Annotated in this window: 53 protein-coding genes (2 of these 53 only partly in view); 30 read left to right on the forward strand and 23 right to left on the reverse strand. The window is 53.5% G+C overall.

All coding sequences use genetic code 11. From position 1 onward, the window contains the following. On the reverse strand, positions 1-856 hold the 5' portion of the coding sequence (locus tag JQR90_RS07265; protein WP_026003971.1) for a 3-deoxy-7-phosphoheptulonate synthase. Its footprint begins 221 nt before the window's first position; 856 of the gene's 1,077 nt are visible here — the first part of the coding sequence; its start codon is at positions 854-856; its stop codon lies off the left edge, out of view. 184 nt (positions 857-1,040) lie between these two features. On the opposite strand from JQR90_RS07265, the gene JQR90_RS07270 reads away from it, so the two are divergent. The 4 genes from JQR90_RS07270 (at position 1,041) to JQR90_RS07285 (ending at position 4,359) form a co-directional block, all read left to right on the forward strand. Continuing rightward, positions 1,041-1,367: a hypothetical protein gene (locus JQR90_RS07270; RefSeq protein ID WP_010797775.1), complete on the forward strand. Its 327-nt coding sequence runs from the start codon at positions 1,041-1,043 to the stop codon at positions 1,365-1,367. A gap of 158 nt (positions 1,368-1,525) precedes the next feature. Further along, positions 1,526-2,017 (forward strand): universal stress protein, encoded by a 492-nt coding sequence (locus JQR90_RS07275; RefSeq protein WP_010797776.1) that lies wholly within the window; start codon positions 1,526-1,528, stop codon positions 2,015-2,017. Positions 2,018-2,101: 84 nt separating this feature from the next. Next, positions 2,102-3,076, forward strand: coding sequence for an HTH-type transcriptional regulator CysB (gene cysB, locus JQR90_RS07280; RefSeq protein ID WP_074827412.1), 975 nt, complete (start codon positions 2,102-2,104; stop codon positions 3,074-3,076). 125 nt (positions 3,077-3,201) lie between these two features. Next, a complete protein-coding gene (locus tag JQR90_RS07285) occupies positions 3,202-4,359 on the forward strand; it encodes an aldose epimerase family protein (RefSeq protein ID WP_125888924.1) in 1,158 nt (385 codons plus the stop codon). Here JQR90_RS07285 and JQR90_RS07290 read toward each other — a convergent pair. Then, entirely contained in the window at positions 4,349-5,311 is a 963-nt protein-coding gene (locus JQR90_RS07290; RefSeq protein WP_019365966.1) for a LysR family transcriptional regulator, read from the reverse strand. The genes JQR90_RS07285 and JQR90_RS07290 overlap by 11 nt on opposite strands. A gap of 110 nt (positions 5,312-5,421) precedes the next feature. On the opposite strand from JQR90_RS07290, the gene araD1 reads away from it, so the two are divergent. After that, positions 5,422-6,417 (forward strand): AraD1 family protein, encoded by a 996-nt coding sequence (araD1, locus tag JQR90_RS07295; protein ID WP_074827406.1) that lies wholly within the window; start codon positions 5,422-5,424, stop codon positions 6,415-6,417. A gap of 212 nt (positions 6,418-6,629) precedes the next feature. Next, complete coding sequence (locus JQR90_RS07300) at positions 6,630-8,216, forward strand: aldehyde dehydrogenase (NADP(+)) (protein ID WP_125888922.1); 1,587 nt, start codon at positions 6,630-6,632, stop codon at positions 8,214-8,216. A gap of 46 nt (positions 8,217-8,262) precedes the next feature. Here JQR90_RS07300 and JQR90_RS07305 read toward each other — a convergent pair whose 3' ends face one another. Both JQR90_RS07305 and JQR90_RS07310 read right to left on the reverse strand, forming a co-directional pair. Continuing rightward, a complete protein-coding gene (locus JQR90_RS07305; protein ID WP_434140670.1) occupies positions 8,263-8,976 on the reverse strand; it encodes a FadR/GntR family transcriptional regulator in 714 nt (237 codons plus the stop codon). Positions 8,977-9,062: 86 nt separating this feature from the next. Next, complete coding sequence (locus JQR90_RS07310) at positions 9,063-10,802, reverse strand: IlvD/Edd family dehydratase (protein ID WP_434140672.1); 1,740 nt, start codon at positions 10,800-10,802, stop codon at positions 9,063-9,065. A gap of 169 nt (positions 10,803-10,971) precedes the next feature. Here JQR90_RS07310 and JQR90_RS07315 point away from each other — a divergent pair, with 169 nt between their 5' ends. After that, entirely contained in the window at positions 10,972-12,267 is a 1,296-nt protein-coding gene (locus JQR90_RS07315; RefSeq protein ID WP_150347701.1) for an MFS transporter, read from the forward strand. A gap of 51 nt (positions 12,268-12,318) precedes the next feature. Here JQR90_RS07315 and JQR90_RS07320 read toward each other — a convergent pair whose 3' ends face one another. The 6 genes from JQR90_RS07320 to ppsR all read right to left on the reverse strand — a co-directional run bounded on the left by JQR90_RS07320 (position 12,319) and on the right by ppsR (position 18,376). After that, positions 12,319-12,939 carry a phosphoadenosine phosphosulfate reductase family protein gene (locus JQR90_RS07320; RefSeq protein WP_010797785.1) on the reverse strand — a complete coding sequence of 207 codons (621 nt, stop codon included), beginning with the start codon at positions 12,937-12,939 and terminating at the stop codon, positions 12,319-12,321. A 23-nt stretch (positions 12,940-12,962) separates the two neighbouring features. After that, entirely contained in the window at positions 12,963-14,366 is a 1,404-nt protein-coding gene (gene pabB / locus JQR90_RS07325; protein WP_434140674.1) for an aminodeoxychorismate synthase component I, read from the reverse strand. Between the two features lie 4 nt (positions 14,367-14,370). Beyond that, positions 14,371-15,363: an alpha-L-glutamate ligase-like protein gene (locus JQR90_RS07330; RefSeq protein WP_404627706.1), complete on the reverse strand. Its 993-nt coding sequence runs from the start codon at positions 15,361-15,363 to the stop codon at positions 14,371-14,373. A 1-nt stretch (position 15,364) separates the two neighbouring features. Further along, positions 15,365-16,900, reverse strand: coding sequence for an inactive transglutaminase family protein (locus tag JQR90_RS07335; protein WP_434140676.1), 1,536 nt, complete (start codon positions 16,898-16,900; stop codon positions 15,365-15,367). A 16-nt stretch (positions 16,901-16,916) separates the two neighbouring features. Next, the gene (locus tag JQR90_RS07340; RefSeq protein ID WP_051370192.1) at positions 16,917-17,438 is read right to left on the reverse strand and encodes an ATP-dependent zinc protease family protein; all 522 of its coding nucleotides are present in this window, start codon (positions 17,436-17,438) and stop codon (positions 16,917-16,919) included. Between the two features lie 119 nt (positions 17,439-17,557). Beyond that, positions 17,558-18,376, reverse strand: coding sequence for a posphoenolpyruvate synthetase regulatory kinase/phosphorylase PpsR (ppsR, locus tag JQR90_RS07345; RefSeq protein ID WP_010797790.1), 819 nt, complete (start codon positions 18,374-18,376; stop codon positions 17,558-17,560). Between the two features lie 206 nt (positions 18,377-18,582). Here ppsR and ppsA point away from each other — a divergent pair, with 206 nt between their 5' ends. The 9 genes from ppsA to JQR90_RS07390 all read left to right on the forward strand — a co-directional run bounded on the left by ppsA (position 18,583) and on the right by JQR90_RS07390 (position 26,823). Next, on the forward strand, positions 18,583-20,952 hold the full coding sequence (ppsA, locus tag JQR90_RS07350) for a phosphoenolpyruvate synthase (RefSeq protein ID WP_434140677.1): 2,370 nt from the start codon (positions 18,583-18,585) through the stop codon (positions 20,950-20,952). 55 nt (positions 20,953-21,007) lie between these two features. Continuing rightward, a complete protein-coding gene (locus JQR90_RS07355; RefSeq protein ID WP_434140679.1) occupies positions 21,008-21,976 on the forward strand; it encodes an alpha/beta fold hydrolase in 969 nt (322 codons plus the stop codon). Between the two features lie 58 nt (positions 21,977-22,034). Then, positions 22,035-22,334 (forward strand): Rieske (2Fe-2S) protein, encoded by a 300-nt coding sequence (locus JQR90_RS07360; protein WP_010797793.1) that lies wholly within the window; start codon positions 22,035-22,037, stop codon positions 22,332-22,334. 20 nt (positions 22,335-22,354) lie between these two features. Then, positions 22,355-22,846, forward strand: a complete 492-nt coding sequence (gene rraA / locus JQR90_RS07365; protein WP_074827384.1) for a ribonuclease E activity regulator RraA — start codon at positions 22,355-22,357, stop codon at positions 22,844-22,846. Positions 22,847-22,866: 20 nt separating this feature from the next. After that, a complete protein-coding gene (locus JQR90_RS07370; RefSeq protein WP_434140681.1) occupies positions 22,867-23,868 on the forward strand; it encodes a zinc transporter ZntB in 1,002 nt (333 codons plus the stop codon). A gap of 55 nt (positions 23,869-23,923) precedes the next feature. Then, entirely contained in the window at positions 23,924-24,172 is a 249-nt protein-coding gene (locus tag JQR90_RS07375; protein ID WP_434140682.1) for a CrfX protein, read from the forward strand. A gap of 2 nt (positions 24,173-24,174) precedes the next feature. Next, positions 24,175-24,999, forward strand: a complete 825-nt coding sequence (locus tag JQR90_RS07380) for a mechanosensitive ion channel family protein (RefSeq protein ID WP_434140684.1) — start codon at positions 24,175-24,177, stop codon at positions 24,997-24,999. A 79-nt stretch (positions 25,000-25,078) separates the two neighbouring features. After that, entirely contained in the window at positions 25,079-25,663 is a 585-nt protein-coding gene (sigX, locus tag JQR90_RS07385) for an RNA polymerase sigma factor SigX (RefSeq protein ID WP_019365377.1), read from the forward strand. Positions 25,664-25,767: 104 nt separating this feature from the next. Continuing rightward, positions 25,768-26,823, forward strand: coding sequence for an OmpA family protein (locus JQR90_RS07390; protein ID WP_074827376.1), 1,056 nt, complete (start codon positions 25,768-25,770; stop codon positions 26,821-26,823). Positions 26,824-26,919: 96 nt separating this feature from the next. Here the strand turns inward: JQR90_RS07390 and gltA are convergent, their stop codons facing one another. Then, positions 26,920-28,203 (reverse strand): citrate synthase, encoded by a 1,284-nt coding sequence (gene gltA, locus JQR90_RS07395; protein WP_434140685.1) that lies wholly within the window; start codon positions 28,201-28,203, stop codon positions 26,920-26,922. A 340-nt stretch (positions 28,204-28,543) separates the two neighbouring features. On the opposite strand from gltA, the gene sdhC reads away from it, so the two are divergent. The 10 genes from sdhC to brnQ all read left to right on the forward strand — a co-directional run bounded on the left by sdhC (position 28,544) and on the right by brnQ (position 41,413). Further along, entirely contained in the window at positions 28,544-28,930 is a 387-nt protein-coding gene (gene sdhC, locus JQR90_RS07400) for a succinate dehydrogenase, cytochrome b556 subunit (protein WP_010797801.1), read from the forward strand. Continuing rightward, the gene (gene sdhD, locus JQR90_RS07405) at positions 28,924-29,292 is read left to right on the forward strand and encodes a succinate dehydrogenase, hydrophobic membrane anchor protein (RefSeq protein ID WP_010797802.1); all 369 of its coding nucleotides are present in this window, start codon (positions 28,924-28,926) and stop codon (positions 29,290-29,292) included. The genes sdhC and sdhD overlap by 7 nt, the downstream gene beginning before the upstream one ends. Positions 29,293-29,295: 3 nt before the next feature. Further along, positions 29,296-31,068 (forward strand): succinate dehydrogenase flavoprotein subunit, encoded by a 1,773-nt coding sequence (sdhA, locus tag JQR90_RS07410; protein ID WP_074827374.1) that lies wholly within the window; start codon positions 29,296-29,298, stop codon positions 31,066-31,068. A gap of 11 nt (positions 31,069-31,079) precedes the next feature. Then, positions 31,080-31,784, forward strand: coding sequence for a succinate dehydrogenase iron-sulfur subunit (locus JQR90_RS07415; RefSeq protein ID WP_010797804.1), 705 nt, complete (start codon positions 31,080-31,082; stop codon positions 31,782-31,784). 196 nt (positions 31,785-31,980) lie between these two features. After that, positions 31,981-34,812 carry a 2-oxoglutarate dehydrogenase E1 component gene (locus tag JQR90_RS07420; protein ID WP_239380415.1) on the forward strand — a complete coding sequence of 944 codons (2,832 nt, stop codon included), beginning with the start codon at positions 31,981-31,983 and terminating at the stop codon, positions 34,810-34,812. A gap of 36 nt (positions 34,813-34,848) precedes the next feature. Next, a complete protein-coding gene (gene odhB / locus JQR90_RS07425; RefSeq protein WP_010797806.1) occupies positions 34,849-36,072 on the forward strand; it encodes a 2-oxoglutarate dehydrogenase complex dihydrolipoyllysine-residue succinyltransferase in 1,224 nt (407 codons plus the stop codon). 65 nt (positions 36,073-36,137) lie between these two features. After that, positions 36,138-37,574: a dihydrolipoyl dehydrogenase gene (lpdA, locus tag JQR90_RS07430; RefSeq protein ID WP_010797807.1), complete on the forward strand. Its 1,437-nt coding sequence runs from the start codon at positions 36,138-36,140 to the stop codon at positions 37,572-37,574. Between the two features lie 151 nt (positions 37,575-37,725). Continuing rightward, a complete protein-coding gene (sucC, locus tag JQR90_RS07435; protein ID WP_010797808.1) occupies positions 37,726-38,892 on the forward strand; it encodes an ADP-forming succinate--CoA ligase subunit beta in 1,167 nt (388 codons plus the stop codon). Then, positions 38,892-39,779: a succinate--CoA ligase subunit alpha gene (sucD, locus tag JQR90_RS07440; protein ID WP_003087428.1), complete on the forward strand. Its 888-nt coding sequence runs from the start codon at positions 38,892-38,894 to the stop codon at positions 39,777-39,779. The genes sucC and sucD overlap by 1 nt, the downstream gene beginning before the upstream one ends. Before the next feature lie 314 nt (positions 39,780-40,093). Beyond that, complete coding sequence (gene brnQ / locus JQR90_RS07445; protein ID WP_010797810.1) at positions 40,094-41,413, forward strand: branched-chain amino acid transport system II carrier protein; 1,320 nt, start codon at positions 40,094-40,096, stop codon at positions 41,411-41,413. Between the two features lie 54 nt (positions 41,414-41,467). Here the strand turns inward: brnQ and JQR90_RS07450 are convergent, their stop codons facing one another. Beyond that, the gene (locus tag JQR90_RS07450; RefSeq protein ID WP_010797811.1) at positions 41,468-41,752 is read right to left on the reverse strand and encodes a hypothetical protein; all 285 of its coding nucleotides are present in this window, start codon (positions 41,750-41,752) and stop codon (positions 41,468-41,470) included. A gap of 277 nt (positions 41,753-42,029) precedes the next feature. Between JQR90_RS07450 and htpG the strand changes: the two genes are divergently transcribed. Together htpG and JQR90_RS07460 are read left to right on the forward strand one after the other, a co-directional pair. Beyond that, positions 42,030-43,928, forward strand: a complete 1,899-nt coding sequence (gene htpG, locus JQR90_RS07455) for a molecular chaperone HtpG (protein ID WP_010797812.1) — start codon at positions 42,030-42,032, stop codon at positions 43,926-43,928. A gap of 63 nt (positions 43,929-43,991) precedes the next feature. Continuing rightward, complete coding sequence (locus JQR90_RS07460; protein ID WP_010797813.1) at positions 43,992-44,726, forward strand: dienelactone hydrolase family protein; 735 nt, start codon at positions 43,992-43,994, stop codon at positions 44,724-44,726. A gap of 73 nt (positions 44,727-44,799) precedes the next feature. Here the strand turns inward: JQR90_RS07460 and bfr are convergent, their stop codons facing one another. The 4 genes from bfr to pyrC all read right to left on the reverse strand — a co-directional run bounded on the left by bfr (position 44,800) and on the right by pyrC (position 47,523). Then, positions 44,800-45,276, reverse strand: a complete 477-nt coding sequence (gene bfr, locus JQR90_RS07465) for a bacterioferritin (protein ID WP_010797814.1) — start codon at positions 45,274-45,276, stop codon at positions 44,800-44,802. Positions 45,277-45,462: 186 nt separating this feature from the next. Next, positions 45,463-45,678, reverse strand: coding sequence for a bacterioferritin-associated ferredoxin (locus JQR90_RS07470; RefSeq protein ID WP_073450677.1), 216 nt, complete (start codon positions 45,676-45,678; stop codon positions 45,463-45,465). A 124-nt stretch (positions 45,679-45,802) separates the two neighbouring features. Further along, on the reverse strand, positions 45,803-46,450 hold the full coding sequence (rnt, locus tag JQR90_RS07475) for a ribonuclease T (RefSeq protein ID WP_371106384.1): 648 nt from the start codon (positions 46,448-46,450) through the stop codon (positions 45,803-45,805). Positions 46,451-46,479: 29 nt separating this feature from the next. Further along, complete coding sequence (gene pyrC, locus JQR90_RS07480) at positions 46,480-47,523, reverse strand: dihydroorotase (RefSeq protein ID WP_037030137.1); 1,044 nt, start codon at positions 47,521-47,523, stop codon at positions 46,480-46,482. A gap of 244 nt (positions 47,524-47,767) precedes the next feature. Here pyrC and JQR90_RS07485 point away from each other — a divergent pair, with 244 nt between their 5' ends. Next, positions 47,768-48,718 carry a flagellar protein MotY gene (locus tag JQR90_RS07485; protein ID WP_073450678.1) on the forward strand — a complete coding sequence of 317 codons (951 nt, stop codon included), beginning with the start codon at positions 47,768-47,770 and terminating at the stop codon, positions 48,716-48,718. 109 nt (positions 48,719-48,827) lie between these two features. Then, the gene (locus tag JQR90_RS07490) at positions 48,828-50,045 is read left to right on the forward strand and encodes an argininosuccinate synthase (RefSeq protein WP_010797818.1); all 1,218 of its coding nucleotides are present in this window, start codon (positions 48,828-48,830) and stop codon (positions 50,043-50,045) included. Positions 50,046-50,143: 98 nt separating this feature from the next. Here the strand turns inward: JQR90_RS07490 and JQR90_RS07495 are convergent, their stop codons facing one another. From JQR90_RS07495 to metG, 7 genes are all read right to left on the reverse strand, one after another. Then, complete coding sequence (locus JQR90_RS07495; RefSeq protein WP_010797819.1) at positions 50,144-50,323, reverse strand: PA3496 family putative envelope integrity protein; 180 nt, start codon at positions 50,321-50,323, stop codon at positions 50,144-50,146. Positions 50,324-50,467: 144 nt separating this feature from the next. Then, complete coding sequence (gene nth, locus JQR90_RS07500) at positions 50,468-51,106, reverse strand: endonuclease III (protein WP_010797820.1); 639 nt, start codon at positions 51,104-51,106, stop codon at positions 50,468-50,470. Between the two features lie 44 nt (positions 51,107-51,150). Next, complete coding sequence (locus JQR90_RS07505; RefSeq protein ID WP_010797821.1) at positions 51,151-52,530, reverse strand: RnfABCDGE type electron transport complex subunit B; 1,380 nt, start codon at positions 52,528-52,530, stop codon at positions 51,151-51,153. 140 nt (positions 52,531-52,670) lie between these two features. Then, on the reverse strand, positions 52,671-53,453 hold the full coding sequence (locus JQR90_RS07510; RefSeq protein ID WP_010797822.1) for an ABC transporter ATP-binding protein: 783 nt from the start codon (positions 53,451-53,453) through the stop codon (positions 52,671-52,673). Then, positions 53,453-54,526: a FecCD family ABC transporter permease gene (locus tag JQR90_RS07515; protein ID WP_010797823.1), complete on the reverse strand. Its 1,074-nt coding sequence runs from the start codon at positions 54,524-54,526 to the stop codon at positions 53,453-53,455. The genes JQR90_RS07510 and JQR90_RS07515 overlap by 1 nt, the downstream gene beginning before the upstream one ends. Then, positions 54,523-55,671: an ABC transporter substrate-binding protein gene (locus JQR90_RS07520; protein WP_010797824.1), complete on the reverse strand. Its 1,149-nt coding sequence runs from the start codon at positions 55,669-55,671 to the stop codon at positions 54,523-54,525. Before JQR90_RS07520 ends, JQR90_RS07515 begins: the two co-directional genes overlap by 4 nt. 133 nt (positions 55,672-55,804) lie before the next feature. Continuing rightward, a protein-coding gene (gene metG, locus JQR90_RS07525) for a methionine--tRNA ligase (protein WP_010797825.1) crosses the window boundary here: on the reverse strand, positions 55,805-57,671 show its 3' portion. Its footprint extends 179 nt past the window's final position; the window shows 1,867 of its 2,046 coding nt (coding positions 180-2,046); its start codon lies off the right edge, out of view — the gene reads right to left on this strand; the stop codon is at positions 55,805-55,807.

Consider the following 57,671-nt stretch of genomic DNA (forward strand, 5'->3'; position numbering starts at 1 on the left):
TATCCATTACCAGCGGCTGCAGTGAGGCATCCTTGTTAGAGTTTGCATGGCTGCAATCCACCATGATATTAGCCTTGACCTTGGCTTTGCTTAATTCACGTTCGCATACCGCAACGCTGACCGAGTCGTAGTTCGGTTTGCCGTTACCGCCGCGCAGAACCACATGACCGTAGGGGTTACCTTTGGTTTGCACGATCGAGACCTGTCCCTGCTGATTGATGCCGAGGAAACGATGTGGGTTTGAGACCGATTGCAAGGCGTTGATAGCAACGGTCAGGCTGCCATCGGTGCCGTTCTTGAAGCCAACGGCCGATGAAAGGCCGGAAGCCATTTCACGGTGCGTTTGGGACTCCGTGGTCCGGGCGCCAATTGCAGACCAGCTGATCAGGTCCTGAAGATACTGTGGTGAGATGGGATCTAGTGCTTCGGTGGCAGTAGGCAAGCCTTTCTCGGCCAGCTCCAGCAGCAATTGGCGACCAATGTGCAAACCATCCTGAATCTTGAAGGAGTCGTCCAGGTAGGGATCGTTGATAAGCCCTTTCCAGCCGACTGTCGTCCGCGGCTTCTCAAAATACACCCGCATGACAAGGAAGAGGGTATCGGAAACTTTTTCGGCCAGAACCTTCAGGCGGTCGGCGTACTCGTGGGCTGCCTTGATGTCATGAATGGAGCAGGGGCCAATCACGACAAAAATCCGATGATCCTTGCCATCAAGGATATCACGCACCACCTGGCGACCCTGAGCGACTGTCTTGGAGGCGCTTTCGGTCAAAGGAATCTCTAGTTTGAGTCGCTCAGGCGTTATCAGGGGGTCGTTTGATACGACGTTTAGGTCATTTATAGGTAAATCGGCCATAGTGTTCTCGGAGGCCACGGTGCCTGCTTGGGCATAACCGGCTGGCGTTACGCGGTAAAAGGTTGACAAGAGGCTAACCATAACGTGTCTTCATAGGAGGCGACAATGGCCTTTTCCGGTTCGAGAGACGAAGCGGCCTGTTGCGTCCTTGGATGTCTTGACCAGTACGAAATAGCGAGGCTTTGTGGAATTAAGCGATCTTGATGCGGATCAGGCGTTGTTGGCGCTTTCGGGAGTAACGTTGCTTATCTTCACTGGTGAAGGGTGCTCAAGTTGCCGGTGGGCGCGAGAGCGCTTGCCGGAGATGAACTTGCCATGCGATCGAATCGCCTGGGTCGATGCGGAGCGAAACGGAGGAATGGTGCAGCGCTATGAGGTATTTCACTTGCCTGCTCTGTTCGTAGTACGTCAGGGGCTATTTTATGGCGGGCTGAAAACGCGGATGACCGAGTCTGAATTGAATCAGGGAATTCTGGCTTGTCTGAGCCGTGATGCTGATGATTTACCTTGATGAGAGAAGTGTGATGTTAACTAACCAAGTTCGCAAATTAAGGCATTTACCAGCATTTTGCACGGCGAAGTGGCAATACGCTGCTACGCTTTCCTGTGATGAATAAGCATTCGGCATGTCGTATGACGGCCATCCACGTCAGTAGTTGAGGGGGCCAATTGATCCAATCGATTCTTTATGCAACTGATCTGGGCATCTACTCATCCTCTGTCTTGCAGCATGCGCTTTCCTTGGCGCGAGCGCATGATGCTAAGTTGTATGTCGTACATGCGGTTGAACCCTTGGGGTTGTTCGCTGACTCGATTTTGCAAACCTATATGGATGCCTCCACGTTGGCACAATTGAACAAGCAGGGTTTCAATACCGTTTTAGCCAATATTGAGCAGCGCGTGATTGAGTGTCTGCGCGATGAAATGGGGGAGGCTGCGCAGGAGTTTGACCGTATCCGCTTGGTGCGGGTCGTTCAGGGAGATCCCGCTCAGGTCATTCTTGATCAGTCCCATGATCTGGCTGTCGATTTGATCGTGTTGGGCAGTCATAGTCATGGCAGCGCTTGGGATACACCGCTGGGACGTACTGCAGGCAAAGTTCTGCAAATGGCGGATGTGCCTGTCTATCTTGTACCCATGTTGCAGCATCGCAGCCATTGATAATTACCAATGGCTATAAATATTTTTGTAGTGCGTTAGTATAGGTTATAACAACGGTGCTGTTAGCTATAGCAAGGAGCCATCATGAAGCTTCAGCAATTGAGGTACATATGGGAAGTGGCGCATCACGATCTCAATGTTTCTGCAACAGCGCAAAGCCTGTATACCTCCCAGCCAGGCATCAGTAAGCAGATCCGGTTGCTTGAGGATGAGTTGGGGGTAGAGGTGTTTGCTCGAAGCGGCAAGCACCTGACACGCATTACGCCAGCGGGTGAGCGGATTATCCAGACCGCTGGTGAGATCCTGCGTAAGTGCGAAAGCATCAAGCAGATCGCTCAAGAGTTCTCCAACGAGAAGAAAGGCACGCTTTCAATCTCCACGACGCACACCCAGGCCCGCTATGCCTTGCCGGATGTGATCAGTGATTTCATGAAGCAGTATCCGGATGTCGCCCTGCACATGCAGCAGGGTACACCTATGCAGATTGCTGAAATGGCAGCAGATGGCACAGTTGATTTTGCCATTGCAACGGAAGGCCTTGAGCATTTTGGTGATCTGATCATGCTGCCCTGCTATCGATGGAATCGATGTGTCATCGTGCCCCATAGTCACCCCTTGGCCAAAGTGCCCAAGCTCACCCTGGAAGCCCTGGCCGAGCATCCCATCGTCACCTACGTATTCGGTTTTACAGGACGTTCCAAGCTGGATGAGGCCTTTAGCCGGCGAGGATTGGAGCCAAAAGTCGTTTTCACCGCAGCCGATGCCGACGTTATCAAGACCTATGTAAGGCTCGGTCTGGGGGTGGGAATCGTGGCGGATATGGCGGTTGACCATAAGCTCGACAGTGACCTTGTTGCGCTGGACGCCAGTGAATTGTTCGAGGCCAGCATTACCAAGATCGGCTTGCGTCGGGGGACCTTCCTGCGGGGATATATGTGTGACTTCATTAGTCGTTTCGCCCCGCATCTGACGCGTGAAGTCCTGGTGCAGGCGATGCAGTGCCATAGCCGCCAGGAAGTTGAAGACCTATTTGCTGAAGTCACATTGCCGACCTACTAGATTCGCTTAATCATCGTATGAAAGAAAGGGAGTCACTTCGTCTCATTTTGTGTCAGAGTGACGGGGTGAGCTTTCCAGCGGCTCACAAGTGTCCCTTACAAGAAAAACAATACGAGGTTCATACGATGAAAGTGTCCCGAAAGTCTGCTGTTCTGCTAGGTATAGGTTTCGCTCTTATGTCCGGACTCTCCCAAGCCAGCTCGTTGCATGTTGATCGTGCCCCGTTCGGGTCACTTCCTGATGGCCGTGCCATTGAGCGCTATACGTTACAAAACAGCAACGGAATGCGAGTTGGCATCATTACTTATGGTGGTATCGTCCAATCCATTGAGGTGCCCGATGCAAAAGGGCATATGGAAGATGTCGTTCTAGGTTTTGATGATGTGAAAGGCTATCTGGATAACGGCACCGTTTACTTTGGTGCGCTGATCGGCCGATTCGGCAATCGCCTGGCCAAGGGTAAGTTCGAGCTTGATGGCAAGACGTATCAGGTGCCGATCAATAACGATCCAAACGCCCTGCATGGCGGGCCGGAAGGTTTCAATACCAAGGTATGGCAGGCCAAGCCTATCGAGGGCAAGGATTGGAAAGGCGTATCGCTTAGCTATGTTTCGTCTGATGGTGAGATGGGCTTTCCAGGCACGCTCACAACTACTGTGCGTTACACTCTCAACGAGCATAACGAGTTGCAGATCGAATATACCGCAACGACGGATAAGCCTACGGTAGTCAACCTGACCAATCACAGTTATTTCAATCTGGCGGGCGCTGGCAACGGGACCATTCTTGACCAAAAGGTGACTATCCATGCGTCCAAGTTCACCCCGATTGATTCAACGCTGATTCCAACCGGGGAATTGGCTGATGTGAAGGGTACGCCTATGGACTTTGTCCATCCGACTGCTATCGGTGCGCACATTCGTGACAACGACCAACAGCTGAAATATGCCGAGCCCAAACAGGGTGGTTTTGATTTCAACTGGGCATTCGATAAGCCGGGGCAGCTCGATGCCGTAGCGGTTACGGCTTTTGATCCATCATCCGGGCGGCGTCTAGAGATGTATACAACCGAGCCGGGTGTGCAGTTTTATACCAGCAACTTTCTGGATGGCACTATCAAAGGCAAGCAAGGCAAAGTTTATCCGCACTGGGGAGCGTTTACGCTGGAGGCTCAGCACTTCCCCGATGCACCAAACCAGCCCAACTTTGCCAGCACTCGCTTGAATCCCGGCGAGACATACAAGCAGACTACCATCTACAAATTCTCGACCCTCAAGCAGTAATCTCCTGCCTATGGGGCTGCACCGTCAGCCCCATATCCTGCCTTAGTTCTTCAATCAGCATTTTGGCCGGTGCGGTGACGTCCATGCCCTGGCGAATGACAACGCTATAGGGCTCGCTGTTGATTTGCAGGTCAATGGAAAACCGCTTGAGCAAGCCAAAGCGTTCACTGAAGAGCGCTACATCGCTAGGCATCACAGCCAGAAGATGCGGATCCTCCTGCAACAGGCTAAGCATCGTGAACGTAGAGGCCGTTTCGATGGGATAGCGCGGAAAGTCGAGCCCTGCAAGGCGAAACTGCTGTTCGAGCGCGAGGCGCATGGGCATGTTGGAGGGATAGACAACCCAGCGATAGCCTGTCAGCTCGTCCAGACTGGAAAGTGATGCGTTGGCCAGCGGATGGTTGGGATGAGCCACCAGCGCCAGGCTTTCTGGATGTTCGATCAGCTTTTCATACGCATCAGGCCGGGTGCTTACGCTGGTTCGGCAAATCACTACGTCTACCCGCCCTTGGTCGAGAAGGGCAAGCAGTCGCGCGCTGGTGTCCTCCGCGATATGAATCGACAGTTCCGGCTGTTTCTGGCGAAGCCGATTGAGCGACTGCATGAGCAGCGGCACCGCACCCATGATAACGCCAATGGACAACCGGCCACCCTGACCATGCAGGATGCCAATCATTTCTTCCCTGAGGTGGGCAATGTCGGACTGAATAAGGCGCGCATACCGAATCACGCAGCGTCCCAGATCGTTAGGCACCAGTCCCTGACTGGTACGTGTAAAAAGGGTGGCGCCTAGTGTCGCTTCAATTTCATGGAGGGCTTTTGTTGCACCCGGTTGAGTAATAGCAACCTGCTCGGCAGCCTTGTGCAGTGAGCCATGCTCCTCAAGGGCAATGAGAAGCTTGAGCTGACGTACGCGTAGGCGCGATGAAATGGAATTCAAAGATGGAATCATGGGAATAACCAAAGGTTATCACTTAATCAGTACCTCTCATTAGGCAGCGTTCTGCGCGCGCCGTAAAGTATGCGCTATCCATTCAGCCCATAACGATAAGAGCAAACCCCATGAGACTGATTCAATTTGAGACTTCAGAAGGCCAGCGCCATGTAGGAGTGGTTGAAGGCGAGAATCTCCAGATTGTACGTAATGTTCGCACGACACGTGAGCTGGCACTGAATGCAATCCGAAACGGACGTGATCTGGTTGCTGAGGTCCAGGCGCAGGGTACCGAGCCAGGGCCGAGTTATGACAGTGTGCTTGAAGCCCGTCGCGTATTACCTCCGCTGGATCATGACGATACGGCCCACTGCCTGGTTACCGGAACCGGGCTTACGCATCTGGGCAGTGCTTCTACGCGAGACAAGATGCATCAGCACAACAATCAGGACGAAGCCAAGTTGACCGACAGCATGCGTATGTTCAACTGGGGACTTGAAGGCGGACGACCTTCGGCCGGTGAAGTGGGGGCGCAGCCAGAATGGTTCTACAAGGGTGACGGCAGCATTGTTGTCCGTCCGGGCGAGGATTTTTCCCTTCCCGAGTTTGCCGAAGATGCCGGTGAAGAGCCTGAATTAACCGGCCTGTATGTCATCGGTGATGACGGGGAACCTTATCGGGTAGGTTTTGCGCTGGGAAATGAGTTTTCCGATCATGTCATGGAACGGAAAAACTACCTTTATCTAGCGCACTCTAAACTGCGCTGTTGCGCATTTGGGCCTGAATTACGAGTAGGTGAGCTGCCTCGCCACCTTTCAGGTATGAGCCGGATTCGCCGTAACGGTGAGGTCCTTTGGGAAAAGGAATTTCTTTCAGGCGAAGAGAATATGTGTCACAGCCTGGCGAATCTTGAATATCACCATTTCAAGTACAACCAGTTTTTGCGTCCGGGCGACGTACATGTACATTTTTTCGGAACGGCTACACTGTCCTTCGCTGACGGTATCAAGGCGCAGCCGGGAGATCGGTTCGAAATCAGCATGCCTGAATTCGGTAAACCTCTGATCAATGGCATCGCTTCCCATAAGCCGGATTTCGTAATAGGCAACATCAAAGCGCTATAACTTTCTGAACATCAAGTGCTTTAAACGTGGGTTGTCAGCTAAATCTGCCTTCATAAGAGGCCGGTTAAATCACTAAATTGCTATGTTGTATGATGACTTAAAGTCCGACAGGATGTACCTTTAGTGCCTGACACCGATGTTCTTCTCATTTTATCTGCGTGAGCATTGGCTCGCGCAGTGTCCTGAAACCCTTTATGGTCAAGGAGTTAAGCATGCAGATCACAGGACATAACTATGTTGGCGGAGCGCGTAGTGCTAAAGGCGAAACTATCGTCTATAGCGTGGATGCGACCTCTGGAGAACAGTTATCGTATAAGTTCTATCAGGCTACGCCTGAAGAAGTTGATGCTGCTGCACGTGCTGCGCAAGAGGCTTATCCCATCTATCGCAGCCTGAGCGCTGAAAAGCGTGCCAGCTTTTTGGAAGCCATTGCAGACGAACTGGACGCGCTGGGTGACGATTTCGTGCAGCTGGTTTGCCGCGAAACCGCATTGCCTGCTGGCCGTATCCAAGGCGAGCGTGGACGCACCAGTGGACAGATGCGCCTATTCGCTCAGGTCCTGCGTCGTGGTGATTTCTACGGGGCGCGCATCGACCGTGCCTTGCCTGACCGCAAGCCGCTGCCTCGTCCAGACCTGCGCCAATACCGTATCGGTCTTGGTCCAGTAGCCGTATTCGGTGCAAGCAACTTCCCGCTGGCATTCTCTACCGCAGGCGGCGACACCGCTTCGGCGCTGGCTGCCGGTTGCCCGGTTGTGTTCAAGGCCCATAGTGGTCACATGGGAACAGCTGAATATGTGGCTGAAGCCATTGTTCGTGCGGCTGAGCGTACTGGCATGCCGGCTGGTGTTTTCAATATGATCTACGGCGCTGGCGTCGGCGAGCAGCTCGTCAAGCACCCAGCCATCCAGGCGGTCGGTTTCACGGGCTCGCTGCGAGGTGGTCGCGCACTATGTGATATGGCTGCTGCACGTCCTCAGCCGATCCCGGTCTTTGCTGAAATGTCCAGTATCAACCCGGTTCTGCTGATGCCTGAAGCACTCAAGCAGCGCGGCGATAATGTGGCTAACGAGCTGGCCGCTTCGGTCGTGTTGGGATGTGGTCAGTTCTGTACCAACCCGGGCCTGATCATTGGCATTCGCTCGCCGGAGTTCTCTGCATTCCTGGAGCGTTTCGCCGCGACCATGAATGACCAGCCGGCGCAGACCATGCTCAATGCAGGCACCCTGAAGAGCTATGTCAAAGGTCTCGAGCATTTGAATGCTCACTCCGGTATTACTCATCTTGCCGGTGCAACCCAGCAAAATAACAATCAGGCTCAGCCACAGTTGTTCAAGGCTGATGTCAGCTTGCTGCTGGAAGGTGATGAGTTGTTACAGGAAGAGGTTTTTGGTCCAACTAGCATTGTGGTAGAAGTTGCCGATAAGGCCGAGCTGATTCGCGCATTGCATGGCCTGCATGGCCAGCTGACTGCGACGCTGATTGCCGAGCCGGGTGACTTGGAAACCTACGGTGCTGAGCTGACAGCTGTGCTTGAGCAAAAAGCAGGGCGCCTGTTGATCAATGGTTATCCAACCGGCGTAGAGGTCTGTGACTCCATGGTTCATGGTGGCCCTTACCCGGCAACGTCCGATGCTCGCGGAACCTCCGTAGGTACGTTGGCCATCGATCGCTTCCTGCGCCCGGTCTGCTACCAGAATTACCCGGATGCATTGCTGCCTGAGCCACTCAAGAACGCTAACCCGCTGGGTATTGCCCGTCTGGTTAACGGCGTTACGACACGCGATGCGCTGAGCTGATCGCTCCGTTAATGAAAAGCCCCGGCGTGCCGGGGCTTTTTTATGGCTATTCGCCCTCTAATACCAGAGTAAGAGCCTTACGTGCGTCTTCTAGTTGTACCAGGGTGGCATGTTTGGCGCCCAGGGCATCGCCATGTTGAATAGCCGTCAGGATCGCTTTATGGCGGGGAAGGGCGAACTCATGAAGGTTGGGACGCCTGTTTGATTGCTTGAGCGATTCGCGCAATGCCAGCGATAGCATGTTGCAGAGGTTAGCCAAGAGGTCATTGTGAGTGGCTTCGGCAATCTGACTGTGGAAATCCAAGTCCGGTTGTAACCACTCTTCCGGCGTCTTGGCTGCTTCCATGCGCTGATAAGCGTTCTCAATGGCCGCTACGTCATCAGGTGTGGCATGCGTAGCAGCAAGCGCGGCGGCTGCGGGCTCTATAATGCAGCGCACGCTTGAAAGCATGTTGAAGAAATCGTTTTGTGGCGTCGTTTCCATCAGCCAGTGCAGTACGTCGGGATCAAGCATATGCCATTCGCGACGAGGCCTGACAACCGTGCCCACCTTGGGTTTGGAGTAGACAAGCCCTTTGGCTACCAAGACCCGGGTTGCCTCGCGCAGCACCGGGCGGCTGACAGCATACTCCTCGCACAGCAACGCTTCAGGCGGAAGCTTGGTGTCTGCAGGAAAGTGGCCAGAAACGATATGCCGGCCCAACTCCTGAACGATTCGGGCATGCATGCTTTTGCGAAGTGAAGGTTTGCGATATTCCATGAGGCGCGACGTGGCGATCCTGTTTCGAGGCCGCGCATCATAACATTCGCCCCTCGCCAATGCGGAAAGGGGCGTTGAGAACTCACTCAATGTGAATGTCTCGGCACCTCGGAGCCACGGCAGCCGACGAGGAAGTCAAAATCGCAGCCCTCATCGGCCTGCAGTACGTGGTCCACGTACAGCTTGCGGTAACCGCCACCGAGCAGGTTGGCGTTCGGGTCCTGCCAGTCCGCCAGGCGGGCCTGCAGCTCTTCATCGCTGATATCCAGGTGCAGACGGCCGTTCTCGCAGTCCAGCTCGATCATGTCACCGTCACGCACAACCGCCAGCGGACCACCTGCCGAAGCCTCCGGCGCTACGTGCAGTACCACCGTCCCATAGGCCGTCCCGCTCATGCGCGCATCGGAAATACGCACCATGTCGGTAATGCCCTTGGCCAGCAGCTTGGGCGGCAGACCCATGTTGCCCACCTCAGCCATGCCCGGATACCCTTTTGGTCCGCAGTTCTTGAGCACCATGACGCAGGTCTCGTCGATATCCAGGTCCGGGTCGAGCACACGCTCCTTGTAATGCTCCAGGTTCTCGAACACCACAGCACGGCCCCGGTGCTGCATCAGCTCCGGTGTGGCAGCAGAGGGTTTGAGCACTGCGCCCTTGGGTGCCAGGTTGCCCCGTAACACGCAGATTCCGCCGTCCTGGCGAATCGGGTTATCCAGCGTACGAATAACCTCATCCTTGCCATAGATAGGTGCCTCAGCGCAGTTCTGCCAGATCGATTGGCCATTGGCAGTCAGGGCATCAGGGTGCGGCAGCAGGTTTGCCTCGCCCATCCGGCGAATCACGGCAGGCAGGCCACCGGAGTAGTAGAACTCTTCCATCAGGAAGCGACCGGACGGCTGCAGGTCGACGATGGTAGGCATACCGCGACCGACCCGCGTCCAGTCGTCCAGCTCAAGGTCTACGCCCATACGGCCAGCGATGGCCTTGAGGTGAATCACGGCATTGGTCGAACCGCCGATGGCAGCATTGACGCGGATGGCATTCTCGAAGGCTTCCTTGGTCAGGATCTTCGACAGGCGAAGGTCCTCATGCACCATGTCCACGATACGCATGCCAGAGAGGTGCGCCAGTACATAGCGACGCGAATCCACGGCTGGGATCGCAGCGTTATGCGGGAGCGAGGTGCCCAGGGCTTCAGCCATGCAGGCCATGGTGGAGGCAGTACCCATGGTGTTACAGGTACCGGCCGAACGGGACATGCCGGCTTCAGCAGAGAGGAACTCGTTCAGGTCGATCAGCCCACCCTTATAGGCCTCGTGCATCTGCCAGACGATGGTACCGGCACCGATGTTGCGACCGTGGTGCTTGCCGTTGAGCATCGGGCCACCGGTCACCACGATGGCAGGTACGTCGCAGCTGGCAGCGCCCATCAGTAGCGCAGGAGTGGTCTTGTCGCAGCCGGTCAGCAGCACCACGGCATCGACCGGGTTGCCGCGGATGGCTTCCTCCACGTCCATGCTGGCCAGGTTACGGGTCAGCATGGCGGTGGGGCGCAGGTTGGACTCGCCATTGGAGAAGACGGGAAACTCGACAGGAAAGCCGCCGGCTTCGTAGACGCCGCGCTTGACGTGCTCGGCAATCTTGCGGAAGTGGGCGTTGCAGGGGGTAAGTTCGGACCAGGTGTTGCAGATCCCGATGATGGGTTTGCCCTGGAACTCGTGGTCCGGGATGCCCTGGTTCTTCATCCAGCTGCGATACATGAAGCCGTTCTTGTCGGCATTGCCAAACCACTGGGCCGAGCGCAACTGGGTTTTTTTCTCAGACATGTTGTTAACTCTTATTTGTCATACTAAACGGAAGTATTGATCCGAATTTAGACTTAATAAGCTTTCATGTGAAGTGTTGTTGAGTAAAAAGTATTACTTTATAGTCCATATCACCAGTGCGGCTGCTATGCTCAAGCCGTACATAACAAAAACAATCGGAGACTTGGCTATGAGCCCAGAAATGCGGCTGATCCGCCTCATCACACTCAAACTTATTCCCTTCCTTATCCTGCTGTACCTTGTAGCCTACGTGGACCGTTCCGCTGTCGGGTTTGCCAAGTTGCATATGGGGGCAGATATCGGCATCAGCGATGCGGCTTATGGGATGGGGGCAGGACTGTTCTTTATCGGATATTTCCTGTTCGAAGTGCCAAGCAATCTGTTCCTGACTCGCTTTGGAGCGCGCCGCTGGTTTGCACGGATCCTCATTACCTGGGGTGCCATTACGATTGGCATGGCCTTCATCCAGGGGCCAACCAGCTTCTATGTAATGCGGTTTCTACTTGGTATTGCGGAGGCGGGATTCTTTCCTGGGGTGCTGTACTACATCACGCAGTGGTATCCCATACGTCACCGCGGCAAGATCCTGGGATTTTTCATCCTGTCGCAACCCATTGCCATGATGGTGACTGGTCCGCTCTCGGGCGCCTTGCTAGGCATGGAAGGCATAATGGGTCTGCATGGCTGGCAGTGGCTGTTCATTCTTATCGGTACGCCTGCAGTATTGCTCGCATGGCCAACCTTGCGTTTTCTGCCAGATGGTCCGGCAAAGGTGAAATGGCTATCGGCTGATGAGAAACGCTGGTTGGCAAACGAACTTGAAAAGGATTTGCAGGAATATGGCCAGACACGTCATGGCAATCCACTGCATGCACTCAAGGACAAGCGCGTCCTGCTACTGGCACTCTTCTATCTGCCGGTGACCTTGAGTATTTACGGCCTGGGCTTGTGGCTGCCGACGCTGATTCATCAGTTTGGCGGAAGTGACATCATGACCGGCTTTGTCTCGTCCGTTCCTTATCTCTTTGGCATTATTGGTCTTTTGGTTATTCCTCGCAGTTCAGATCGCCTGAATGATCGTTATGGTCATCTGGCGGTCCTGTATGCGCTAGGTGCCATAGGCTTCTTCTTCAGTGCTTACCTAAGTGCACCAGCACTGCAATTGGGGGCTTTGTGTCTGGCGGCCTTCAGCCTGTTTTCCTGCACTGCAATCTTCTGGGCGCTACCAGGCCGCTTTTTCTCGGGTGCCAGTGCCGCCGCTGCCATTGCGCTGATCAATTCGGTGGGGAACCTGGGAGGTTATATCGGACCATTTGGTATTGGCGCACTTAAAACCTATACCGGGACATTATCGTCCGGTTTGTACTTCCTGGCAGGAGTACTTTGCATAGGTCTTTTGATGACATGGGTCGTGTATAACCAGCTGGAACGGCGCCTTGCGCTCAAGACTGCCCCATCTTCCTGAGCGGCAGGCTGCATAAAAAAAGCCACTCTTGATGAGTGGCTCTTTGCTTTATCAGTGCTGGATATGCAAGCCGCACTCACGGTTTTCTTCGCCCTTGGTGGGGTCGAAGTAATCGAAGTTGTTTGGCAGATTGTGCTCCACCAGATATTGATACAGGTCTTTAGAGGTCCAGTTCAGCAGGGGGGCAACCTTGATCAGGCCATCCTGGTTGATGCTGACCGGCTGCATTTGGGCACGTACTGCAGTATCGCTTGCACGCAATGCGGTAAACCATACGCTGGGTGCCATTTCCCGCAGTGCGCGGGTAAACGGCTCAAGTTTGACTTCTTCGGTAAAGGCCTCATGGCGTGGATCGTCTAAACCAGGCACAGGACCTTCAATAGCTTCGCGATGGGCCCGCGAGCGCTTGGGTAGATAAGTGATCAAGTTGAGATTAAGTGCGCGGGCGACCTCATCGGCGAAGCGATAAGTCGCCTCGGTATTATAGCCATTGTCCATCCATACCACAGGGATGTCGGGCTTTACGCGCGTTACCATGTGAAGAATGACCGCTTCAAACGGACGAAAATTGGTCGTGCAGATAGCCGGCTTGCCAAGACCCAATGCCCAGGCAACAAGCTGCTCAGGCTGATTGGCGAATTCGGCATTGATGCGGTCCAGATCAAGTGACATGGCAAGGCTCCAACGCTAATAAGTCAAGACGAACATGGTAACAAAGCCCCGTCTGGGCTGCACGACGTAGCGGCATCCGTCAGGCTATGCATCTCAAGGGTGTTCAATAACACTCGTACCTTGGCAATAGATTCCTCATACTCGTCTTGCCATTCTGAGTCCCTGACGATTGCACCGCCGCCCCAGCAGCTGGCCATCCCGTCCTTGATCAATACACTGCGAATAGCGATGGAGCTGTCCATCTCGCCCCGCACGTCGATATAGAGCAGGGAGCCACAGTAGATGGAGCGGCGAGTCGGCTCCAGCTCATCGATAATTTCCATTGCCCGAATCTTGGGGGCTCCGGTAATTGAGCCGCCTGGAAAGCTTCCGGCCAGCAGATCGAATACATCGCAACCGGATGCAAGCTCACCCGTCACACTGCTCACCAAGTGATGCACGTTTGGATAGCTCTCCAGTGTAAACAGCTCAGGGACTTTGACCGAGCCTATTTGGCAGCTGCGTCCCAGGTCATTACGCAAAAGATCAACGATCATTACATTTTCGGCACGATCTTTTGGACTGGCCAGCAGTTCATCCGCCAGGGCGGCGTCTCGTACGGGGTCCAGGCTGCGTGGTCGCGTCCCTTTGATGGGGCGTGTTTCCACCCGACCGTCATGCACCTGAATGAAGCGTTCAGGTGAGTGGCTGAGGATGGCACCGCCCTGGATGGGCAGATAACCGGAAAAAGGCGTAGGGCAGGCGGCTCGCAAGGTGCGGTAGGCTTGCCAGTCCGATCCAGAGCAGGGCGCCTGAAAGCGCTGTGTGAAGTTGATCTGATAACAGTCCCCGGCGTTTATATAAGCCTGGGTTCGCTCGATTTGTTCGCGATAGCGCTCTTTAGTCACATTCGCCTGGAATGGGGTTTTCAGGTAAAAAATTTGATCCTGGCTTGGAGTAACCGGGCTCGTGAAAAGATCAATCAGACGCGAGCGTTCAGCGGCATTCAGTACCGGATGAAATACTAGCTGGCTGGTCTGTCGCTCATGATCGCTAATCAATGCCCAGCCATACAGGCCCAGTCTGGCCTCAGGCAACCTCAGATCATCCTGGGCCTGAGCTGGTAGACGCTCCAGCTGGCGACCAAAATCATAGCTCAGATAGCCCATCACGCCACCTGCAAAGGGCAGATCTACTTCGGTGGGAAGCTGCGCCGCTCCGAGCTTGCCGAGTGCGTGACGAAGCCGAGCGAAAAACGAATGCCCTGATTCCTCCGCTAAAGGGGTGAGCTGCTCCAGCGGCCAGGCACTAAGCAGGTCATATCGTCCACGTGTGGCCGTTGGTCTGCCAGAGTCCAGCAGAATAGCACCCTCCGCATTACGGATGCGCTCGAAGAAATCACCGGGATCTGCTTGGTAGTCAAGCGGATAAAGTGTGCAGGTGAGCATGTGTTCAGCGAGTTATGGTAGATGAGGAGACATGACCGAATAATCGTTGAGAAAAGGCTACACGCTCTTCCGCTGTTTCAACGATACCCTGGGCCTGCATTTCGGCGAGACGAGCCTCTACTGCCTGAGCTCGCAAGGTAAGTCCGCTGTCATTGGCAATCTGAATATTCAGGCCAGGCCGTGCATTGAGCTCAAGAATCAGAGGTCCTTTATCTTTGTCGAGCACCATGTCAACACCAATGTAACCCAGCCCGGACAATTCATAACAGGAAGCCGCCAAGCGCATGAATCCGTCCCAGTCCGGCAGCTGTACGCCGTCTACAGGATGGGCGGTATCCGGGTGCTTTTCGATCTTGGCGTTAAGCCAGGTGCCACGTAGCGTAAGTCCGGTTGCCAGGTCCACTCCGACACCAATCGCACCCTGGTGCAGGTTAGCCTTGCCTCCGGATTGACGTGTAGGTAGACGTAACATGGCCATTACGGGGTAGCCCATCAAGACGATAATTCGAATGTCCGGAACACCTTCATAGCTGATATTGCGAAACAGCTCATCAGGGATGACCCGGTACTCGATGAGTACTCGATCTCTATGGCCACCGAGTGAATAGAGACCCGAGAGGATGCTGGAGATGTGATATTCCATGTCCGAACGGCTAACCATCTTGCCGGAGACTGTTTTCAATCGCCCCTCAAAGCGGTCGGCAATGACCAGAATGCCATCGCCACCAGCCCCCTGTGCGGGTTTAACAACGAAATCCTGATGGTTCTCAATAATCGTATCGATCTTCCCGATGTCGTGCTCTGTCGAGATGATCCCGTATAAATCCGGCACATGGATGCCTGCCTCGATTGCTCGCTGCTTGGTCAGGATTTTGTCATCCACGACCGGGTACAGGCTGCGCTTGTTGTACTTGAGTACATAATCGGCATTACGCCGGTTGATACCCATGATCCCTCGAGCCGAAAGGGCCTTCCATGTTTTGATCAAACCGAACATGTCAGTCTTCCTTCAGCAGGGCCTTGAAGCGAACCAGTTCCGTCAGGCGATAACCGCGATAACGACCCATTGCCAGCATGAAGCCCACCAGAATCAACAGGACGGCCGGGAACGTAAATACGAAATACACCAGCGGTGGGATTTTCATCAGAAGATAAGCCAGCGAGCCGGCGAACAACGTGCCGATGGCGACCTTGAGAGCATGGTTGGCGCCACGCTCCTCCCAGGTTATCGAGAGTCGCTCAATGGTCATGGTCAGAATAACCATTGGGAAGAGCGCAACCGAAAGGCCGTTTTCAAATCCCAGTTTGTGACTGAACAGGCTGATGGCGGCAATCATGAGTACGACGAACGTCAGTACAACCGACAGTCGAGGCAGCATCTGCAAGCGGAGGTGTTCCAGGTAGGAACGCAGGGAAAGGCCCAGTGCAGTGATCACGGTGAACAGACCGATGCCCCACTGCAGGCCGGTTTCCCGGAAAGCCAGTGCAATCAGAACCGGTGTAAAGGTTCCCAATGTCTGCAGGCCTATAAGATTTCGCAGTATGAGAATCACGAGCACGCCAAGCGGGATCATGATCATCGTCTGGTAGGTCTGCTGGGTCTGGAGGGGCAGGCCGTACAGGGAATAATCCATGAAGGCCGTCTCCACACTCGAATTGGTGAGCTGAGCCAGGCGAATGGCATTCATCTGGCTGCTGTCCAGCGTGAACGTCACATTCGCTTTACGACCGCCATCGAGGTTCAGCAGTTGACCGTCACCGCTCCACCAGATCATGCGATCGGACGGTAGACCGCGCTCGCCTGTTTCAGGATTGAAATAGATCCAGTCCTTGCCGTTATAGCTACGCAGCCAGAGTTCCGGATTTTGCTGAATGTGGGCGACAAGGCGCAGGGTGTGAACCTTTTCCAGGGGTACACGTGCCAGCGACACCAGCAGATCGATGGTCTGTGCCCGCTTGGTGATGCTGGTATCGCCATTGAGTAACAACTTTACGTTGTCGTCATTGACGTTATTGACGCGCCTGATGGCTTCGCTGATGAATGTTTCCACATCGGCTGAATGTTGACGGATAGGCGCGATCAAGGCTTCAGCAGCCAGGCGCTCAGGACCTTCCGGCAGAACAATAGGGTCTCGAGTAACCGGGCCTTTTTCTTCACGTGGCTTGTCACTTCCAAAACGCTTGGTCATAACCAGACGGTAATACAGGGTCTGGTCGCCTTTGGCACGTCGCGCAGACCAGGTCAGCTGCCGGTTACCCTCTATGCGGCTGACGTTAACGCCGTAGTTATTGGAGACAAAGCTCTCGTTAAGGCTGACGTAGCCTTGCGTCAAGGGTGGAACGAACAATTGTACTTTGACGGGCACGTGGGGTGTGGCAGTAAACGTAACCTTGGCATCAATGCTCCATAACTCATCCGTTTCATCCTGAGTGATCGGAATGCCCAGCCCAAAGATCTGGTAGGCGGTAATGGATACGCCAAGTAGAACCAGAACGGTGATAAGAATCTTCAGATGCAAATTAATGGAGCGCATGCAGGTTACTCGACTTTCAAATAGGGCATGCCGGAGTACCGGCCAGATAAGAGCGGGAGACGTCAATCAAGGCGTCATAGCGCCTGAGTGCCTTGCTGCCAATCAGCAAGGGAAAGTCAAAGTGGCTACGGTTCGTAAGATTAACCTCAATCGTATGCCTCTCATTTCCCATGCAGATAACCATTGGAATAACGGGACGACTGGTATGCATCTTGGGTTCGACCCCTGGTGTGTGGTCTGCATGCCGCCGCTTGATATGGCTTACACGAAGCAGAGGGCGCTCCAGCGTAATGTCATGGGCCTGATCAATAGCCAGAGAAAAGCGCACCCAGCGCTCCCCGCTACGGGTAAATAGATGGATGCGGTGTGCACTCAAGGAGGCGGTTTCTGCACCCGTATCAAGCTTTGCTTTAAGGTGTAAATTTAGCTCCGGCAGATACACATTTTCATGCAGGCCATACGTTCGCTTCTCGCTTGAAAAGCACAGGGTGCTCCATAGCAGGGGCACGCTAAACAGTAGATAAATTAAAGATTTCATCAAGCTAGTGCAGGCCAGGCATGTGCCAGCGGAGGATGGCTTCCGGCACAGTGCGTCAGTCAAAAGGGCACATTCTAGCATGGGCCCCTTTCTAAACCAGTGAAGCCTGCCGCGACGTATCACTTTAGGCGGCGCTCAACACCTTTCTCTACCAGAATCTTGGCGGCGATCTCTTCAACAGAGAAATGGGTTGAATTAATAGACGGAAGATTTTCACGTCGGAACAGGCTTTCTACTTCCCGGACCTCAAACTCGCACTGGGCAAAACTGGCATATCGGCTATTGGGCCGGCGCTCGTGCCGAATCGCCGATAGGCGGTCAGGGTCGATTGTCAGACCAAACAGTTTGTTCTTTTGTGCCTTGAGCGAGGCAGGCAGTTGCAAGCGCTCCATGTCCTCCTCGGTTAAAGGATAGTTCGCTGCTCGAATTCCAAACTGGAGCGCCATATAAAGGCAGGTGGGCGTTTTGCCGCACCGGGAGACACCGACCAAAATCAAATCAGCCTTGTCGTAGTGTTGCGTACGCGCGCCGTCGTCGTTTTCCAGAGCAAAATTCACGGCCTCGATACGTTGCATATAATTGGCGTTATGCATCATGGAGTGTGATTTACCGACCGAATATGACGATTCAGCACACAACTCCTGCTCAAGCGGGGATAAAAAAGTGGAAAAGATGTCAATCATGAACCCATTCGACTGGTCGAGAATCGCGCGTATTTCCCGATTAACGATGGTGTCGAAAATAATGGGGCGCGCACCGTCTGACACGGCGGCGTTGTTGATTTGCTGTACCATGGCCCGGGCTTTTTCCACGGTGTCGATATAGGGCCGGGTCAGTTTTGTAAAGCTGATGTTCTCGAATTGAGCGAGTAAGCTTTGGCCGAGGGTTTCGGCAGTAATGCCGGTACCGTCGGAAATAAAGAAGGCGGTTCGTTTCATCAGGGTGAAACTCCCGAGACAGTGGTTTTTGATTTTATCGTAAGGTGCTTCGTAAAGGCTGCTGGAAGACTGGCACTTTTTTAAAAGTACTTGGCGCCTGTAGCCAGTCGATAAAACGAATTCTACTGATTCTGGAATAAAGACCCAGTGTGAACGTGCCAGTTGCGTACGAGCTTTCCCACAAATACAAATATGGAGAGATCACCTTGGACGAGTACGTAGTTTCCCTGGATAAACTCGGGGTGCACGATGTTGAGCAAGTGGGCGGCAAAAACGCATCCCTTGGCGAGATGATCAGCAATCTGGCGGGTGCGGGTGTTTCGGTTCCTGGCGGTTTTGCTACTACTGCACAGGCCTATCGGGACTTCCTTGAGCAAAGCGGGCTTAATGACCGTATCCATGCCGCTCTGGACGCGTTAGATGTCGACGATGTTACCGCGTTGGCTAAAACAGGCGCCGAAATCCGGCAGTGGATCATGGACGCCGAATTTCCGGCTCGTCTGGATACTGAGATCAGAACGGCCTTCGCACAGCTGTCGGCAGGAAATGACAATCTGGCGGTTGCCGTGCGGTCTTCCGCTACGGCAGAAGACCTGCCGGATGCCTCCTTTGCCGGTCAGCAGGAAACGTTCCTGAATATACGCGGTGTAGACAACGTCATCCGAGCGGCCAAAGAGGTCTTTGCATCGCTGTTCAACGACCGGGCCATTGCTTACCGCGTACACCAGGGCTTCGATCACAAGCTCGTCGCGCTATCGGCTGGGGTGCAGCGCATGGTTCGCTCCGAAACAGGGGCGGCAGGCGTGATGTTTACACTGGACACCGAGTCGGGTTTCCGGGATGTGGTCTTTATCACAGGTGCTTATGGCCTGGGTGAGACCGTTGTCCAGGGTGCCGTCAACCCTGATGAATTCTACGTACACAAGTCCACGCTGGAGGCGGGGCGGCCTGCAATCCTTCGCCGTAATCTGGGTAGCAAGGCTATCAAGATGATTTATGGCGAGGAAGCCAAGGCGGGGCGCTCTGTCAAAACCGTCGATGTTGAGGCTGCCGAGCGTGCACGCTTCAGCATTACCGATGATGAGGTCACCGAGCTTGCCAAGCAGGCACTCATCATTGAAAAGCATTATGGTCGCCCGATGGATATCGAGTGGGCCAAGGATGGAGATGATGGCAAGCTCTATATCGTTCAGGCGCGCCCCGAGACCGTCAAGAGCCGTGCCAGTGCAACAGTAATGGAGCGCTACCTGCTCAAGGAAAAGGGGCAGGTCATTGTTGAAGGGCGTGCGATCGGCCAGCGTATCGGTGCAGGCCCGGTCAAGGTCATCCGTGATGTTTCCGAAATGGATCGCGTCATGCCGGGCGATGTCTTGGTTTCCGATATGACCGATCCCGACTGGGAGCCGGTCATGAAGCGCGCCAGCGCTATCGTCACCAACCGCGGCGGCCGGACGTGTCACGCAGCAATCATCGCTCGTGAGCTGGGTATTCCAGCTGTAGTGGGGTGTGGCAATGCAACCGAGCGCCTTAGTGATGGGCAGGTCGTAACCGTCTCATGCGCAGAGGGTGACGCGGGCCTGATCTACGAAGGTGAATTGAGCTTCGACGTCCGTCAAAGCTCGGTAGATGCCATGCCTGATCTGCCATTCAAAATCATGATGAATGTAGGAAATCCAGATCGAGCATTCGACTTCGCCCAATTGCCCAATGCAGGCGTTGGACTGGCGCGCCTTGAGTTCATCATCAATCGCATGATCGGCGTGCATCCCAAGGCGCTACTCAATTACGACAGTCTGCCGCTGGATATCAAGGAAAGCGTCGACAAGCGTACGGCTGGCTATAGCGATCCGGTAGGCTTTTACGTCGAAAAGCTGGTCGAGGGTGTTAGCACGCTGGCTGCAGCGTTCTGGCCCAAAAAGGTCATTGTCCGCCTGTCCGACTTCAAATCCAACGAGTACGCCAACCTCATTGGTGGCAAACTGTACGAGCCTGAAGAAGAAAACCCGATGCTCGGGTTCCGTGGTGCTTCTCGCTATATCAGCGAGTCTTTCCGCGACTGCTTCGAGCTTGAATGCCGTGCCATGAAAAAAGTGCGTAACGAAATGGGTCTGACCAATGTCGAGCTTATGGTTCCTTTCGTTCGTACTCTTGAAGAGGCCTCCCAAGTAGTTGATCTGTTGGGGACCTACGGGCTCAAGCGTGGCGAAAATGGCCTGCGCGTGATCATGATGTGCGAGCTGCCTTCCAATGCGCTTCTGGCTGAAGAGTTCCTTGAGTATTTCGATGGTTTCTCCATCGGCTCTAATGACATGACTCAATTGACGCTGGGCCTGGATCGTGATTCTGGCATCATTGCTCATCTTTTCGATGAGCGTAATCCAGCCGTCAAGAAGCTCCTGACTCAGGCCATCGCGGCTTGTAACAAGGCCGGTAAATACATTGGTATTTGCGGTCAGGGCCCGTCCGATCATCCTGACCTGGCCAAGTGGCTGATGGATCAGGGAATCGAAAGCGTATCGCTCAATCCGGATTCCGTGCTTGATACATGGTTCTTCTTGGCCGAGGGACAGGCTTAAAATAGCGCGTCATTCACAGGCGGGGGTAACCCCGCCTTTTTATGTAACGGTAATTATGCAAAGCAGTAGCCAGCTTTTCCCTGTTGCGCTCGTGCGCGCCGAGTTATACGGGGACTTAACCGAAGATGTGTACCTTCTCAAGCCCAACAATAGCTCAGACCTTAGTGTTGAGCTGTCTCTGACACGCCTTGGGCGGCTGAACCGGCAAGCGCCCTACAGACCTCCCGTTATCCTCGTTCATGGTGCCTTTGGTAATCGTTTTACGTGGTATTCCGCGAGCGGTACAGGGCTGGGTGTCGAGCTTGTCGATGCCGGATTCGACGTCTGGATTGCCGAGATGCGCGGTCATGGCTGCTCACCACGCAACCTGGAGTATGTGAGCAATCAATTATCTGACTATGCACGCTATGACCTTCCAGCAATTGCAGCCTTTGTAGAGGAGCAATCGGGGTTGCCAGGTCACTGGATAGGGCACGGGCAGGGCGGGCTTGCGGTTGTTTTGAGCGTTCTCAACGAATGGCTGGCCGAGCGCTCAGTCAAGTCGCTGGGCTTGTTGGGCGTTGCCACGTCCGACCGTCTGTGGGGGCTGCTGTCGTGGCGGGAAAAAATGCGCTCGACTATTTCCGGCCATGGAGTAGGCGTTGGTCCTGAGGATGAGCCAAAGGTGCTGCTAAAGGCACTTCAGGATGAGCGTGCACTGGGCAGTAGTCGCTCCGAGCGGGACCGGCTGCTAACGCGATTGTCTTCGCTCTCAATACCTGTACTGGGACTGGCAGCTGCCAATGACCCACTGGTGAGCGCTGAGGCGTGCCGAATGCTGTTTGACCGTTTCGGAGGGCAGTATAAGGATTTCATCTCTCTAGGTCAGCTTCTTTCCCGCGAAAACGGTATGAGTCATGCCTCGCCTTTCATGGCACGGGAAGCACATCGGCACTTTAGCGGGCTAATTTCAGAATGGCTGACCAGTATCGAAAAAGCTTCACAAAAGCAGGATGTTGCACCTAGTATCGAACTGACTGAATAGTAGCCCTGGATTCACTCAGGAGCCCAATGCGCAGCGGGCGATATCGTTAGGAGAGCCCATGTTCGTGCCGCTTGAAAGGTTATTGAATCTTGAGGAAGGATATCGTCAGCGCTTCCTGATCAAGGGGTTGCCAATCGTACTGATGGTCATCGAGGGCAAACATATCCTTTTTGAAGACAGGTGTCCCCATCAGGGCGCTTCACTGTTTCAGGGCGCCTTAACCTCGGACTCGATACGATGTCCCAGGCATGGCTTTGAGTTCGATGTGCACACAGGCAAGGCAGTCAACGCCAACTGTCCTGAGTTGAAATTGCTCAATCCTGCCTATGAGCGGGATCGTATCGGTATCGACCTTTAACGTCTCGAGAGAGGCCTCATATGCGCTACGTCACACCTGATCTCTGTGATGCCTATCCCGACCTGATACAAGTGGTAGAGCCATTGTTTAGTAATTTTGGTGGCTGCGACTCGTTTGGTGGGCAAATTGTCACCATCAAATGTTTTGAAGATAATTCGTATGTAAAGGAGCGGGTCGAGGAAGACGGTTCGGGAAAGGTCATGGTCGTGGACGGCGGTGGGTCCATGCGCTGTGCGCTTCTGGGCGATATGCTGGCTGAAAAAGCAGCAGCCAATGGATGGGCTGGTATCGTGATTTACGGATGCGTCCGGGATGTGGATGTACTGGCTGAGACCAACCTAGGTATCCAAGCACTGGCTTCGCATCCCAGAAAATCCGAAAAGCGTGGAGTAGGGCAGCGCGATATACCCCTTGTGTTTGGCGGGGTCACTTTTGAAGTTGGCCATTATCTGTACGCTGATAACAACGGCATTATCGTCTCCTCGCAGCGGCTTGAGATGCCAGGCGAATGAAAGAGTAACGAGAATCTGGAATGCAGGATTACGAAAGCGGTAACGAACGCGGCCTCGTATATGGCTATGTATTGAATGGACGAGGTGGTGCCCGCCGGATTCAGCGCAACGAGCTCGATATTCTTGACCTGCAGCTCGACGAAACCCTGTGGTTGCATTGGGACCGAAGTGTACCTGAGGCCCAGCAGTGGCTTCGTCAGTCCAGCGGACTCAATGAGTTTGCCTGTGATCTTCTTCTGGAAGAGGCCACCCGTCCTCGTATCGTTCCCTTGATCGGCGAGAGCCTTCTCCTGTTTCTACGCGGCGTGAACCTGAACCCCAACGCTGTTCCCGAGGATATGGTATCGCTGCGTGTTTATGTGGATGCCCAGCGCGTTATTTCTCTTCGCTTGCGTCCCCTCAAGGCGGCAGCTGAAATCCAAGAGGATCTCGAGGAGGGAATAGGGGCTGAAAACACGCGGTCGCTTATCCTTCAACTGGCTACTTACATGACAAGCCGGGTCGATACGCTGGTCGTTGAGCTTGCTGAACAGCTCGATGAAATGGAGGAACGGGTAGAAGAAGATGAAACAAACCTGCCCGAGCACAGCCTGATCCTGGGTCTGCGCAAGCGCGTCGCTAGCCTCAAGCGTTATCTGGCTCCTCAGCGCGACATTTACTTCGATCTGTCGCGCCAGAAACCAGCCTGGCTGGTAGCCGGAGGAGAGGCCGAGTACTGGAGTGAGCTTCATAATAGCCTGACGCGGAATCTGGAGGAGCTTGAGCTTATGCGAGAGCGAGTCAGCTTCTTGCAGGAGGTCGAGCAGCGCAGTGTGGCTGAGCGGACCAATCGGACCATGTATCTGCTTGCCATCATTACCGGATTCTTCCTGCCCATGAGCTTTGTAACGGGTCTGCTTGGTATGAATGTGGGCGGCATTCCCGGGTCGACATTCTCGATGGGCTTTGTTGTGGCATGCGGTGCCATCCTGCTTATTGCTATCTTTCAGTGGTGGCTCTTCAGGCGGTTGCGGTGGTTGTAAGTGTGACTTGCTGTTTTGGACGACCGTCTAGCATGAAAGTGGCGAGGGGTGCGCTATGTCAGATCCTTTCGAAGAATCATTAAAAGATATGCTCAAGTCGGGAGCCGAGGCTCCGACGGATTACGACAGACTGGATCGCGTCCTGAAGACTGCCAATCGGCAGGTGGGTGCAGGTGATCTGTTCGGGCTGATGGGGCGTTGGGGATCCGCCGTCCTCATGGCTATCAATAATGGCTCGGGGCACGTCAAGCCTGTACGTGGCTCTTCTCGTAGCTCCCGTTCTTCTAACAAACAAGCCGAGTAATCATGGAATTTGATATCTGGACGCAAAGCCTCCTGTCCGCGATGACAACCCTATGGAGCAAGGTGGCAGGCTTCATTCCCAATCTTCTGGGTGCTTTGCTGGTTGTTATTCTTGGATTCTTTTTTGCGAAGCTGCTTGATCATCTTCTTTCCAAGCTCTTGGCCAAGCTAGGCCTGGACAGATTGATGACCGGGACTGGTCTTACCAAGATGTTGGCCCGGGTTGGGATCAAGATTCCTGTCAGTACATTGATCGGTCGCATCGTCTACTGGTTCATTCTGCTGGTTTTTCTGGTATCGGCTGCAGAGTCGCTTGGCCTGCAGCGCGTTTCGTCTACGCTTGATGTCATGGCCTTGTACTTGCCCAAAGTGTTTGGCGCTGCTCTGGTTCTAGTCATAGGCGTGCTGCTGGCGCAGCTGGTCAATGGAATCGTGCATGGCGCGGCTGAAGGTGTTGGGCTGGATTATTCCGCAGGCCTTGGGCGCGTTGCCCAGGCGCTGGTCATTATCATCAGCATTTCTGTAGCCATCGGGCAGCTTGAGATAAAGACTGAGCTACTCAATACCGTTATTGCAATCGTGTTGGCATCACTTGGTCTGGCAGCCGCATTGGCGTTGGGGTTGGGCAGTCGCGACCTGGTCGCTCAGATCCTGGCTGGAATCTATGTGCGAGAAATTTTCGAGGTCGGGCAAGTCGTACAAATCGATGAGGTTGAAGGCGTTATCGAAGAGATCGGTACGGTGAAAACGTTGCTGCTTACCACGGACGATGAATTGATATCGGTTTCAAACAAGCGCCTTCTTGATCAGCGTGTAAAGGCTCGCTAACAAGTGAAAAAGTTGCCGACAGCGAGCTGTGAGACGGATATCATGCCGCCCACTGAACGGCAGTCCGGCACCGTCCGCTTTGAACGAAACCTTGTCTACAGCCTATGACCCCCGCCAGCTCACTGATGAGGAGCTGGTGCAGCGCGCACATACCGAGTTGTTCCATGTGACGCGTGCCTACGAAGAACTGATGCGGCGGTATCAACGTACGCTGTTCAATGTATGCGCACGCTATCTGGGGAACGACCGAGATGCAGATGATGTCTGTCAGGAGGTCATGCTGAAGGTGCTGTATGGACTTAAGAACTTTGAGGGCAAGTCAAAGTTTAAGACCTGGCTCTATAGCATTACGTACAATGAGTGCATTACCCAATACCGGAAGGAGCGTCGTAAGCGTCGTCTGGTAGATGCTTTGAGTCTGGAGCCGATCGAAGAAGCTTCGGATGAAAAAGCGCCAAAGTTGGAAGAGCGGGGTGGTCTGGATCGCTGGCTAGCCCATGTGAATCAGATTGATCGAGAAATTCTGGTGTTACGCTTTGTGGCGGAGCTCGAGTTCCAGGAAATTGCAGACATCATGCACATGGGGCTCAGTGCGACCAAGATGCGTTATAAGCGGGCACTGGATAAGCTGCGTGACAAGTTCGCAGCAGAAGTTGAGGGCTAGGTAACACCATAGTCCACTGTTTTTTATGAACTTCTGAATAACTTGTTGTCAAAGCCTCCGGAGATTGCCGGAACACTAATATCATTAAGATGGGGATACATAGGATGAAATTGAAGAGCACCTTAGGCGTCGTCATTGGCTCCCTGGTCGCCGCTTCTTCTCTGAGCGCCATGGCTCAGGGTCAAGGCGCAGTAGAGGGCGAGCTGTTTGGCAAGCGCTACTTCACCGACAGCCAGCGTGACATGAGCAATGCCAACCTGTATGGCGGTTCGGTGGGTTACTTCCTGACTGACGACGTCGAGCTGGCGCTGTCCTATGGTGAGTACCACGACGTACGTGGCGACCACGATGAAGGTCACAAAAAGATTCACGGTAGCCTGGCTGCCCTTGATGCCTACTACCACTGGGGTACTCCTGGTGTAGGTCTGCGTCCTTACGTTTCTGGCGGTTTCGCTCACCAGTCCCTGACTGATGCGCATGCTGACCATCACGGCCGCAACCACACTACGTTCGCAAACGTAGGTGCGGGCCTGAAGTACTACTTCACCGAGAACCTGTACGCTCGCGGTGGCCTGGAAGGCAACTACAACATCGATGATGACCAGGGTGAATGGTCTGCTGTCGTAGGTGTGGGTGTGAACTTCGGTGGTTCTTCCCGTCGTCAGGAAGCTGCACCAGCACCGGAGCCGGTTGCTGATGTGTGCACCGATTCTGACAACGATGGCGTTTGCGATAACGTCGATCAGTGCCCGAACACTCCGGCTAACGTAACTGTTGATGCCAACGGTTGCCCGGCTGTTGCAGAAGTTGTTCGCGTTGAGCTGGACGTGAAGTTCGACTTTGACAAGGCTGTTGTGAAGCCTGAGAGCTATGGCGATATCAAGAACCTGGCTGACTTCATGCAGCAGTATCCGCAGACTTCTACTACTGTAGAAGGTCACACTGACTCTGTTGGTACTGATGCTTACAACCAGCGTCTGTCTGAGCGTCGCGCAAACGCAGTTCGTAACGTTCTGGTTAACCAGTATGGTGTTTCTGGCAATCGTGTAAATGCTGTAGGTTACGGCGAGAGCCGTCCTGTAGCTGACAACTCCACTGAAGCTGGCCGTGCCGTTAACCGTCGCGTAGAAGCTGAAGTTGAAGCTCAAGCTAAGCAGTAATTAGTTACTGTCTAGTAAAAAGCCCGCATCGTAAGATGCGGGCTTTTTAATTTGGGCTTATTAAGGCAATAAAAAAGCCCCTGTCGGGGCTTTTTATTAACGATTATTAATCGGATTAATATCGCGCTTGGTTGGGCCGGTATAAAGTTGGCGAGGACGACCAATCTTATAGGGGCTGGAAAGCATTTCTTGCCAGTGAGAGATCCAGCCTACTGTTCTGGCCAGGGCGAAGATCACAGTAAACATACTGGTGGGTATGCCGATTGCTTTTAGGATAATTCCTGAATAGAAGTCGACGTTGGGGTAAAGATTTCTTTCAATGAAGTAAGGATCTTTGCGCGCAAGTTCTTCCAATTGCATGGCAAGTTCAAGCTGAGGATCATTAATGCCAAGTTCAGCAAGAACTTCATCGCATGTCTGTTTCATAACTTTGGCGCGAGGGTCAAAGTTCTTGTAAACGCGATGGCCAAAGCCCATTAGCTTGAATGGATCGTTTTTATCCTTGGCCTTGGCGACGAACTTATCAATATTGCTGACATCGCCAATCTCATCCAGCATTCGCAATACTGCTTCGTTTGCTCCGCCGTGAGCGGGGCCCCAAAGCGCTGCAATACCGGCTGCGATGCAGGCGAATGGGTTTGCACCCGAGGAGCCTGCCAGCCGAACTGTCGAGGTGGAAGCGTTTTGCTCGTGGTCGGCATGCAGAATAAAGATTTTGTCCATTGCCTTTGCGAGAACCGGGCTGACCGGCTTAATTTCGCAAGGTGTATTGAACATCATGTGAAGGAAGTTTTCTGCGTATCCCAGGCGATTATCGGGATACATCATTGGCTGGCCCATGGAGTACTTGTAAACCATGGCGGCCAGGGTTGGCATCTTGGCAATCAGGCGCATGGCCGAAATTTCACGATGATGCGGGTCCTGGATATCCAGGGAGTCATGATAGAAGGCGGAAAGTGCGCCTACTACGCCACACATGATGGCCATTGGGTGAGCGTCACGACGAAAGCCATTGAAGAACGTCTTGAGCTGTTCATGAACCATGGTGTGGTTCTTGATGATGCTTACAAAGTTCTGCTTTTGTTCTTCGTTAGGCAATTCACCTTTTAGTAAAAGGTAACAAGTCTCAAGGTAATCGGACTTTTCTGCCAGTTGTTCGATGGGATAGCCGCGGTGCAAGAGGATCCCATTGTCACCATCGATGTAGGTGATTTTCGATTCACAGGAGGCCGTCGACATAAAGCCTGGATCGAACGTGAAAACGCCAGCGTTCGTAAGATTACGAACATCGACCACATCAGGTCCGAGGGTTCCAGACATTACGGGCAGCTGTACCGGGTCTGCGCCCTCAATGATTAGCTGCGCTTTCTTGTCAGCCATTAAGGCCTCCTTATTTATGCTTGAAATCATTTATACAACCCCCACGCAGGGCCAGGGCCACTATAGAGGCAATCATTTGAAAGTCAATTTACGAACATATTGCGCCAATTATTACTTAGGTTTCAAACGTGCTCATAACTTACACTATTGAGCGTCGTTTAGGGCAGCGACATTAGTCTATTTGTATGGAATTGGTGCGTTGTCATGAGCAGCCTAACTGTCTATACTTCATGGCCGACCGCCTCAGGCTGTGTGCCTCTCCAGCGCGGTTGTCAATCCAGTAATGGATGTCTATTAAAGCAATTCCCAATAACTAGCCCGGCAACTTTGGGCTCTCAGTGTGAAAGAAGCCGTGAATAGTAAACGACCTGTAAATCTAGACCTCAGGACCATAAAACTCCCTATCACAGCTTACACCTCGATCCTTCACCGAATTTCCGGCGTTATCCTCTTCATCGGCCTTGCTGCGCTGCTTTATGGGCTCGACTTGTCGCTGAGTTCTGAGGATGGATTTGCTCGTGTGAAAGCGTTCCTGGCGTATCCGTTGGTCAAGCTCGTGATCTGGGCCGTGCTGTCCGCATTGCTGTACCACCTAGTAGCAGGCGTGCGCCATTTGATTATGGACATGGGTGCCGGTGAAACATTGCAAGGCGGCAAATTGGGCTCTCAGATCGTATTGATTGTATCTGCGGTGCTGATCGTTCTGGTGGGGGTCTGGATATGGTAACTAGCGTCACTAACTTCTCGCGCTCAGGTCTCTATGACTGGATGGCTCAGCGCGTATCCGCAGTAATTCTTGCGATTTATACGCTTTTCTTACTTGGATATGTCGTGCTTCACCCCGATATGTCGTTTGAGCAATGGCATGGGCTGTATAGCAACGGCTGGATGCGCATCTTCAGCTTGCTCGCCTTGGTTTCGGTTGGGGTTCATGCCTGGGTAGGCATGTGGACCATCTCTACCGATTATCTGACCCCTATGGCCTTGGGTAAGGGCGCCACGACAGTGCGTTTCCTGTTCCAGGCTGTGTGTGGTGTTGCCATGTTCGCCTTCTTTGTGTGGGGCGTACAGATTCTTTGGGGTGTGTGAGTCATGTCCAGTATTCGTACTCTTTCTTTTGACGCCATCATCGTAGGTGGCGGCGGCGCAGGCATGCGTGCAGCGCTGCAGTTGGCCCAGTCAGGTCACAAGACAGCTGTTGTTACTAAGGTTTTCCCTACTCGTTCCCATACCGTATCCGCTCAGGGCGGTATTACCTGTGCCATCGCATCGGCTGACCCGAATGACGATTGGCGCTGGCATATGTACGACACTGTAAAGGGGTCGGACTACATTGGCGACCAAGATGCCATCGAGTACATGTGCTCTGTGGGTCCCGAAGCGGTTTTCGAACTGGAACACATGGGCCTCCCGTTCTCCCGTACTGAAACAGGCCGTATCTATCAGCGCCCATTCGGTGGGCAGTCCAAGGACTATGGTAAAGGCGGCCAGGCGGCGCGTACGTGTGCTGCGGCTGACCGTACCGGTCATGCGCTGTTGCATACCCTTTATCAAAACAATCTGAAGAACAATACAGTCTTCTTGAATGAGTGGTATGCAGTCGATCTGGTAAAAAACCAGGATGGATCCATCGTTGGGATCATTGCAGTTTGCATCGAAACGGGTGAGACCGTTTACATTCGTTCGAAAGCCACTGTTCTGGCCACCGGCGGTGCTGGACGTATTTACGCTTCTACTACCAACGCGCTGATCAATACCGGCGATGGTATCGGTATGGCATTGCGTGCAGGTGTGCCTGTTCAAGACATTGAAATGTGGCAGTTCCACCCAACCGGTATTGCCGGTGCGGGCGTCCTGGTAACCGAAGGTTGCCGTGGTGAGGGTGGTTACCTCATCAACAAGCATGGCGAGCGCTTCATGGAGCGTTATGCGCCTAATGCCAAAGACCTGGCTGGACGAGACGTTGTTGCTCGGTCCATGATCAAAGAGATCATTGCAGGCAATGGCTGTGGCCCAGACGCCGACCATGTACTGTTGAAGCTGGATCACCTAGGTGAAGAAGTGCTTCACGGCCGTTTGCCAGGCATTTGCGAGTTGTCCAAAACATTCGCGCATGTTGATCCGGTCAAGGCACCTATTCCTGTTATTCCGACCTGCCATTACATGATGGGTGGTATCGCTACCAATATTCATGGACAAGCGATCACTCAGGATACCGATGGCAATGATAAGATCATTGAAGGGCTTTTCGCCGTGGGCGAGGTAGCCTGTGTGTCGGTTCATGGTGCAAACCGTCTGGGTGGCAACTCTCTGCTTGACCTTGTTGTCTTTGGTCGCGCAGCGGGTCTGCATTTGGAAAAAGCATTGAAGGAAGGTGTTGAGCATCGCGACGCCAGCGCCAGTGATATCGAGCACTCCCTGGCTCGCATTTCTGGTGTCAACGAACGCAGCACTGGAGAAGACGTAGCGCCTCTGCGCAAAGAGCTTCAGAGCTGCATGCAGAACTACTTCGGTGTATTCCGTACGGGCGAGTACATGCAGAAGGGTATCGCACAGCTTTCCGAGCTGCGCGAGCGAATCGCCAACGTGAAGATTGCAGACAAGAGCCAGGCATTCAACACGGCCCGTATCGAGGCACTCGAGCTACAGAACCTTTTGGAAGTTGCTGAAGCCACTGCTATTGCAGCGGAAACCCGCAAGGAAAGTCGTGGAGCGCATGCTCGCGAAGATTTTGAAGAGCGGGACGACGAGAACTGGCTCTGCCATACCTTGTACTTCCCAGAAGACAAGCGTGTTACCAAGCGCGCTGTCAATTTCTCTCCGAAGACAGTTCCTACGTTCGAACCTAAAGTTCGTACATACTGAGGTTTGCCGTTATGTTGCAAGTCAGTGTTTACCGCTACAACCCTGAAAAGGATGAACTTCCTTTCATGCAGGAATTTCAGATCGAGACCGGTGGTAAGGATCTGATGGTTCTTGACATCCTGGCCTTGATCAAAGAACAGGATGTTACGTTCTCTTACCGTCGCTCTTGCCGCGAGGGTGTTTGCGGCTCCGATGGTATGAATATCAATGGCCAGAATGGCTTGGCATGTATTACACCGCTTTCAAGCGTTGTAAAAGGTAACAAGCTGGTTGTTCGTCCTTTACCGGGTCTGCCTGTCATCCGTGACCTCGTGGTCGATATGAGCATCTTCTATAAGCAGTACGAGAAGGTGCAGCCCTATCTGCAAAACGAGACGCCTGCGCCAGCTATCGAGCGGCTGCAAACACCTGAAGAGCGCGAAAAGCTTGATGGGTTGTACGAGTGCATCCTGTGCGCCTGCTGTTCTACGTCTTGCCCGTCGTTCTGGTGGAACCCTGACAAGTTCCTGGGCCCTGCTGCGCTGCTGCAAGCCTATCGTTTCCTGGCTGACAGCCGTGATACGCATACTCAGGAGCGTCTTGCCGCCATGGACGATCCCTTCAGTGTCTTCCGTTGCCGTTCGATTATGAACTGCGTGACGGTATGTCCGAAGGGGTTGAACCCAACGAAAGCAATTGGTCATGTGCGTAGCATGCTGCTTCAGAGCGGTACTTAATTAGCGATTTGCACCGACAAAGGAACAGAATCCTTTGTCGGTGCTCTAAAGCGACCTGCAAGGCGTAGGCTCTGCCGGTTGATTGAATACATATTAGGGGCAACCGGGCTGGTGCCCGGACATCAATGAATGCTGTATAGCTTTCTGGCGCGCAGTATGACTCGATGGTGTTGTCCCTGACCGAGGGGTGACTTAAATGCACGAAAGCGTTATGCAGCGGATGTGGGAAAGCGCTCACCTATCAGGTGGGAATGCCTCCTATGTCGAAGAGCTCTATGAGCTCTATCTGCACGATCCCAATGCCGTTCCTGAGGAATGGCGCTCTTATTTCCAGAAGCTTCCTGCAGATGGAAATTTCTCCCCTGACGTATCGCACTCAGCGATCCGTGATCACTTCGTTCTCCTGGCAAAAAATCAACGCCGTGCCCAGCCTGTCTCAGCAGGTACAGTTAGCAGTGAGCATGAGAAGAAGCAGGTCGAAGTTCTGCGCCTTATTCAGGCTTATCGTATGCGCGGCCATCAGGCTGCGAGTCTGGATCCGCTGGGGTTGTGGCAGCGTCAAGCGCCTGCCGACCTGTCACTCAATCACTATGGGTTGACTGACGCAGATCTCGATACGACCTTCCGCACCGGCGAGTTGTACTTCGGTAAAGAAGAGGCAACTCTGCGGGAAATACGGGATGCTCTGCAAGAGACATATTGCCGCACTGTCGGTGCGGAGTTCATGCATATTGTCGATTCCGAGGAGCGCCGCTGGTTCCTGCAGCGTCTGGAAAGTGTCCGTGGGCGTCCTCAATATTCCGCCGAAGCCAAGACACACCTGCTCGAGCGCTTAACGGCCGCAGAGGGTTTGGAAAAGTATCTGGGTACCAAGTATCCGGGCACCAAGCGCTTTGGCCTGGAGGGTGGCGAAAGCCTCATTCCGCTGATTGACGAAATCATTCAGCGCTCCGGCTCCTATGGCGCCCAGGAGATCGTAATCGGTATGGCCCACCGCGGCCGCTTGAACGTACTGGTTAACACGCTAGGCAAAAATCCTCGCGATCTTTTCGATGAGTTCGAGGGCAAGAAAATCGTTGAGTTGGGCTCCGGTGATGTGAAGTACCACCAGGGTTTCTCCTCTAACGTAATGACTGAAGGTGGAGAGGTTCACCTGGCGCTCGCCTTTAACCCGTCACACCTGGAAATCGTTTCTCCAGTGGTGGAAGGATCGGTACGCGCACGTCAGGATCGTCGTAGCGACAAATCCGGCGACAAGGTCGTTCCGATTTCCATTCATGGTGATGCGGCCTTTGCAGGGCAGGGTGTAGTGATGGAAACCCTGCAGATGTCCCAGACCCGGGCTTACAAAACCGGTGGCACGCTGCATATCATCATCAACAACCAGGTCGGTTTTACCACAAACCGCCAGGAAGATGCCCGTTCCACTGAGTATGCAACTGATGTTGCCAAAATGGTGCAGGCGCCTATCTTCCACGTGAACGGAGATGATCCGGAAGCGGTTCTCTTCGTGACACAGCTGGCGGTCGACTACCGCATGCATTTCAAGCGTGACGTAGTCATTGACCTCGTTTGCTATCGTCGCCGTGGCCATAACGAAGCTGACGAGCCCAGTGGTACTCAACCGCTGATGTATCAGCAAATCACCAAGCAACGTACCACACGTGATCTTTATGCGGATGCGTTGGTACAGGCTGGTGTAATGAGCACCGAGCAGGTACAGGCTCAGTTCGAAAACTATCGTAGTGCCTTGGATGAAGGTCGCCATGTGGTGGCGAGCCTGGTCAAGGAGCCGAACAAAGGCCTGTTCGTTGACTGGCGCCCCTACCTGGGACATGCCTGGACCGCACGTCACGACACTCGATTTGACCTGAAGACTTTGCAGGAACTATCCAACAGGTTGCTGCAGCTGCCGGAAGGCCTGGTTGTACAGCGTCAGGTTGGCAAAATCCTCGAAGATCGTCAGAAGATGAGTGCTGGTGGACTCCCGATCAACTGGGGCTACGCGGAAACCATGGCCTATGCCACGTTGCTGCATGAGGGCCATCCGGTTCGTATTACTGGTCAGGATGTTGGCCGTGGTACGTTCTCGCATCGCCATGCTGTGCTTCATAACCAGAAGGATGGTGTGCCTTATGTTCCGCTGCAACATCTGAGCGAAGATCAGCCAAGTTTCGAGATCTACGATTCCTTGCTGTCCGAGGAAGCTGTACTGGCGTTTGAGTACGGCTATGCCACGACGACACCAAATGCTCTGGTGATCTGGGAAGCGCAGTTTGGTGATTTCGCCAACGGCGCGCAGGTTGTCATCGATCAGTTTATTACCAGTGGCGAAATCAAGTGGGGCCGCTTGTGTGGCCTGACTATGCTGCTGCCTCATGGTTATGAAGGACAGGGCCCCGAGCATTCCTCTGCTCGTCTGGAGCGCTACCTGCAACTGTGTGCCGAGCAGAACATCCAGGTATGCGTACCGACCACGCCCGCTCAGATCTACCATCTGTTGCGTCGCCAGGTTATTCGTCCGCTGCGTAAACCACTTGTGGTTCTAACACCCAAGTCGCTTCTGCGTCACAAGCTTGCCATTTCCACACTGGAAGATTTGGCTGAAGGCTCGTTCCAGACTGTTATACCGGAAATCGATGCGATCGATCCGCAAAAGGTAACCCGTCTGGTCATGTGTAGCGGCAAGGTCTATTACGACCTGCTTGAGAAGCGCCGTACCGAAGGTCGTGAAGATACAGCGATCGTACGCATCGAACAGCTTTATCCGTTCCCTGAGGATGACCTGACAGAAGTCATGTCTGCCTACAGCAATCTGACGGATATTGTTTGGTGTCAGGAAGAGCCTATGAACCAGGGTGCCTGGTATTGCAGTCAGCATCATATGCGTCGCGTCATTTCAGCGCTCAAGCCTGAGATTGGCCTTAAGTATGCAGGACGTGATGCCTCCGCTGCGCCGGCAGTTGGTTACGCTTCGATGCATGCCGAGCAGCAGGAAAAACTGCTGAACGATGCTTTTAATGGTTAACGCGCGCGCATAAAACGAATTAAGGAATCCAATAGAATGGCTATCGAGATCAAAGCCCCAACATTTCCAGAGTCGGTTGCAGATGGCACCGTCGCTACTTGGCACAAGAAGCCTGGTGAAGCCGTAAAGCGGGACGAACTGCTGGTCGATATCGAAACCGACAAGGTTGTCCTGGAAGTTGTGGCTCCCGCTGACGGTGTGTTGGCCGAAGTCTTGAAAAACGAAGGCGACACCGTGCTGAGCGAAGAAGTCATTGCACGCGTGGAGGAGGGTGCTGCAGCTGCTGCGCCAGCCGCTAGTGCTCCGGCCGTAGCGCCGTCTGCTGCGCCTGCTACTGCAGCTCAGGATGAAGAGGATCCGATTCTGGCGCCAGCCGCTCGTAAGCTGGCAGAAGAAAATGGTCTGGATCCAGCCAGCATCAAGGGCACCGGAAAAGGCGGTCGCGTAACCAAGGAAGACGTTGTAGCCGCTATCGAAGCCAAGAAAGCTGCGCCTTCCGCTCCGGCAGCCAAGCCGGCTGCAGCGGCTGCGCCGGCGCAGACCTTTGCTGCAGGCGATCGCGTCGAGAAGCGTGTACCGATGACACGTCTGCGTGCCAAGGTCGCCGAGCGTCTGGTCGAAGCTCAGTCAAGCATGGCCATGTTGACTACATTCAATGAAGTCAACATGAAGCCGATCATGGAGCTACGCGCCAAGTATAAGGACATGTTTGAGAAGAAGCACAATGGCGTACGCCTTGGCTTCATGTCTTTCTTTGTTAAGGCGGCGACCGAGGCTCTCAAGCGTCAGCCAGGCGTCAATGCCTCTATCGATGGTAGCGACATCGTTTACCACGGTTATCAGGATATTGGTGTCGCGGTTTCCAGTGATCGTGGCCTGGTTGTTCCGGTGCTGCGCAATGCCGAGCTCATGAGCCTGGCTGAAGTCGAGGGTACCATTGCTGATTTCGGCAAGAAGGCGAAAGCCGGCAAGTTGACCATGGAAGACATGCAGGGCGGTACCTTTACCATCTCCAACGGTGGTGTTTTTGGCTCGTTGCTATCCACTCCGATCGTTAACCCGCCGCAGACTGCCATTCTTGGCATGCACAAGATCCAAGAGCGGCCTATGGCAGTGAATGGTCAGGTTGTCATTCTGCCGATGATGTACCTTGCACTGTCCTATGACCACCGTCTGATCGACGGTAAGGAAGCCGTAACCTTCTTGGTCACCATGAAGGATCTGCTGGAAGACCCGGCCCGTCTGCTGCTGGATATCTAATCTGGTCCATATATAGAGACGGCTTCGTAAGAAGCCGTCCGGTTTATCGAAATAGGATGAAACTTATGAGCGAAAAATTCGACGTAGTCGTGATCGGTGCCGGCCCTGGCGGCTATGTGGCTGCCATCCGTGCTGCGCAGCTCGGCCTGAAAACTGCCTGTATCGAGCGATACAAGGGTAAGGAAGGCAAGGTCTCCCTGGGTGGTACCTGCTTGAACGTAGGTTGCATTCCTTCCAAGGCGCTGCTGGATAGCTCTTACAAGTTTCATGAAGCGCATGAAGGCTTCAAGGTTCACGGCATCGATGCACCCAACGTGACTATCGATGTACCTGCCATGATCGGTCGTAAGGATCAGATCGTTAAGAACCTGACAGGTGGTATCGGCACGCTATTCAAGGCCAACGGTGTAACGCTGTTGGAAGGACATGGCAAGCTGCTAGCCAACAAGCAGGTTGAAGTGACAGGTCTGGACGGTCAGACTCAAGTTGTCGAAGCGACAAATGTCATCCTGGCTTCGGGCTCGCGTCCGATCGAAATTCCGCCGGCTCCGCTTGTTGAAGGCATTGTTGTTGACTCCACGGGTGCTCTTGACTTCACTGAAGTTCCGAAGCGTCTGGGCGTTATTGGTGCAGGCGTTATTGGTCTGGAACTGGGCTCGGTATGGGCTCGTCTGGGTGCCGAAGTAACTGTTCTGGAAGCGCTGGACAAATTCCTGCCGGCTGCCGATGAGCAGATTGCGAAGGAAGGCCTGAAGATTCTAACCAAGCAAGGTCTGAACGTTCGTCTGGGTACACGTGTAACCGGTTCGGAAGTCAACGGAAACGAAGTGACCGTGACCTTTACCGACTCTACCGGTGAGCAGAAGCAGACGTTCGACAAGCTGATCGTAGCCGTAGGCCGTCGTCCCGTGACGACCGATCTGCTGGCTTCTGATTGCGGCGTGGAGAGCGATGAGCGCGGATACATCTATGTTGATGACTATTGCGCTACCAGCGTACCCGGCGTTTACGCAATCGGTGACTGTGTACGCGGCCTGATGCTGGCTCACAAAGCTTCCGAAGAAGGTGTCATGGTGGCCGAGCGTATCGCAGGTCACAAGGCTCAGATGAACTATGATCTGATTCCTTCGGTTATCTATACCCATCCGGAAATGGCATGGGTCGGCAAAACCGAGCAGGCTTTGAAGGCTGAAGGCGTTGAAGTGAATGTCGGCACCTTCCCGTTTGCTGCAAGTGGCCGAGCCATGGCGGCCAACGATACGGCTGGCCTGGTCAAGGTAATTGCCGACGCCAAGACCGATCGCGTTCTAGGTGTTCATATTATTGGCCCAAGTGCAGCGGATCTGGTTCAGCAAGGCGCCATCGCCATGGAATTCGGCACCAGTGCCGAAGACCTGGGCATGATGGTGTTCTCGCACCCAACACTGTCTGAAGCGCTGCATGAAGCGGCCCTGGCAGTGAATGGCCATGCCATTCATATTGCCAACCGCAAGAAGCGTTAAGACGGTAGACCAACGGTGAGCAGCCCGCCGCTACTCCAGGGGAGGGCCGCAGGAACGCTCACCGGACTGCCAGAGGGCAGTTACAGGTGGCGCGGCGCCAGTGAGCGCAGCGCCGAAAATGCGCAATACCTAACGAAGACGGTAGATAAGCATGAATCTCCACGAGTATCAGGGTAAGCAGCTGTTCGCTGAGTACGGCCTGCCTGTATCCAAGGGCTTCGCTGTAGACACCCCGGAAGAAGCGGCGGAAGCCTGCGACAAAATCGGCGGCAGCGAGTGGGTCGTTAAAGCACAAGTTCATGCGGGTGGCCGTGGTAAAGCCGGCGGTGTGAAGCTGGTCAAGAGCCGTGAAGACGCCAAGGCGTTTGCTCAAAACTGGCTAGGCAAAAATCTGGTGACCTACCAGACTGATGCTAATGGTCAGCCGGTTAGCAAGATCCTGGTTGAGTCCTGCACGGACATCGACAAGGAACTGTACCTCGGTGCGGTCGTTGACCGCTCCAGCCGCCGTATCGTTTTCATGGCCTCCACCGAAGGTGGGGTGGACATCGAAAAAGTTGCGCACGACACGCCTGAGAAAATTCTGAAGGCAACCGTTGATCCTCTGGTAGGTGCTCAGCCTTATCAAGGCCGTGAGCTGGCCTTTCAGCTAGGCCTGACTGGTAACCAGATCAAGCAGTTCACCCAAATTTTTGTTGGTCTGGCTAAGTTGTTCCAGGATTATGACCTGGCGCTGCTGGAAGTGAACCCGCTGGTCATCAAGAAAGATGGCAACCTTCACTGCCTGGATGCCAAGATCAATATCGACAGCAATGCCATGTATCGTCAGCCCAAGCTGCGTGCAATGCATGATCCATCCCAGGATGATGCTCGTGAAGCCCATGCGCAGAAGTGGGAACTGAACTACGTTGCACTTGAAGGTAACATTGGCTGCATGGTTAATGGTGCAGGTCTGGCCATGGGTACCATGGACATCGTTAACCTGCATGGCGGCAAGCCGGCCAACTTCCTGGACGTAGGCGGTGGCGCGACCAAAGAGCGCGTAACCGAAGCGTTCAAGATCATTCTGTCCGACAGCAATGTTAAAGCCGTACTGGTTAATATCTTCGGCGGTATTGTTCGTTGCGACATGATTGCTGAAGGCATCATCGGCGCAGTGAAAGAAGTCGGCGTGAAGGTTCCCGTCGTTGTGCGCCTGGAAGGCAACAACGCTGAGTTGGGTGCCAAGGTCCTGGCCGAAAGCGGTCTGAACATCATCGCGGCAACTAGCCTGACCGACGCTGCCCAGCAGGTCGTCAAGGCCGCGGAGGGTAAGTAATGAGCGTCCTGATTAATAAAGACACCAAAGTTATCTGCCAGGGCTTTACCGGTAGCCAAGGTACTTTCCACTCCGAGCAAGCTATCGCCTACGGCACCAAGATGGTTGGCGGTGTAACGCCAGGCAAGGGTGGTACTACTCACCTGGGTCTGCCCGTATTCAATACGGTTAAGGAAGCAGTAGAAGCGACCGGCGCCGAGGCTTCGGTCATCTATGTTCCGGCTCCTTTCTGTAAGGACTCCATTCTTGAAGCCGCGTTTGGTGGTATCAAGCTGATCGTTTGCATCACCGAAGGCATTCCTACGCTGGATATGCTGGATGCCAAGGTCAAGTGCGATGAGTTGGGCGTACGCCTGATTGGTCCAAACTGCCCAGGCGTAATCACACCCGGCGAATGCAAGATCGGCATCATGCCTGGTCACATTCATTTGCCAGGTAAGGTCGGCATTGTTTCCCGTTCCGGTACGCTGACGTACGAAGCGGTCAAGCAAACCACTGACGCAGGTTTCGGCCAATCCACATGTGTGGGTATTGGCGGTGACCCGATTCCGGGTTCCAACTTCATCGATATTCTGAAGCTGTTCCAGGAAGATCCCCAGACCGAAGCGATCGTCATGATCGGTGAGATCGGTGGTTCTGCCGAAGAAGAGGCTGCAGCCTTCATCAAGGCCAATGTGACCAAGCCTGTTGTGTCCTACATTGCCGGTGTTACTGCACCTCCTGGCAAGCGTATGGGTCATGCGGGCGCAATCATCTCTGGCGGCAAAGGTACTGCTGACGAGAAGTTCGCTGCGCTGCAAGACGCAGGCGTCAAGACCGTACGTTCCCTGGCTGATATCGGCAAGGCCCTGGCCGAGCTGACTGGTTGGGAAGTCAAGAAGGCGTAAGCCTTACCTTGATGCAAAGGCCACCTTTAAGGTGGCCTTTGTTTTTATAGGGCTGATAAATTTTTAGTTCTGTAAATCGCTGATCGATCGACAATACTGCTACAGAGGGCCTGATTTCGGCTCGTTTAGTCGGGGTGTAAGACGTTTTTGCTGCCTTTGTCTGCAGATTTCGTTAGGATGTGCACCCTTCACAGCCACCGTCTCCAAAAGAGTAGGGTAGCCATTAGTGGTCCGCTTTAGCCAAGCGGGCGTCGTTCCTAATAAGCAACGGGAACCCTTCGCGATCAATCTGTCTGAATCCGGTATTCCCTTAAATGAAATCTCTGAAAGGCCAGGATATCCTGGCGCTTGGCTTTATGACCTTCGCTCTCTTTGTAGGCGCGGGTAACATCATTTTCCCTCCGATTGTAGGCTTGCAAGCCGGTCCCCACGTTTGGGCTGCGGCTATTGGCTTCCTTATTACAGCGGTAGGCTTGCCTGTACTAACAGTGGTTGCCTTAGCTCGTGTAGGCGGCGCCATGAATGCGCTGAGCTCACCAATCGGACGGGTAGCTGGTGGCCTTTTGGCAGCGGTTTGCTATTTATCAGTCGGCCCGCTGTTTGCCACCCCACGTACTGCAACTGTCTCATTCGAGGTTGGGCTTGCGCCCCTTACAGGTGGTGGGGCGCTACCGCTCTTTCTCTACAGCCTTGTCTATTTCTGTGTTGTATTGCTGGTATCGCTTTATCCAGGTCGGTTGTTGGATACGGTAGGCCGTTTCCTGGCGCCGTTGAAAATCCTGGCGCTTGCCATTCTGGGGGCGGCGGCATTCCTATGGCCTGCCGGCGGGACGGGCGAGTCCGTTAAAGCTTATCAGGCACAGGCGTTTTCCCAAGGTTTCATTAATGGTTATCTGACCATGGATACGTTGGGCGCTCTGGTGTTTGGCATCGTCATTGTAAATGCGATCAAGGCGCGTGGCATAGAATCAGCAACACTGATTACGCGCTACGCTGTTATTGCAGGACTGATTGCAGGTGTTGGGTTGGCTCTGGTTTACATCAGCCTGTTCCAGCTGGGCTCTACTAGCCATTCATTGGTGCCAGCGGCCACTAATGGGGCAGAGGTACTTCATGCCTATGTACAACATACGTTTGGTGAGCCTGGCAGTATTTTCCTTGCCTGTCTGATTTCGCTTGCCTGTCTGGTCACTGCGGTTGGATTGACCTGTGCCTGTGCAGAATACTTTAGTGAAGCCCTGCATCTGCCTTACAAAGTTCTGGTTGTTGCACTGGCACTTTTTTCTCTACTCGTTTCGAATCTGGGTTTGACTCATCTGATTCAAATATCCGTACCCGTGCTGACGGCCATTTATCCGCCGTGCATTGTCTTGGTTGTGCTTAGCTTCTGCTCCAGACTGTGGCATTCACCCTCGCGCGTTGTAGCCCCTGTCATGTTGGTTGCGTTTCTATTCGGCGTTATAGATGGCATAAAGGCGGCAGGTTTTGATGCCAGCTGGATTACATGGCTGGAAGCCAAGCTTCCGCTGGTAGATCAAGGGCTGGCGTGGCTCATTCCATCGGTTGTAGTGGGTGTATTGGCTACGCTCTGGGATAGACAGCAAGGCCAGCCACACGCCGTTCGAGCTTCATAAGAGCTTTTTCCCGGTAATAAAAAAGCCCGCAATAGCGGGCTTTTTATTACAAGCTTACTGCTGCTTGGTGTTCGGATCGCCGCCTTGCAGAGGCTGATCCGGATTTCCCTGAGGAGAAGTATTGGTGCCGGTATCCTGAGCTTCTTTAGCTTGCTCTTGGGCGGCTTCAGTACGCTCTTGAGCAGCCTGATTGCTTTCCTTGGCTGCTTCATTCATGTGTTCTTGAGCTTTCTGCTCGGATTGCTGTGCGTCTTGTGCCTTTTCTTCGGAAGGCTTGTCACAGGCAGCTAAGCCAAGGGCTGCAGCAAGCAGCAGGGCGTAAGCGAAAGGTTTTTGCATGGTCTTCTCCTTGTTTAATTCACGGCAGCACTTCGAGCATACGTATACAGCGAAGTTCCGCGTAGACCTTCTTAGCGTCTATGGCGGTATGCGAGCCTAACAGGTACGGCTGCCAGACCTATTGGCAGCAATCATGGCCAGGTAGTTCCTGACATTTGATTAAATGGCCCGGATATGAGACCTGTAATCCGTTTTGGGTTGAAAAATAAGGACTTGCCCCCATTTTGCGTCCATCACCGCTATCGCGGCTCAACCGTCATCTGTGGAGTTCGTAACCATGAGTGTGGAGACTCAGAAAGAAACATTAGGTTTTCAGACTGAAGTGAAGCAGCTGCTTCATCTCATGATTCATTCTCTGTATTCCAACAAGGAAATTTTTCTTCGGGAGTTGGTTTCCAACGCCTCCGATGCGGCGGACAAGCTCCGCTTTGAGGCCCTGGCCAAGCCGGAGCTGCTTGAGGGCGGCGACGCGCTCAAGATCCGTATCAGCTACGACAAGGATGCACGCACTGTCACGATAGAGGACAACGGCATCGGCATGAGCCGTGAGGATGTCGTTACGCATCTGGGAACTATTGCCAAATCAGGCACCGCTGATTTCCTTAAGAACCTGTCGGGCGACCAGCGCAAGGACTCCCACTTGATCGGCCAGTTTGGGGTCGGTTTTTATAGTGCCTTTATCGTAGCGGACAAAGTGGATGTCTTTACACGCCGTGCTGGACAGCCTGCTGCGGAAGGGGTCCACTGGAGTTCGAAAGGCGAAGGCGAGTTCGATGTTGAAACCATCGAAAAACCTGAGCGTGGTACTCGCATCGTTCTGCATCTGAAAACAGGCGAAGAAGAGTTCGCTGACGGCTGGCGTCTGCGTAATATCATCAAGAAGTATTCTGATCACATTGCACTGCCGATCGAGTTGCCAAAAGAGCATCACGGAGAGGACGCACCCTCAGAGCAGGAGTGGGAAACGGTCAATCGGGCCAGCGCGTTGTGGACACGGCCGCGTACTGAAGTCAAGGATGAGGAATACCAGGAGTTTTACAAGCACGTCTCCCATGATTTCGAGAACCCTCTGACCTGGAGTCACAATAAGGTAGAGGGCAAACTTGAATACACCTCGCTGCTTTATGTACCTGCACGCGCGCCCTTTGATCTGTACCAGCGTGAAGCGCCGCGTGGATTGAAGCTATATGTGCAGCGTGTATTCATTATGGATCAGGCTGACGAGTTCCTGCCCCTTTACCTGCGCTTCATCAAGGGTGTGGTGGATTCCAACGATCTCTCGCTTAACGTCTCTCGTGAGATTCTTCAAAAGGATCCGGTCATCGACTCCATGAAGTCGGCGTTGACCAAGCGGGTCCTGGATATGTTGGAAAAGCTGGCCAAAAACGAGCCGGAGCAATACAAGCAGTTCTGGAGTGCTTTTGGACAGGTTCTGAAAGAAGGGCCGGCGGAGGACTTTGCCAATCGTGAAAAGATTGCCGGCTTGCTGCGTTTTGCATCGACTCATGGAGATGCGGGTGAACAGGACGTTGCGCTCGCTGACTACATTGGTCGCATGAAGGAAGGGCAAGACAAGATCTACTACCTGACAGGCGAAAGCTACAATCAGGTGAAGAGCAGTCCACACCTGGAAGTTTTCCGTAAGAAGGGTATCGAAGTCCTTCTGCTAACGGATCGCATCGATGAGTGGCTGATGAGCTACCTGACGGAGTTCGATGGTAAGTCGTTCGTTGATGTTGCTCGTGGCGATCTGGACTTGGGCAAGCTTGATTCCGAAGAAGACAAGAAAGCTCAGGAAGAAATAGCCAAGGCCAAAGAAGATCTTGTTGGTCGCATCAAGAAGGCACTGGATAACGAGGTCAGCGAAGTGCGGGTTTCTCATCGCCTGACAGACTCACCGGCTATTCTGGCAATCGGCGAACAGGACCTGGGTCTGCAGATGCGTCGCATCCTTGAAGCGAGCGGCCAGAAGGCCCCTGAATCCAAGCCGATTTTTGAAATCAATCCACAGCATCCTTTGATCGAAAAATTGGACACGGAGCAGGACGAAGACCGCTTCGTAGATTTGGCTCATGTCTTGTTCGATCAGGCAGCTCTCGCTGCAGGTGATAGTCTCAAGGATCCGGCTGCGTACGTGCGCCGTCTCAATAAGCTTCTGGTAGAGCTTTCTGCCTGATGCGCTGATAAAGCCCGCTTCTGGCGGGCTTTCTTTTAACACCCAACGACGAAGAGGTAACCCATGGCCGAAATGACGGTTAAGGCAATCCAGTATGAGATCGATGGACAGCCGTTCGAAGGGCAGCTGGTCTACGATGCTGATCAGCCCCGGACGCGGCCAGCAGTTCTGCTTTCGCCTAACTGGATGGGCGTATCGCAAGGTGCTATTGATTTAGCCAAGCGCCTTGCCAGCGAAGATGGGCTGGTTTATTTCATCGTGGATTTTTATGGCCAGAAGGTGCGTCCTGCTAATGCAGATGAGGCGCTGGCAGCCATGATGCCGATTCGTAATGATAGGGCTTTACTACGCAAGCGCCTGCAGTCTGCTTATCAGGCGCTTGTTGCTCAAGCGGGCACTGTTGCAATAGACACGAAACACATTGCTGCCATTGGCTTTTGCTTTGGTGGCTGTGCTGCGCTTGAGTTGGCGCGTGAAGGTGCAGAATTGGCTGCTGTTGTCACTTTCCATGCCAATCTGGATACGCCAAATCCTGAAGATGCCCGTAATATCAAAGCACCCGTTCTAGTGCTGCACGGGGCTGCTGATCCGTTAGTGCCTAGCGAACAGATTTCTGCTTTCGAGGCAGAAATGACCGCAGCCAATGTCGATTGGCAAGTTATCAGTTACGGTAATGCTGTCCATTCCTTTACTGATCCGGAAGCCAATAATCCAGGCAAGCAGCAATACAATCCGGTTGTTGCCAAACGCGCCTTCCTGGCTATGCATAATCTGTTTGATGAGGTCATGTCGCGCTAGTATGCGAAGACCCGCAGCAGTGCCAGGTCATAAAAAGCCCGCCAATAGGCGGGCTTTTTATGACCTGTAAGATTTAGTCTTCGTCATGCATATTGGATTGCAGGTAGTTCTCAATCCCTACCTTGTCGATCAGCCCCAACTGAGTTTCGAGCCAATCGATATGCTCCTCTTCAGACTCCAGGATGTCTTTGAGCATGTCGCGACTTACATAGTCTCGAACACTTTCACAGTACACAATTGCATCTCGTAGGTCGGCAACCGCTGCGATTTCCAGGCGAAGGTCACACTCAAGCATTTCCTTGGTATTTTCACCAATCATCAACTTGCCAAGATCCTGAAGGTTTGGAAGGCCTTCAAGAAACAGGATTCGCTCAATCAGACGATCCGCATGCTTCATCTCGTCGATTGACTCATGGTATTCATGGTGGCCAAGTTTTTTCAGGCCCCAGTCGTTATACATGCGCGAATGGAGGAAGTACTGATTGATGGCAACAAGCTCGTTTCCAAGTATCTTGTTGAGATGCTGAATGACTTTAATGTCGCCTTTCATGACGGCTCCGCCCAAGGATTATGTAATACAAGTCTGGGCGCGAAGCGAGAGCTTGTCAAACGTAAGTTATTGAATTGATTATGAAAAACATCTGTGAATAACACGCTTTCGCAACTGATTCATAACTTACTGATTTTTAGACATAAAAAAACCGGGCCAAATGCCCGGTCCTTAAAAATCTGTTTATCAGGCTTGGGATAATCCGACCGGGTAGGCCAGACTTTGAGCCGCCTGAAGCTCGCCAAGGGTTTCTCTGACAACCGTTTTAGCCAGGCAGGCACATTTACCGCATTGAGTACCTACTCCTGTGCATTCCCTTACTTCCCGATAGCTGCAGCATCCTTCGTAGATAGCTTCACGGATTTGCTTATCGGTGACACCTCGGCACAAACATACGTACATGGCGATTCGTCTATGGCTGAAAAGAGATATCGGCAGACTAATCGTAGTGAGAATGATTGTCAAAGCGTTATAGGAGGGAATGTTATTAACCTGCCGAGCGGCACGATGTCCGCTCGGCAAAGGTTTATTCAGGGTCCATCCAGCCGCCCAGCTCACGCCAGCGATTGACGATACCGCAGAACAGATCGGCCGTTTTTTCCGTGTCATAACGGGCAGAGTGCGCTTCCCTATTATCAAACTCGATTCCAGCGCTTTGGCAGGCTTTGGCTAGTACCGTTTGCCCATAAGCCAGTCCGGCTAATGTAGCCGTGTCAAAGCTTGAGAAGGGGTGAAAGGGGTTTCGTTTGATACCACAGCGCAAGACCGCAGCGTTGAGAAACGCAAGATCAAAGCTACTGTTATGACCTACCAAAATGGCTCGCTTGCAACCGTTGGCTTTCAAAGATTTCCGCACCCCACGGAAGATTTCCGTAAGGGCATGTTCTTCCTTGACGGCCATTCTCAGCGGGTGATCAAGCTTGATGCCAGTAAACTCGAGCGCGGCAGGTTCTACATTGGCCCCTTCGAACGGCTCGACCCGAAAGAAATGGGTGTGCTCAGGGAAGAGAAAACCTTTCTCATCCATCCCAATGATAGTAGCGGCTATTTCCAATAGCGCATCGGTGGACGCATTGAAGCCACCGGTTTCCACGTCCACGACTACAGGTAAATAGCCACGAAAGCGTCGGGCCATTGGAATACGCGAGTCGGACATTGGCGCGGTGTTTTCCATTTCTTCCGCGAACAGTTCTTCATCATCACTCATGCAGAGGTCTCCAGACGCCAACGCAACGTTTCTCCGGCACGCAGCGGCACAACTTCAAAATCGCCAAAAGGCAGGGAGCTAGGTGCTTTCCACTCTTCACGCACCAGCGTTACGGTATCGGTATTATGCGGAAGGCCATAAAAGTCGGCGCCAAACAGGCTGGCGAAGCCCTCTAATTTATCCAGCGCGTCGCGGCCTTCGAAGGCTTCGGCATACAGTTCAAGTGCTGCATAGGCGGTATAGCAGCCAGCGCAGCCGCATGCAGACTCCTTGGCGTGTTTGGGGTGTGGTGCTGAGTCCGTACCCAGAAAGAACTTTGGACTTCCGCTGACAGCGGCATCCAGTAGCGCTTCCTGATGCGTGTTGCGTTTGAGGATAGGTAGACAAAAAAAGTGCGGGCGGATGCCGCCAACCAGCATGTGATTACGATTATAGAGCAGATGATGAGCGGTGATGGTGGCGGCTACGTTTGCCGACGCATCACGTACAAATTGTGCTGCATCGCCTGTCGTGATGTGTTCAAGCACGACCCGAAGCGCGGGGAAGCGTCTAACGATGACGCTAAGCTGCTCGTCGATAAAGCACTTTTCACGGTCGAAAATGTCGACTTCTGAGCGTGTAACTTCGCCATGTACCAGCAGCGGCAGTCCTACCTCGGCCATCGTTTCCAATACCGGAAAGATATTGTCCAGCGAGGTGACCCCTGAGTCGGAATTTGTTGTGGCGCCAGCAGGGTAGAGCTTGACGGCATGTACGAAGCCGCTCGCCTTGGCAGCACGGATTTCGTCTGGTGTGGTGCGGTCAGTCAGGTACAGTACCATCAGCGGTTCGAAGCGGTTGGCGGCGGGGCGGGCAGCCAGAATACGCTCGCGATAAGCCGCGGCTTGTTCCGCATTGCGTACAGGTGGTACCAGGTTGGGCATGATGATGGCACGGGCAAAGGTGCGAGCAACATCGGCTACGGTTTGGCTCAAGGCCGCACCATCACGGAGGTGTATATGCCAGTCATCGGGACGGCGAAGCGTTATCCGGTCGGACATGCTGATTTCCAGGCGAACAAATGTGGAGAGAATGCTACCGGAAAAGGCGGACTCGGGCACGCCGCCCAGCCTAGAAGTATTTCAGAATAGCTGATCCATTGGGTGAAACAGGCAGAGTTGTTCTAAAGCAATGCCGCCTGCGTAGCGTTGGCGTACTATCCAAGTGCTGATTGTATTCAAGTTTTCTGGGTAATGAACCGATATCACAAGGGTAAGATTCTTCTATTGGATTCGGAGCCTCCCTGTGCGCCTTCGTTACTTGACCCTTCTACCGCTCCTGGCCAGCCTGCCGGCAATGGGCATCACATTCCAGGACCGCATTGAAAAAGCGGGATGGAAAGTGGAGGGCGATCAGTTTGAATGCCGGCTTTCTCAGGATGTTCCCCGCTTTGGTACGGGTGAGTTTGTTCGTCGTGCCGGAGAGCAACCTACTTTCAGGCTCAAAACATCTGAAAACTGGCTTTCCCAAGGCTCTGCGACGCTGCTGGCTGCCGCTACGCCATGGCAGCCGGGACGAGGTGATGAGTCGCTGGGTTCAATCAGAATTCAAAGTGGCAATACTCCGCTCAATACGAGCGAGAGTCAGGGGCGGCGCCTGCTGACCGGATTGATGGAAGGTCGCAGTCCATTGATCAAATCGCGTAGCCGTAATGGCGACCCGCTTGAGGTTCGTATTCTACCCGCGAGGTTTGAGTCGGCGTATCAGGATTTCCAGCTGTGTGCTGCCAAGCTTCTGCCAGTCAACTTTGATCAAATTCGTCACTCCCTGGTTGGCTTTCCCAAGGGGGGAAGTGATCTGGATGAAGTGGCACGTAACAAGCTGGACATCATTCTTCAGTATCTCAAAGCCGATCCCACTGTAAACCATGTAGTGATTTCTGGCTTTACCGATAATTCCGGTAATCGACTCGATAACCGCCAGGAATCGCGGCTGCGTGCAATGGCTGTCATGCAGTATCTGAAAGCCAGCGGCGTTCCTGAGGAGCAAATGGAAATTCGCTTTTTTGGAGAGCAGTATCCTTTGGTCGCCAATAACAGCAAGGCAAATCGAGCCAAGAACAGAAGGGTGTCGATGGTGTTTACCCGTGAGCCTGTAGCCTCTGACTCCAAGCCAGAGTCTTCTACGGCAGCGCCAGCCGACGCGCCGGCGGCCGTTCCAGCTACAGCTTCGCAAGGTGGTAAGCCAAGCAGTTAATAGCGTACCGGGTGTCGCCTAGGCAACTTCTTGTGTCGCGCCTCTATAAATAGCTCCGCTTGGCAAGTAGAATCATCTTCTTTCTAAGCAATGCGTGGGAGCGAGTGGCATGACGGACGTCAAGAAGGTAGTCCTGGCGTATTCGGGCGGCCTGGATACTTCGGTGATCCTCAAGTGGCTGCAGGATACCTATAACTGTGAAGTCGTAACATTTACAGCGGACCTTGGCCAAGGGGAAGAAGTGGAGCCCGCTCGCGCTAAAGCCAAGGCTTTAGGCGTCAAGGAAATCTTCATCGAAGACCTGCGTGAAGAATTCGTTCGTGATTTCGTTTATCCGATGTTCCGGGCGAATACGGTATACGAAGGCGAATACCTGCTAGGTACTTCCATTGCTCGTCCGCTTATCGCCAAGCGATTGATCGAAATTGCCAACGAAACGGGCGCTGATGCCATCTCCCACGGTGCAACCGGCAAGGGCAATGATCAGGTACGCTTCGAACTGGGAGCCTATGCGCTCAAGCCTGGCGTAAAAGTTATTGCACCCTGGCGTGAGTGGGATTTGTTGTCCCGCGAAAAGCTCATGGATTATGCAGAAAAGCACAATATCCCGATCGAGCGTCACGGCAAGAAAAAATCGCCTTATTCCATGGATGCTAACCTCCTACACATCTCTTATGAAGGTGGTGTGCTGGAAGACACATGGACTGAGCATGAGGAGGACATGTGGCGCTGGACCAAGTCGCCAGAGGCTGCTCCGGATCAGCCGACGTATATCGAATTGACTTACCGTGCTGGTGATATCGTGGCTATCGATGGCAAGGACATGACGCCTGCCCATGTGCTGGCTGAGCTCAATCGCATCGGTGGCGAAAACGGTATTGGCCGTCTGGATATCGTTGAGAACCGTTACGTGGGAATGAAGTCGCGTGGCTGCTATGAAACGCCTGGCGGCACCATTATGCTCAAGGCCCACCGAGCTATCGAGTCCATTACCCTGGATCGTGAAGTCGCCCACCTCAAGGATGAGCTCATGCCTCGCTATGCGAGCCTGATCTATACCGGCTATTGGTGGAGTCCCGAACGCCTGATGCTCCAGCAGATGATCGATGCTTCCCAGTCCAACGTAAACGGGGTCGTACGTCTGAAGTTGTATAAAGGCAACGTAATTGTCGTTGGTCGTAAATCTGACGACTCCCTGTTTGATGCGAATATCGCTACGTTTGAAGAAGACGGTGGTGCTTACGACCAGGCTGATGCAGCAGGTTTCATCAAGCTCAATGCATTGCGTATGCGTATCGCCGCTAATAGCGGACGCAAATTGTTTTGAGTGATCTTGCCCCGGATCAATACCTGGGCAGCCCTTCCGTCTGGAGGGGCTCTCGCTCTTAAACGCTAATAAAAAAAGCCCAACCGGGCTTTTTTTATTTACAGATCGAAATCGTATTCCGAGATCTGACGCTTCAAGCGACGCTCTTCAAGCATATTGTCTATCAAGCGGCGCTTGGTAAGGTTGGTTTTGCTGACAGGCACATCAGCAGCCTCAACGTCACCCTCGGTTTCTACGAAGTCATCATCAAGTTCGATATCACTTTTCTCGCTCGCCATGAGAAAACTCCTAGCATGAGGTGGTCAAGGAGCGGGTGCAGTTTGAGAGGACTACACAGCCCTTTTGGCGCACCTTATAGCGACAAAGTGATGAGTCGTAAAAAAGATTTTTTTAATCGATCAGCTTGAAAGTTACGGTACTTATCAATTATCCGATGTCTTGGCTTTGTATTCGCACAGGTCCTCAATGCGACAGCTCCCACAGCGGGGTTTTCGCGCCTGACACACGTAGCGCCCATGCAGAATCAACCAGTGGTGTGCATCTAGCAGATATTCCTTCGGAACCACCTTGAGAAGCTTTTGCTCCACCTCAACCACATTTTTTCCTGGAGCAAGATTGGTCCGGTTGCTGACACGGAAAATATGCGTATCAACGGCCATTGCAAACTGCCGAAACGCTGTATTTAAAATGACATTTGCAGTTTTACGACCTACGCCAGGAAGGGCTTCCAGTGCCTCACGTGTCTGTGGGACTTCACCGTTGTGCTGCTCGATCAAAATACGGCAGGTCTCGATAACGTTCTTGGCTTTCGTGTTATAGAAATTGATCGTATTGATGTATGCAGAAAGCCCATCCACACCAAGGGCATACAGGCTTTCCGGAGTGTTGGCCACTGGGAACAACTTTGCGGTTGCCTTGTTGACCCCTTTATCGGTGGCTTGTGCCGATAGCATTACGGCAATCAGTAATTCAAAAGGCGTCGTGTAGGACAGCTCGGTCTTGGGATCAGGGTTGTCCTCGTGGAGACGACGAAAGATTTCCAGGCGCTTGGCGGCATTCATGGGAATAGTGGCTCGGCTTTCACGGTATAAGGGCTAACGTATTATTACGATGCCAAATGCTCTGACAGTTTATTTTCAAGCTCGGTCAATCGGCCACGCACTTCCAACAAGACATTCTCGGAAGTGTCCCTGTCGCGTTCAAGGCGTTTTACTTCTGCCTTGGCATAAGCAATCTGCGTCTTAAGGGTCCGCGTTAGAGGGTCGACAGGGCTTTTCTGTATCCGAGTATGCTCCGGCAGAGGTCTGTCTGAAGCCTTTTCAGCCATGTCCAAAGCGTTCTCAGCCTGATGAAGCATTTGGCGCAGTTGCGAAAGCTCCTCTTGAGGCGCACCGTTACGCTCTGCCGAGAGAAACGCGGCACGGGCACTTACTAGACCCAACTTTGCCTGTTTCAATGCGTCCGGCGTCTTGGACGGCGTCTGATCTTCAAGATTTGCCAGGGCTTGTGCAGCAGCGGCAGCTGAACCGTGAAGCATGCTCAGCTGCTCTTGCTGTTCCGGGGTTGGCTGTTGCCCGAATGCTTTCTCAGCTTTACTGAGTTGCGCTCGTGCCATGGCAGCATTGATTTTGGCTCGCTTTATTTCAGCAGAAACATCAATCGGTTGGGCTTGGCTTGAAGGGCGGCTACCACTCAGCGCTTCATCCAGAGCTTGCTGGGCGGCTTCAGCGGCCTGCTTGAGCCATTTAACCTGATCTTCCAATTGTTGTGTGGCACGCTGAGCCAGCTGCTTTTCAGCTTTCTTGAGCGCCATTTGGGCTGTAGAGGCGTTGATCTTGAGTTTTTTAAGTATTACGTCCGCATCAGTGGATGGATCTTTCTGAGCTTTGATGCGCGATATTGCTGCCTGGACAGGATCGACTGACGTGGCAGTTTGAACCGCCTCTGTCGACAATTGAGAGCGTGCCAGACGTGCATCTCGATCGGCCTGTTTACGCTGCTCTTCACGCGCCAGACGTGCGTTGTGTGCGTCATAGCGTAAGCGGTAATGAGCCGCTTGCTGCCGTTGCTGTTCGTGAGAAGGTTGTACAGGTAGCGGGTTCAGATCGATACAGTCGACAGGGCAAGGCGCAATGCACAGTTCACATCCGGTACATTCAGCCGCTATGACCGTGTGCATCAGCTTTGCTGCGCCTACGATGGCATCCACCGGGCAAGCCTTTAAGCATTTGGTACAGCCAATGCATTCTGCCTCACGAATGAACGCTACCTGAGCAGGTGTGGGCAGGTAGGGTGAGTCCAGAGGCGTGGCCTCGACGCCCAGCAGCACGGCCAGATCATGAATGGTTTCATCCCCACCGGGAGGACATTTGTTAATGGCTTCGCCCGCCGCAATGGAAGTGGCATAAGGGAGACAGCCAGGATGGCCACATTTACCGCACTGGGTTTGCGGTAAAAGCGCGTCGATTGCATGTATCAGGCTCATGCACATACATCCAGTGACGTGCGCATGGCGCCAAAAACAAATTCAAGCATGGTCAGCAGATAAAGCGGATAGCCAGACAGGGGCGTATTATCCGGGATATGGCCGCGAATGAACACCTGCCGCTGGCCAGCGGCAGGCTGCTAGATCAACGAGGCGCTATGGAGGCCATCGATCAGGACTTGCGGTCGCCCTTTGGAGCAAGACTCAATCCGTGCGCGAACTCCATAAACTTCTGCCAGACTATCCGCATCGATCACGCTCTGCGGAGTGCCATGAGCCGCCAGGCGTCCATTCTTGAGCATGACAATATGGTCGGTTTGTCTCAAGGCGATGTTGATATCGTGCAACACGATAAGGGTAACCATATCGCGCTGACGTGTTTCCTGGGCTATCACGTCCATCACATGAAACTGGAAGTTCAGATCAAGTGCGCTCAGGGGCTCATCAAGTAAAAGCAGTGTCGGTCTGCGGATCAGGGCCTGTGCCAGACCTACCAGCTGTTTTTGTCCACCAGAGAGCTGGTCAAGGTAGTGCATGCCCAGGTGTTCGATCTCAAGGCGCCTAAGCAGGGTAAGCGCGTCCTCAGTGTCTTTGGCATGCGGCTGCCCAGAGGCACGGCGTGCAACCAGAAGCGACTCGAAAACACGCAGATGGACGCTGGCAGGCAATGTCTGGGGAAGATAGACCACTTTCTCCGCGCGTTTGGCAAAGCTCAGACTGGTAAGCGCCTCTTCGTCCAGTGTGATGGTGCCTTTGGCCGGCGTCAGGCCAGCGATGGCCTTGAGTAAAGTTGACTTACCGCTTCCGTTGGGACCGAGCAAGGCGGTTACCTTGCCATGCGTAATGCCTTCAAGGGTAAGGTCCTGAATGATCGTTTTTTTGCCATAGCCAACATTCAGCCCCTGCATGGATAACGCGTGCATTACAGGCCTCCCTTGTTACGCAGGACAACCGTGAGGAAAAAGGGTATACCCACAAGAGCCGTTACGATTCCAACCGGTATCAGCACGCCGGGGAGCAGGTTCTTGGATGCAACAGATGCAAGTGAAAGAATCAACGCACCGGCCAAGGCGCTGGCAGGTAGATAGAACCGGTGATCTTCGCCAAAGATCAGGCGAGAAATGTGCGGGCCTACCAAGCCAATGAAGCCGATGGTGCCTACAAACGCCACAGCCAGGGCGGTGAGAATACTAACTCTCAGCAGGGTGCCTAGCCTTAAGCGCTTGACATTGATTCCAAAGCTGGCTGCACGATCCTCACCGAGTCGTAACGCTGTCAGCTGCCATGCCCGACGAAGCGACAAGGGAAGTGCGATGGCAAGTGCCAGCGCCAGAATGCCGAGCTTGAGCCAGGTGGCTCGGGCAAGGCTTCCCATGGTCCAGAAGACCAGTCCTGAAAGCGTATCCTCACTGGCAACAAATTGAACCAGCGATACTAGTGCCTGAAAGGTAAAGCCCAAGGCAATACCGAACAGCACAATGGCGCTGGTTGTGGCTTGACGAAGCCGTGCGACAACGTCGAGTAGAAGGGTTGCTGCCAGAACAAACACAAAGGCGTTGATCGAGATAAGCCACTCGCTGGGTACACCCGGAATGCCCAGATTCAACACAATGGCCAGGGCCGCTCCGAACGCGGCGGCGTGTGAAAGCCCTAGCGTGAAAGGGCTGGCCAGAGGGTTATTCAGTATTGTCTGCATTTCGGCGCCGGCAAGGCCTAACGCTGCGCCGACACAAACTGCCATGAGCGCTTGCGGGAGACGAATATTCCAGACAATAACCGCCTGACTAGGACTGACCGATTCGCGATGCACTAGGGTTTGCCAGAGATCACTAACGCTCAGGCCGGCCGGCCCGAGCGTGAAGTCCAGTAATAACGAACAACCAATCGCGATTACGAAGATCGCCAGAATAAGGAGTCGCTTACTCAGGAGCGAGCGGTAATCGTTAGAGAGAGAGGCATCCAGGGCAGGATGCTCAATCGATTGCTTGGCGTTCATGGATTACTCTTGGCTTGCGTCCAGTAGGCGCCACGGATATCGACAGGAAGGAACTGGTTATTCAGCTCATCCAGCGTTTGCTTGGGGTCGACGTCCTTGAACGCGTCCGGGTAGAACCATTTGGCAAATGCCTCGATGGCCAAAATGTTGTAGGGCGAGTTATAGAAATTATGCCAGATGCCGTACGTACGGCCTTCATGAACAGCTCTGAGCGGCGCGATTTCCTGACGCTTGAGCAGACCTTGCAGGCTGGCGGCCGCGGCATCATCCGTAACGCCTGCGCCTGACTTCAGGCCATTGTCAGTGGAGCTCATGTCCCGAGTGCCACTTGCAATGTAGATATCAGGGTTAACACTCAGAAGGGTCTCGGCATTGATGTCGCCGATTACGCCAGGCAGCAGGGGAGCGGCCAGGTTGTTGCCTCCAGCCGCTTCGATAAATTCGCCAAAGTTGCCTTTACCGGCCGTATGGCAGCACGCTGCGCCAGGCCAGATACCTGCCAGCATTTCGATGAAGACATTGGGACGTTTGTCGCTAGGGATAGTTGAGACGGTTTTCTGAATTCGATCCAGATGACGTTGATAGAACGCGATGTAATCTTCAGCCTGCTTTTCTCGATGCACAGCCTTGCCAAGTACACGCATGCTGGGAATGGTGTTTTGCATGGGGTGCTGACGGAAATCAATGAAAACAACCGGCACACCTGCAGCCTTTAGCTGCTCTACCAGCTCATTCTTGACGCCCGGGCCGTGACCAGCAATGCCGAAGATTGCAATATCAGGCTTCAGGGAGATCGCTTTTTCATCGTTGACACTGGCTTCAGACGTTTTGCCAATAGTCGGGATCCTGTCGATTTGAGGATACTTGGCCTGATAGGCCGCGTAGCCCTGCTTGTCTACGGTACTGAGTTCACCTTGCCAGCCAACAATACGGTCGAGTGGCTTGTCGCCTTCCAGTAGAGCCAGTGCATAAAGCATCCGTCCTTCGCCCAGAAGGATACGGTCAACCTTGGCAGGAATTTCTACCTGGCGACCAGCGATATCAGTAATAGTCTCAGCATGAAGACCACTCGACATGATGGCAGCCAGAGAAAAGCCTGATAGAAGGCCAAGCCAGCGCTTGCCAGACAATATGGAATTAAACATTACTCTTCCCTGCAAATGAGATGCTTTATTATTAGGCGACTAACAGCTTATGTTTTCAAGTCTCTTTGCAATATTTAGCCGTTATTGTTCAACCACTTATAAGAAAAACGGCCGCTTATAGCGGCCGTTTTGATTACTTCACTCGCTGCCCTGGCAAGGCACCCGCGTCTGGACTTAACAGAAAAATATCCTTCCCACCAGGACCGGCTGCCAGCACCATGCCTTCGGAAACACCAAAGCGCATCTTACGGGGAGCCAGATTGGCAACGTACAGAGTAAGGCGACCTTCCAGCGTAGCGGGGTCATAGGCGCTCTTGATCCCAGAGAACACATTGCGCAGTTCGTCGCCAATATCCAACGTGAGTTGCAGAAGCTTGTCGGCTCCCGCTACCGCTTCAGCCTTGACGATACGTGCTACTCGCAGATCTACAGCGGAAAAGGCATCGAAGTCGATGGTTCCTGCAATAGGCTCCTTAGCCAGTTCACCATTATTGGAGGCCTGAGGCGCTGTAGTGCTGGCAGTCAGGTCTTCTTTTGATGCTTCGATCATCTCGGTCACTTTTGCAGATTCGATTCGTGTCATGAGGGGTGCAAACGGGTTTAGCTGATGATTCGCCAATGCCGTTGAAAGATCTTCCCAGCGCAGCGGAGCTATATTCAGGAACGTTTCGGCGGCCTCTGCGAGCTTGGGGAGTACGGGCTTGAGGAAGATGACCAGTTGACGGAAGAGATTGATGCCCAATGCGCAGATTGCCTGGACTTCATCCTGTTTGCCTTCCTGCTTGGCCAGTGCCCAAGGCGCTTTTTCAGCAATCCAGGCGTTAGCCTGGTCGGCCAGCGCCATGATTTCACGCATGGCGCGCCCAAACTCCCGACCTTCATAGGCTTCGGCGATGCTGGGCGCCGCGGCCTGAAATGCCTGCCAGAGTTCAGGTGCCGGGTTGGCCTCGATCAAGAGCCCGTTATTACCCTTGTGAATGAAGCCAGCACAGCGGCTGGCGATATTGACAACCTTGCCCACCAGATCGGAATTGACTTTCTGGACAAAATCTTCAAGGTTCAGGTCCAGATCATCTACACCGCGCCCCAGCTTGGCGGCATAGTAGTAACGCAGGTATTCAGGCGAGAGATGCTCAAGGTAGGTACGTGCCTTGACGAACGTACCGCGTGACTTCGACATTTTCTGCCCATTTACCGTAACGTAACCATGAACGTTGACGGCGGTAGGCTTGCGGTAGCCTGCACCCTCCAGCATGGCTGGCCAGAACAAGGCATGGAAGTTGACAATATCCTTGCCGATAAAGTGATAGAGCTCTGCGGTGGAGTCCTTGCCCCAGAACGCATCGAACTCAAGGCCTAGTTCCGGACGATGAGTGATCAGGTTCTGGAAGCTGGCCATGTAGCCAATTGGAGCGTCCAGCCAGACATAAAAATACTTGCCAGGCGCATCAGGGATTTCGAAGCCGAAGTAAGGCGCGTCACGGCTGATGTCCCACTCCTGCAGACCGGCATCGAGCCATTCGGCAATCTTGTTGGCTACTGACTCCTGTAAGGCGCCGCCGCGCGTCCAGCTTTTGAGCATGGCGTCGAAGTCAGGTAGCTTGAAGAAAAAGTGTTGCGATTCCTTGAGAACAGGTGTCGCGCCGGAGATGGCTGACTTTGGATTGATCAGATCCGTTGGTTCATAGGTAGCGCCACACTTTTCGCAGTTATCACCATATTGATCCTCGGTGCCGCATTTAGGGCAGGTGCCCTTGATGAAGCGGTCAGCCAGGAACATGTTCTTGTCCGGGTCGAAGTACTGGGTCACTGCACGTGTAGCAATGTGGCCTGCATCCCGTAGCTTCAGATAGATCTGGCTTGCCAGCGCACGGTTCTCTTCCGAGTGCGTCGAATAGTAATTGTCGAAATCAATAAGAAAATCGGCGAAATCCGCCATGTGCTCGGTACGAACACCATCAATAAGCTGTTGCGGCGTAACGCCTTCACGTTCGGCGCGC

It is taken from the genome of Pseudomonas sp. JZ114, assembly GCF_051027705.1.
Lineage (GTDB): Bacteria > Pseudomonadota > Gammaproteobacteria > Pseudomonadales > Pseudomonadaceae > Chryseomonas > Chryseomonas luteola.

What these genes read in the sequence shown, in the direction of transcription:
- cysB (WP_074827412.1), top strand. Translation starts at nt 2,102, where the DNA reads ATGAAGCTTCAGCAATTGAGGTACATATGGGAAGTGGCGCATCACGAT.
- JQR90_RS07285 (WP_125888924.1), top strand. Translation starts at nt 3,202, where the DNA reads ATGAAAGTGTCCCGAAAGTCTGCTGTTCTGCTAGGTATAGGTTTCGCT.
- JQR90_RS07290 (WP_019365966.1), bottom strand. Translation starts at nt 5,311, where the DNA reads ATGATTCCATCTTTGAATTCCATTTCATCGCGCCTACGCGTACGTCAG.
- araD1 (WP_074827406.1), top strand. Translation starts at nt 5,422, where the DNA reads ATGAGACTGATTCAATTTGAGACTTCAGAAGGCCAGCGCCATGTAGGA.
- JQR90_RS07300 (WP_125888922.1), top strand. Translation starts at nt 6,630, where the DNA reads ATGCAGATCACAGGACATAACTATGTTGGCGGAGCGCGTAGTGCTAAA.
- JQR90_RS07305 (WP_434140670.1), bottom strand. Translation starts at nt 8,976, where the DNA reads ATGGAATATCGCAAACCTTCACTTCGCAAAAGCATGCATGCCCGAATC.
- JQR90_RS07310 (WP_434140672.1), bottom strand. Translation starts at nt 10,802, where the DNA reads ATGTCTGAGAAAAAAACCCAGTTGCGCTCGGCCCAGTGGTTTGGCAAT.
- JQR90_RS07315 (WP_150347701.1), top strand. Translation starts at nt 10,972, where the DNA reads ATGAGCCCAGAAATGCGGCTGATCCGCCTCATCACACTCAAACTTATT.
- JQR90_RS07320 (WP_010797785.1), bottom strand. Translation starts at nt 12,939, where the DNA reads ATGTCACTTGATCTGGACCGCATCAATGCCGAATTCGCCAATCAGCCT.
- pabB (WP_434140674.1), bottom strand. Translation starts at nt 14,366, where the DNA reads ATGCTCACCTGCACACTTTATCCGCTTGACTACCAAGCAGATCCCGGT.
- JQR90_RS07330 (WP_404627706.1), bottom strand. Translation starts at nt 15,363, where the DNA reads ATGTTCGGTTTGATCAAAACATGGAAGGCCCTTTCGGCTCGAGGGATC.
- JQR90_RS07335 (WP_434140676.1), bottom strand. Translation starts at nt 16,900, where the DNA reads ATGCGCTCCATTAATTTGCATCTGAAGATTCTTATCACCGTTCTGGTT.
- JQR90_RS07340 (WP_051370192.1), bottom strand. Translation starts at nt 17,438, where the DNA reads ATGAAATCTTTAATTTATCTACTGTTTAGCGTGCCCCTGCTATGGAGC.
- ppsR (WP_010797790.1), bottom strand. Translation starts at nt 18,376, where the DNA reads ATGAAACGAACCGCCTTCTTTATTTCCGACGGTACCGGCATTACTGCC.
- JQR90_RS07355 (WP_434140679.1), top strand. Translation starts at nt 21,008, where the DNA reads ATGCAAAGCAGTAGCCAGCTTTTCCCTGTTGCGCTCGTGCGCGCCGAG.
- JQR90_RS07360 (WP_010797793.1), top strand. Translation starts at nt 22,035, where the DNA reads ATGTTCGTGCCGCTTGAAAGGTTATTGAATCTTGAGGAAGGATATCGT.
- rraA (WP_074827384.1), top strand. Translation starts at nt 22,355, where the DNA reads ATGCGCTACGTCACACCTGATCTCTGTGATGCCTATCCCGACCTGATA.
- JQR90_RS07370 (WP_434140681.1), top strand. Translation starts at nt 22,867, where the DNA reads ATGCAGGATTACGAAAGCGGTAACGAACGCGGCCTCGTATATGGCTAT.
- JQR90_RS07375 (WP_434140682.1), top strand. Translation starts at nt 23,924, where the DNA reads ATGTCAGATCCTTTCGAAGAATCATTAAAAGATATGCTCAAGTCGGGA.
- JQR90_RS07380 (WP_434140684.1), top strand. Translation starts at nt 24,175, where the DNA reads ATGGAATTTGATATCTGGACGCAAAGCCTCCTGTCCGCGATGACAACC.
- JQR90_RS07390 (WP_074827376.1), top strand. Translation starts at nt 25,768, where the DNA reads ATGAAATTGAAGAGCACCTTAGGCGTCGTCATTGGCTCCCTGGTCGCC.
- gltA (WP_434140685.1), bottom strand. Translation starts at nt 28,203, where the DNA reads ATGGCTGACAAGAAAGCGCAGCTAATCATTGAGGGCGCAGACCCGGTA.
- sdhD (WP_010797802.1), top strand. Translation starts at nt 28,924, where the DNA reads ATGGTAACTAGCGTCACTAACTTCTCGCGCTCAGGTCTCTATGACTGG.
- sdhA (WP_074827374.1), top strand. Translation starts at nt 29,296, where the DNA reads ATGTCCAGTATTCGTACTCTTTCTTTTGACGCCATCATCGTAGGTGGC.
- JQR90_RS07415 (WP_010797804.1), top strand. Translation starts at nt 31,080, where the DNA reads ATGTTGCAAGTCAGTGTTTACCGCTACAACCCTGAAAAGGATGAACTT.
- JQR90_RS07420 (WP_239380415.1), top strand. Translation starts at nt 31,981, where the DNA reads ATGCACGAAAGCGTTATGCAGCGGATGTGGGAAAGCGCTCACCTATCA.
- odhB (WP_010797806.1), top strand. Translation starts at nt 34,849, where the DNA reads ATGGCTATCGAGATCAAAGCCCCAACATTTCCAGAGTCGGTTGCAGAT.
- lpdA (WP_010797807.1), top strand. Translation starts at nt 36,138, where the DNA reads ATGAGCGAAAAATTCGACGTAGTCGTGATCGGTGCCGGCCCTGGCGGC.
- sucC (WP_010797808.1), top strand. Translation starts at nt 37,726, where the DNA reads ATGAATCTCCACGAGTATCAGGGTAAGCAGCTGTTCGCTGAGTACGGC.
- sucD (WP_003087428.1), top strand. Translation starts at nt 38,892, where the DNA reads ATGAGCGTCCTGATTAATAAAGACACCAAAGTTATCTGCCAGGGCTTT.
- brnQ (WP_010797810.1), top strand. Translation starts at nt 40,094, where the DNA reads ATGAAATCTCTGAAAGGCCAGGATATCCTGGCGCTTGGCTTTATGACC.
- JQR90_RS07450 (WP_010797811.1), bottom strand. Translation starts at nt 41,752, where the DNA reads ATGCAAAAACCTTTCGCTTACGCCCTGCTGCTTGCTGCAGCCCTTGGC.
- htpG (WP_010797812.1), top strand. Translation starts at nt 42,030, where the DNA reads ATGAGTGTGGAGACTCAGAAAGAAACATTAGGTTTTCAGACTGAAGTG.
- JQR90_RS07460 (WP_010797813.1), top strand. Translation starts at nt 43,992, where the DNA reads ATGGCCGAAATGACGGTTAAGGCAATCCAGTATGAGATCGATGGACAG.
- bfr (WP_010797814.1), bottom strand. Translation starts at nt 45,276, where the DNA reads ATGAAAGGCGACATTAAAGTCATTCAGCATCTCAACAAGATACTTGGA.
- JQR90_RS07470 (WP_073450677.1), bottom strand. Translation starts at nt 45,678, where the DNA reads ATGTACGTATGTTTGTGCCGAGGTGTCACCGATAAGCAAATCCGTGAA.
- rnt (WP_371106384.1), bottom strand. Translation starts at nt 46,450, where the DNA reads ATGGAAAACACCGCGCCAATGTCCGACTCGCGTATTCCAATGGCCCGA.
- pyrC (WP_037030137.1), bottom strand. Translation starts at nt 47,523, where the DNA reads ATGTCCGACCGGATAACGCTTCGCCGTCCCGATGACTGGCATATACAC.
- JQR90_RS07490 (WP_010797818.1), top strand. Translation starts at nt 48,828, where the DNA reads ATGACGGACGTCAAGAAGGTAGTCCTGGCGTATTCGGGCGGCCTGGAT.
- JQR90_RS07495 (WP_010797819.1), bottom strand. Translation starts at nt 50,323, where the DNA reads ATGGCGAGCGAGAAAAGTGATATCGAACTTGATGATGACTTCGTAGAA.
- nth (WP_010797820.1), bottom strand. Translation starts at nt 51,106, where the DNA reads ATGAATGCCGCCAAGCGCCTGGAAATCTTTCGTCGTCTCCACGAGGAC.
- JQR90_RS07505 (WP_010797821.1), bottom strand. Translation starts at nt 52,530, where the DNA reads ATGAGCCTGATACATGCAATCGACGCGCTTTTACCGCAAACCCAGTGC.
- JQR90_RS07510 (WP_010797822.1), bottom strand. Translation starts at nt 53,453, where the DNA reads ATGCACGCGTTATCCATGCAGGGGCTGAATGTTGGCTATGGCAAAAAA.
- JQR90_RS07515 (WP_010797823.1), bottom strand. Translation starts at nt 54,526, where the DNA reads ATGAACGCCAAGCAATCGATTGAGCATCCTGCCCTGGATGCCTCTCTC.
- JQR90_RS07520 (WP_010797824.1), bottom strand. Translation starts at nt 55,671, where the DNA reads ATGTTTAATTCCATATTGTCTGGCAAGCGCTGGCTTGGCCTTCTATCA.